At 71.8% G+C, this 56,168-nt stretch carries 52 protein-coding genes (1 of these 52 only partly in view); 22 read left to right on the forward strand and 30 right to left on the reverse strand.

The features are described 5' to 3' along the window. Positions 1-769, forward strand: partial view of a glycine betaine/L-proline transporter ProP gene (proP, locus tag ACFU97_RS21580; RefSeq protein ID WP_384258940.1) — the 3' portion only. It extends 689 nt beyond the left edge of the window; only the last 769 of its 1,458 coding nucleotides appear in the window; its start codon lies off the left edge, out of view; the stop codon is at positions 767-769. Between the two features lie 9 nt (positions 770-778). Here the strand turns inward: proP and ACFU97_RS21585 are convergent, their stop codons facing one another. The 6 genes from ACFU97_RS21585 to ACFU97_RS21610 all read right to left on the reverse strand — a co-directional run bounded on the left by ACFU97_RS21585 (position 779) and on the right by ACFU97_RS21610 (position 10,201). Then, a complete protein-coding gene (locus ACFU97_RS21585) occupies positions 779-991 on the reverse strand; it encodes a hypothetical protein (RefSeq protein ID WP_384258804.1) in 213 nt (70 codons plus the stop codon). A gap of 162 nt (positions 992-1,153) precedes the next feature. Next, positions 1,154-3,796: an alpha-L-rhamnosidase C-terminal domain-containing protein gene (locus ACFU97_RS21590; protein WP_384258806.1), complete on the reverse strand. Its 2,643-nt coding sequence runs from the start codon at positions 3,794-3,796 to the stop codon at positions 1,154-1,156. Between the two features lie 171 nt (positions 3,797-3,967). Continuing rightward, positions 3,968-5,533: a cellulose binding domain-containing protein gene (locus tag ACFU97_RS21595; RefSeq protein WP_384258809.1), complete on the reverse strand. Its 1,566-nt coding sequence runs from the start codon at positions 5,531-5,533 to the stop codon at positions 3,968-3,970. 147 nt (positions 5,534-5,680) lie between these two features. Further along, positions 5,681-7,189 (reverse strand): APC family permease, encoded by a 1,509-nt coding sequence (locus tag ACFU97_RS21600; RefSeq protein ID WP_384258811.1) that lies wholly within the window; start codon positions 7,187-7,189, stop codon positions 5,681-5,683. 124 nt (positions 7,190-7,313) lie between these two features. Beyond that, the gene (locus ACFU97_RS21605) at positions 7,314-8,666 is read right to left on the reverse strand and encodes an aspartate aminotransferase family protein (protein ID WP_384258813.1); all 1,353 of its coding nucleotides are present in this window, start codon (positions 8,664-8,666) and stop codon (positions 7,314-7,316) included. A gap of 62 nt (positions 8,667-8,728) precedes the next feature. Next, on the reverse strand, positions 8,729-10,201 hold the full coding sequence (locus ACFU97_RS21610) for an aldehyde dehydrogenase family protein (protein ID WP_384258816.1): 1,473 nt from the start codon (positions 10,199-10,201) through the stop codon (positions 8,729-8,731). Between the two features lie 246 nt (positions 10,202-10,447). On the opposite strand from ACFU97_RS21610, the gene ACFU97_RS21615 reads away from it, so the two are divergent. Then, positions 10,448-11,065 carry a TetR/AcrR family transcriptional regulator gene (locus ACFU97_RS21615; protein WP_384258818.1) on the forward strand — a complete coding sequence of 206 codons (618 nt, stop codon included), beginning with the start codon at positions 10,448-10,450 and terminating at the stop codon, positions 11,063-11,065. 35 nt (positions 11,066-11,100) lie between these two features. On the opposite strand, the gene ACFU97_RS21620 is transcribed toward ACFU97_RS21615, so the two are convergent. From ACFU97_RS21620 to ACFU97_RS21650, 7 genes are read right to left on the reverse strand one after another with little or no spacing between them, the layout of a single operon-like run. Beyond that, positions 11,101-12,030, reverse strand: coding sequence for a LysR family transcriptional regulator (locus tag ACFU97_RS21620; RefSeq protein ID WP_384258820.1), 930 nt, complete (start codon positions 12,028-12,030; stop codon positions 11,101-11,103). Positions 12,031-12,087: 57 nt separating this feature from the next. Then, complete coding sequence (locus ACFU97_RS21625) at positions 12,088-13,434, reverse strand: MFS transporter (protein WP_384258822.1); 1,347 nt, start codon at positions 13,432-13,434, stop codon at positions 12,088-12,090. Positions 13,435-13,479: 45 nt separating this feature from the next. Further along, positions 13,480-14,919, reverse strand: a complete 1,440-nt coding sequence (locus ACFU97_RS21630) for an aspartate ammonia-lyase (protein ID WP_384258824.1) — start codon at positions 14,917-14,919, stop codon at positions 13,480-13,482. Continuing rightward, positions 14,916-16,064, reverse strand: coding sequence for a M20 family metallopeptidase (locus ACFU97_RS21635; RefSeq protein ID WP_384258826.1), 1,149 nt, complete (start codon positions 16,062-16,064; stop codon positions 14,916-14,918). Before ACFU97_RS21635 ends, ACFU97_RS21630 begins: the two co-directional genes overlap by 4 nt. Continuing rightward, entirely contained in the window at positions 16,061-16,738 is a 678-nt protein-coding gene (locus ACFU97_RS21640) for a DUF1028 domain-containing protein (RefSeq protein WP_384258828.1), read from the reverse strand. Before ACFU97_RS21640 ends, ACFU97_RS21635 begins: the two co-directional genes overlap by 4 nt. Next, complete coding sequence (locus ACFU97_RS21645) at positions 16,735-17,205, reverse strand: RidA family protein (RefSeq protein WP_384258830.1); 471 nt, start codon at positions 17,203-17,205, stop codon at positions 16,735-16,737. The genes ACFU97_RS21640 and ACFU97_RS21645 overlap by 4 nt, the downstream gene beginning before the upstream one ends. 10 nt (positions 17,206-17,215) lie before the next feature. Continuing rightward, positions 17,216-18,502 (reverse strand): flavin-containing monooxygenase, encoded by a 1,287-nt coding sequence (locus tag ACFU97_RS21650; RefSeq protein ID WP_384258832.1) that lies wholly within the window; start codon positions 18,500-18,502, stop codon positions 17,216-17,218. Positions 18,503-18,742: 240 nt separating this feature from the next. On the opposite strand from ACFU97_RS21650, the gene ACFU97_RS21655 reads away from it, so the two are divergent. After that, a complete protein-coding gene (locus ACFU97_RS21655; RefSeq protein ID WP_384258834.1) occupies positions 18,743-19,291 on the forward strand; it encodes a MarR family winged helix-turn-helix transcriptional regulator in 549 nt (182 codons plus the stop codon). A 23-nt stretch (positions 19,292-19,314) separates the two neighbouring features. On the opposite strand, the gene ACFU97_RS21660 is transcribed toward ACFU97_RS21655, so the two are convergent. From ACFU97_RS21660 to ACFU97_RS21710, 11 genes are all read right to left on the reverse strand, one after another. Next, a complete protein-coding gene (locus tag ACFU97_RS21660; protein WP_384258837.1) occupies positions 19,315-20,337 on the reverse strand; it encodes a Rieske 2Fe-2S domain-containing protein in 1,023 nt (340 codons plus the stop codon). Between the two features lies 1 nt (position 20,338). Beyond that, a complete protein-coding gene (locus tag ACFU97_RS21665) occupies positions 20,339-20,563 on the reverse strand; it encodes a recombinase-like helix-turn-helix domain-containing protein (RefSeq protein ID WP_384258839.1) in 225 nt (74 codons plus the stop codon). Positions 20,564-20,666: 103 nt separating this feature from the next. Then, positions 20,667-21,614: a PDR/VanB family oxidoreductase gene (locus ACFU97_RS21670; protein ID WP_384258841.1), complete on the reverse strand. Its 948-nt coding sequence runs from the start codon at positions 21,612-21,614 to the stop codon at positions 20,667-20,669. Between the two features lie 14 nt (positions 21,615-21,628). After that, positions 21,629-23,269, reverse strand: a complete 1,641-nt coding sequence (locus ACFU97_RS21675; RefSeq protein ID WP_384258844.1) for a thiamine pyrophosphate-binding protein — start codon at positions 23,267-23,269, stop codon at positions 21,629-21,631. 10 nt (positions 23,270-23,279) lie between these two features. Continuing rightward, the gene (locus ACFU97_RS21680; RefSeq protein ID WP_384258846.1) at positions 23,280-24,071 is read right to left on the reverse strand and encodes an SDR family oxidoreductase; all 792 of its coding nucleotides are present in this window, start codon (positions 24,069-24,071) and stop codon (positions 23,280-23,282) included. A gap of 22 nt (positions 24,072-24,093) precedes the next feature. Further along, positions 24,094-24,837 (reverse strand): SDR family oxidoreductase, encoded by a 744-nt coding sequence (locus tag ACFU97_RS21685; RefSeq protein ID WP_384258849.1) that lies wholly within the window; start codon positions 24,835-24,837, stop codon positions 24,094-24,096. After that, complete coding sequence (locus ACFU97_RS21690; protein WP_384258851.1) at positions 24,830-25,351, reverse strand: cupin domain-containing protein; 522 nt, start codon at positions 25,349-25,351, stop codon at positions 24,830-24,832. The genes ACFU97_RS21685 and ACFU97_RS21690 overlap by 8 nt, the downstream gene beginning before the upstream one ends. Before the next feature lie 5 nt (positions 25,352-25,356). Then, on the reverse strand, positions 25,357-26,160 hold the full coding sequence (locus ACFU97_RS21695) for an alpha/beta fold hydrolase (protein WP_384258853.1): 804 nt from the start codon (positions 26,158-26,160) through the stop codon (positions 25,357-25,359). Beyond that, entirely contained in the window at positions 26,157-26,954 is a 798-nt protein-coding gene (locus tag ACFU97_RS21700; RefSeq protein WP_384258856.1) for an aspartate dehydrogenase domain-containing protein, read from the reverse strand. Before ACFU97_RS21700 ends, ACFU97_RS21695 begins: the two co-directional genes overlap by 4 nt. Continuing rightward, positions 26,951-27,889, reverse strand: coding sequence for a VOC family protein (locus tag ACFU97_RS21705; RefSeq protein WP_384258858.1), 939 nt, complete (start codon positions 27,887-27,889; stop codon positions 26,951-26,953). The genes ACFU97_RS21700 and ACFU97_RS21705 overlap by 4 nt, the downstream gene beginning before the upstream one ends. Before the next feature lie 24 nt (positions 27,890-27,913). Beyond that, positions 27,914-29,401 (reverse strand): aldehyde dehydrogenase family protein, encoded by a 1,488-nt coding sequence (locus ACFU97_RS21710; protein WP_384258860.1) that lies wholly within the window; start codon positions 29,399-29,401, stop codon positions 27,914-27,916. Between the two features lie 376 nt (positions 29,402-29,777). On the opposite strand from ACFU97_RS21710, the gene ACFU97_RS21715 reads away from it, so the two are divergent. The 4 genes from ACFU97_RS21715 (at position 29,778) to ACFU97_RS21730 (ending at position 35,638) form a co-directional block, all read left to right on the forward strand. Continuing rightward, a complete protein-coding gene (locus ACFU97_RS21715; protein ID WP_384258863.1) occupies positions 29,778-31,178 on the forward strand; it encodes an MFS transporter in 1,401 nt (466 codons plus the stop codon). Positions 31,179-31,253: 75 nt separating this feature from the next. Next, positions 31,254-32,168 (forward strand): LysR family transcriptional regulator, encoded by a 915-nt coding sequence (locus tag ACFU97_RS21720; protein WP_384258865.1) that lies wholly within the window; start codon positions 31,254-31,256, stop codon positions 32,166-32,168. A 228-nt stretch (positions 32,169-32,396) separates the two neighbouring features. Continuing rightward, positions 32,397-34,757: an arylsulfatase gene (locus ACFU97_RS21725; protein ID WP_384258868.1), complete on the forward strand. Its 2,361-nt coding sequence runs from the start codon at positions 32,397-32,399 to the stop codon at positions 34,755-34,757. 83 nt (positions 34,758-34,840) lie between these two features. After that, on the forward strand, positions 34,841-35,638 hold the full coding sequence (locus ACFU97_RS21730) for a formylglycine-generating enzyme family protein (protein WP_384258870.1): 798 nt from the start codon (positions 34,841-34,843) through the stop codon (positions 35,636-35,638). 47 nt (positions 35,639-35,685) lie between these two features. Here ACFU97_RS21730 and ACFU97_RS21735 read toward each other — a convergent pair whose 3' ends face one another. Both ACFU97_RS21735 and ACFU97_RS21740 read right to left on the reverse strand, forming a co-directional pair. Next, the gene (locus ACFU97_RS21735; RefSeq protein ID WP_384258872.1) at positions 35,686-36,660 is read right to left on the reverse strand and encodes an ABC transporter substrate-binding protein; all 975 of its coding nucleotides are present in this window, start codon (positions 36,658-36,660) and stop codon (positions 35,686-35,688) included. A 203-nt stretch (positions 36,661-36,863) separates the two neighbouring features. Further along, entirely contained in the window at positions 36,864-37,799 is a 936-nt protein-coding gene (locus ACFU97_RS21740) for a LysR substrate-binding domain-containing protein (protein ID WP_384258875.1), read from the reverse strand. A 93-nt stretch (positions 37,800-37,892) separates the two neighbouring features. Here ACFU97_RS21740 and mdlC point away from each other — a divergent pair, with 93 nt between their 5' ends. The 4 genes from mdlC (at position 37,893) to ACFU97_RS21760 (ending at position 43,262) form a co-directional block, all read left to right on the forward strand. Then, positions 37,893-39,473: a benzoylformate decarboxylase gene (gene mdlC, locus ACFU97_RS21745; protein WP_384258877.1), complete on the forward strand. Its 1,581-nt coding sequence runs from the start codon at positions 37,893-37,895 to the stop codon at positions 39,471-39,473. An 82-nt stretch (positions 39,474-39,555) separates the two neighbouring features. Continuing rightward, positions 39,556-41,010: a benzaldehyde dehydrogenase gene (locus ACFU97_RS21750; RefSeq protein ID WP_384258879.1), complete on the forward strand. Its 1,455-nt coding sequence runs from the start codon at positions 39,556-39,558 to the stop codon at positions 41,008-41,010. 66 nt (positions 41,011-41,076) lie between these two features. Continuing rightward, complete coding sequence (locus ACFU97_RS21755; protein ID WP_384258881.1) at positions 41,077-42,342, forward strand: MFS transporter; 1,266 nt, start codon at positions 41,077-41,079, stop codon at positions 42,340-42,342. A 74-nt stretch (positions 42,343-42,416) separates the two neighbouring features. Continuing rightward, positions 42,417-43,262, forward strand: a complete 846-nt coding sequence (locus ACFU97_RS21760; RefSeq protein ID WP_384258884.1) for a class I SAM-dependent methyltransferase — start codon at positions 42,417-42,419, stop codon at positions 43,260-43,262. Positions 43,263-43,270: 8 nt separating this feature from the next. On the opposite strand, the gene ACFU97_RS21765 is transcribed toward ACFU97_RS21760, so the two are convergent. Further along, positions 43,271-44,188 (reverse strand): LysR family transcriptional regulator, encoded by a 918-nt coding sequence (locus ACFU97_RS21765; protein WP_384258886.1) that lies wholly within the window; start codon positions 44,186-44,188, stop codon positions 43,271-43,273. 128 nt (positions 44,189-44,316) lie between these two features. On the opposite strand from ACFU97_RS21765, the gene ACFU97_RS21770 reads away from it, so the two are divergent. Further along, complete coding sequence (locus ACFU97_RS21770) at positions 44,317-46,020, forward strand: NAD-dependent malic enzyme (protein WP_384258889.1); 1,704 nt, start codon at positions 44,317-44,319, stop codon at positions 46,018-46,020. Positions 46,021-46,159: 139 nt separating this feature from the next. Then, positions 46,160-46,801 carry a YoaK family protein gene (locus ACFU97_RS21775; protein ID WP_384258891.1) on the forward strand — a complete coding sequence of 214 codons (642 nt, stop codon included), beginning with the start codon at positions 46,160-46,162 and terminating at the stop codon, positions 46,799-46,801. On the opposite strand, the gene ACFU97_RS21780 is transcribed toward ACFU97_RS21775, so the two are convergent. Further along, positions 46,749-47,708 carry a winged helix-turn-helix domain-containing protein gene (locus tag ACFU97_RS21780; protein WP_384258894.1) on the reverse strand — a complete coding sequence of 320 codons (960 nt, stop codon included), beginning with the start codon at positions 47,706-47,708 and terminating at the stop codon, positions 46,749-46,751. The two genes, ACFU97_RS21775 and ACFU97_RS21780, sit on opposite strands and share 53 nt — an antisense overlap. 316 nt (positions 47,709-48,024) lie before the next feature. Here ACFU97_RS21780 and ACFU97_RS21785 point away from each other — a divergent pair, with 316 nt between their 5' ends. The 7 genes from ACFU97_RS21785 (at position 48,025) to ACFU97_RS21815 (ending at position 52,688) form a co-directional block, all read left to right on the forward strand. Continuing rightward, positions 48,025-48,399 (forward strand): peptidase inhibitor family I36 protein, encoded by a 375-nt coding sequence (locus ACFU97_RS21785; RefSeq protein WP_384258896.1) that lies wholly within the window; start codon positions 48,025-48,027, stop codon positions 48,397-48,399. Continuing rightward, positions 48,393-48,803: a peptidase inhibitor family I36 protein gene (locus ACFU97_RS21790; RefSeq protein WP_384258898.1), complete on the forward strand. Its 411-nt coding sequence runs from the start codon at positions 48,393-48,395 to the stop codon at positions 48,801-48,803. The genes ACFU97_RS21785 and ACFU97_RS21790 overlap by 7 nt, the downstream gene beginning before the upstream one ends. Before the next feature lie 53 nt (positions 48,804-48,856). Continuing rightward, positions 48,857-49,348: a hypothetical protein gene (locus ACFU97_RS21795; RefSeq protein ID WP_384258901.1), complete on the forward strand. Its 492-nt coding sequence runs from the start codon at positions 48,857-48,859 to the stop codon at positions 49,346-49,348. Positions 49,349-49,532: 184 nt separating this feature from the next. After that, positions 49,533-50,384 (forward strand): DMT family transporter, encoded by an 852-nt coding sequence (locus tag ACFU97_RS21800; protein WP_384258942.1) that lies wholly within the window; start codon positions 49,533-49,535, stop codon positions 50,382-50,384. A 155-nt stretch (positions 50,385-50,539) separates the two neighbouring features. After that, on the forward strand, positions 50,540-50,710 hold the full coding sequence (locus tag ACFU97_RS21805; protein WP_384258903.1) for a hydrophobic protein: 171 nt from the start codon (positions 50,540-50,542) through the stop codon (positions 50,708-50,710). Between the two features lie 177 nt (positions 50,711-50,887). Continuing rightward, on the forward strand, positions 50,888-51,784 hold the full coding sequence (locus ACFU97_RS21810; RefSeq protein ID WP_384258905.1) for an oxygenase MpaB family protein: 897 nt from the start codon (positions 50,888-50,890) through the stop codon (positions 51,782-51,784). A gap of 34 nt (positions 51,785-51,818) precedes the next feature. Then, on the forward strand, positions 51,819-52,688 hold the full coding sequence (locus tag ACFU97_RS21815; RefSeq protein ID WP_384258908.1) for an alpha/beta fold hydrolase: 870 nt from the start codon (positions 51,819-51,821) through the stop codon (positions 52,686-52,688). A gap of 44 nt (positions 52,689-52,732) precedes the next feature. On the opposite strand, the gene ACFU97_RS21820 is transcribed toward ACFU97_RS21815, so the two are convergent. Both ACFU97_RS21820 and ACFU97_RS21825 read right to left on the reverse strand, forming a co-directional pair. Next, on the reverse strand, positions 52,733-53,791 hold the full coding sequence (locus ACFU97_RS21820; protein WP_384258910.1) for a P1 family peptidase: 1,059 nt from the start codon (positions 53,789-53,791) through the stop codon (positions 52,733-52,735). Between the two features lie 49 nt (positions 53,792-53,840). After that, positions 53,841-54,284: an ATP-binding protein gene (locus tag ACFU97_RS21825; RefSeq protein ID WP_384258914.1), complete on the reverse strand. Its 444-nt coding sequence runs from the start codon at positions 54,282-54,284 to the stop codon at positions 53,841-53,843. 227 nt (positions 54,285-54,511) lie between these two features. Between ACFU97_RS21825 and ACFU97_RS21830 the strand changes: the two genes are divergently transcribed. Then, complete coding sequence (locus ACFU97_RS21830) at positions 54,512-54,874, forward strand: STAS domain-containing protein (protein WP_384258916.1); 363 nt, start codon at positions 54,512-54,514, stop codon at positions 54,872-54,874. 292 nt (positions 54,875-55,166) lie between these two features. Next, positions 55,167-56,168, forward strand: a 1,002-nt coding sequence (locus tag ACFU97_RS21835; protein ID WP_384258919.1) for a HAMP domain-containing protein, incomplete at its 3' end; no start/stop codon positions are given.

Below are 56,168 nucleotides of genomic sequence, written 5' to 3' on the forward strand. Positions count from 1 at the left end.
GCTGGAGGAGTCGCCCGCCTTCCAGCAGCAGCTCGACGAGCACGAGAAGAGCCTCGCCCAGACGTCGGCCGGAAGCGAGTTCAAGGCCATCGTGCGCAACCACTGGCAGGGCCTGCTGATCTGCATGGGCCTGGTGCTCCTGTACAACGTCACCAACTACATGGTCACCGGCTATCTGCCCACGTACCAGACCGAGACGCTGAACCGGTCCAGCTCCTCCGCCGACCTGCTGGTGCTCATCGGCATGGTGTGGATCGTGCTGCTGATCACCTTCATCGGCCGCCTCAGCGACCACGTCGGCCGGCGTCCCGTCTACGCGGTCGCGGCGGCGGCGATGATCGTGCTGGCCATCCCGTCCTTCCAGCTCATCAAGATGCACGGGACCTGGCCGCCGATCTTCGGCGTCCTGATCCTGTCGACGCTGCTGGCCTGCTTCGCCGCGCCGAGCGCCGCCACACTCCCGGCGCTCTTTCCCACCGCCGTGCGCTACGCGGCCATGGGCATCGGCTTCAACATCGCGGTGGCCGCCTTCGGCGGCACCACCCCGCTGGTCACGGCGGCGCTGGTCAGCGTCACCGGCGACGACCTGATGCCCGCGTACTACCTGATGCTGGCCGGTGTCATCGGGCTCGTGACGGTGAAGTTCCTGCCGGAGAGCGCCCAGGTGCCGCTCCACGGTTCCCAGCCGATGGTGGGCTCCGAGGACGAGCAGCGGGAACTGCTCTCCACCTCCGAGGAGCTGTACCGCTCGACTCGGCAGAAGGTCTGATCCAGGGAGTCAGGCGGCCTGCTCGCGGCTCTCGGGCGACGGCGCCGTCGTCGCCCCCTCCGCGTGCGCGTCGGACGTCCCGCCGGGAATCAGGCTCAGATGCCGACGCTCGCCCGCGTGCCGGGGGACCGACGGGGCCGTGCTCATCCAGTCCTCGACCCGGTCCATCAGCAGCAGGACCGCGGCCACCATGGGCAGCACCAGAACCGCTATGACGATCATCCGCATCATCCCCTCAGCGACGCCGCTGACCACCGGGTGCCCCCTTCGTCCAGGACAACGCCCCGCCGTCTCGTAGGGGTGCGGGGAAGAGTGTGAGGATTGGTGCGGGAATGCGGGACATGCCCCGGAGATCAAGGTGTGCGGAGCATGTCCCGCGAGCGGTCAGCCCTCCTCACGAGCGGTGAAGGCGTACGTCCCCGGCGCCAGGTCCGGCAGCGTGACCCGGCCGTCGACGATGCCGGCCCCGCCGGCCGGGGCACGCCGCCCGTCCCACACCACGCGCCCGTGCGAGCGCACCGTCAGCCGGTGCCCGTCCCCCGGCAGCGCGACCGTCGCCCGCGTCCCCTTCGGTACGTCGACGCCGAGGCGGAAGGTGCTCCCGGAGTTCTGCCAGGACACACGCAACGCCCCGTGCGGGGTGGGCAGTTGGCCCTGCGCCCAGGCGATGTCACCGAGGTTCGGCCGCACCTCCCAGGTGGCGTAGCCGGGTGACGTGGGCCGGGCGCCCAGCAGTTCGTGGGTCAGCGCCGGCAGCACACCGGTGGACCAGCCGTGCGCCATGCTGGTGTAGGCGTCCTCGTAGAGGGATCCGCCGGGGCCGATGCCCTCCCAGTTGGTGATGCCGGGGTCGTGGCCGTCCATCCAGCCGTAGGTGCGCCGGATCTGGTCGAGCGCCGAGTCGGCGCGCCCGGCCGTGAAGCGGGCCACGATCTCCGGGTACGACGTGAAGGCGTACACGCGCTGGGAGGCGCCGTCGAAGAGGGTGTCGTTGTCCATGAAGGCGTTGCCGTACGGGCGCCGGGTCGTGGCGTCGAGATGGGCGAGGGCCGATCCCGAGCGGCCGGCGTCCGCGACGCCCGCGGTGACGGCCAGGGAGTTGCCGTCCTGCGCGTGCCGCACGGCACCGGTCCCCGAGTCGAGGTAGGCGCCGGCCGCGTCGTCCCACAGGTGCGTGTTGATGGCCTCCGTGACCGCGTCGGCCCGTTGCGACCAGCGTGCCGCGTCCCCGTCGTGCCCGAGCAGACGGGCGAGTTGGGCGGCATCCCTGAGCGCCTGGACGTAGAGGGCGTTGTAGTACGTGATCCTTCCGGTGCGGCCGAGGAAGGCGTAGTCGCCGTATCCGCCGGTGTTGTTGAGGCCCTTGCTGACCAGGCCGGCCTCGTCGGTGACGCTCGGGTACCAGGTGTCCAGCACCTTCAGCAGGTTCGGGTAGTAGCGCGCCGCGTAGGTCCGGTCGCCGGTGTAGAGCACGTAGTCCCAGCTGCACGTCACCCACCACAGCGGATAGTCGAACAGCGGGAGCGTGTAGGAGGAGATGGAGGCCGGGGGGATCCAGCCGTCGGCGCGCTGGTGGTCGGCGAGGTCGGCGAGCACGTTGCGGGCGGCGGCCGCCGTGTCGTCGTGGGTGAGGTACAGAGTCCGCGCGGATACGGCCAGATCACCGACGTACGGGTCGCGGTCGCGCTTGGCGCCGTCGTGCAGGACGAGCTTGCCCTCCAGGGAGGCGGTCCAGGCGTTGCGCGGGTCCACGTCGTCCTGGCGGAAGGTGTCGGTGACGAGTTCGTTGGTGTAAGCGGCGCCGTACCAGTAGCGGTTGAGATCGTCGTCGGAGCAGAGGAACCAGCCGCGGTAGGTGCCGGGCGTTCCCACGTACGCGGTGAAGTCCAGGCTGACGGAGTCGATCTCGACCGTGCCCCAGGGCTGGGCCGCCGGCGCGTCGGAGGCGAGGGCGTCGAGCGTGATGCGCAGATAGCGGAAGCCGTGCAGGCCGTCGGCGTAGACCTTGCCGTCCGCCTGGAAGCCCTTGTGGTCGGTCCAGTCCGCGCCCTGGGCCGGGACGGCGAAGTTGTCGGTCCCCTGGCCCGCGCCGCCGGACTGGTCGGAGCGCGTGAAGTCCGAGCGTTCGGTGAGGAATTGGCGCGTCTCGGAGAACGCCAGGCGCACGCCCGGCGAGTTGGCGGAGGCCGAGGTGAAGCGGATGCGCGGATACCCTACGACGACCTTGCCGAAGTCGACCGTGACGCTGGGCGGTTGGACCGCTTCGACCGGCTCGGGCCACACCTCGTTGATCCGGGTGAACGCCCCGTGCGGGGTGTCCTGGACCGCGGTCACGGTGATGCGCACCCTGGTCGTCGACACCGGCGCCGCAAAGGGCACCGCCCGCTGGATGACATCGTTGTCGGAGACAGTGGCGGCGGTCTTCCAGGCGTCACCTGTCCACACGTCGACGGTGAAGGCGGTCGGCACTCCGTCGCTGTTGGAGACCACGGTGATCCCGGACATCTGCCGGGCCTCGGCCATGGTGACGGTCAGCACGTCCGGGAAGGCGCCGACGGTGTCGTCGTTCCAGAAGGTGTCGGGGTCGCCGTCGATGGCGTTGGCGGCGTCGTAGGTGCGCGGCCGCCCGTCGTTGCCGTTGTTGCCCGCGTGCGTCGTGGAGGCCTCGGCCGTGGTGCCGTCCGGCCAGCGCGGCGCGGGAGCCGGCTGCGGGCGGCGCAGCACCGTTCTCGCACCGCCTGGCTTCAGCAGGGCCTGCGGATCGCGTACGTCGCCGGTCGAGCCCAGCACGCGCTCGGGGCGCACCGTGCGGGATGCGGGCCCCTGGACGTAGCGCTGCCAGCCGGTGCCCATGCGGGGCGGCTCGGGTGCGGCGGCCGCCGGAGCGCCGGAACTCGCAGCGGCGGCCGCCGGGTTGAGGCCCACGGGCCCGACGGTCAGGGCCGCCGCTCCGGCGCCGGCCGCGAGGACCGCACGGCGGCGGGGACCGGGCTGTGCGGCGCTCTGCGATGTGCTGGTCGTTGTCATGGCATCCCGTCCCTCAGAAGCTGTTTGAATCGTTTCAATGCGCTGGGGCAGGGCGACGGTATCCCACCAGCGGGGGCGCGTACAGATGTCGCGCACCGCCGGACGTCCGCCCGTACACCTCCCCTCGGGGGCGGCGTACGGGCGGAGCCTCGACGAGTGCGGACCGCGGTCTCAGCCCGTGTAGGCCGCGAAGATCTTCGCGAACTCGTAGGGAGACTGCGGGATGTTGGTGCACTGGTACAGCGCGCCGTTGCATGCGTTGCGGTCCCGGGTCGCCTCCCAGAAGGCGAGTTCGCCCAGATGCTTGCCCTGGGCGAAGGAGACCAGCTGGCGGGCGTCGGACTGGTCGTAGACGTGGCCGTCGTCGTTCTGGCCGAGCATCGGAGTCACGCCGACCATCGCCCAGACCTGGGTGTCGGGCCTGCCGGGATAGAGCGACTTCAGCTGGGTGAAGGTGCTCTGCGCCGCCTGGACGGCCGCGTCGCCGTAGTCGACGCTGCGGTAGTAGTCCATGGCCATCACGTTCACCACGTCGAGGTCGACACCGGCGTCGCGCGCCGACTGCACCACGTTCAGGCCGTCCGACGTCAGCCCCTCCGGGAGGACGGGCAGCGTCAGCGAGATCCGCAGCCCCGGGTGGGCCTGCTGGAGCCGTGCCAGCGCCTGCGAGCGGCGGGCGACGGAGGCCGGGTCGGCGGAGGCCGCGCCCTCGATGTCGAAGTCGACGTATTTCAGGCCGTAGGCGTTCACCACCGCGTTGTACTCGGTGTAGAGCGCGTCCACCGAGCTGCACGCCTGGGCCAGTTCGATGCCGCTGGCGCCGCCGAAGGAGACCTTGACGTCTCCCCCGGCCGCCCGGATGGCGTCGATCTGGTCCTTGGCCCAACCGTCGCGCGGGTCATAGGCGTTGAACCACATCGCCTTGCAGCCGGAGGCGGTGACGAAGGCCATCGTGTAGTTCTTCACGCCGCTCGACGACGCCATGTCGGGCATGCTCGGTGTGGGCCAGGCCCCCATGTCGATGTACGGAGCGGTGGCCAGGCCCGCGCCCGGCTGCTGGCTGCCGGTGGAGGTCGTGCCGCTGACGGCCGTGGAGTACGCGGACACGTTGCCCGCGGCGTCGCGGGCCCGCACGCGGAACGAGTAGCTCGTGCCGGCGGCCAGCCCGCCCGCCGTGTACGAGGTGCCGGTCACGGTGACGGGCGTGCCGCCGTCACGCGAGACCTCGTATCCGGCGACGGAACCCGAGTCGTCGGTGGCGGCGTTCCAGCGCACCGTCAGGGAGGAGCTGCTCGCGGAGCCGACGGACACTCCGGCCGGGGTACTGGGCGGCGTGGTGTCGGTGCCCGAACTGCCCGCGCAGGAGCCACCGTTGAGCTTGCAGCCGGTGGGCGTGCCGGTGCCGCCGGACACCCAGCCGAAGGAGGCGGACGCGCCGTGCGCCAGAGTGCCGTTGTACTCGCGGTTCTTGAAGGTGTAGTGGGTGCCGCTCTGGGTGAGCAGGGCGTCCCAGTACGAGCCGACCGTGGTGCCGGAGGGCAGGTCGAACTCGACGCTCCAGCTCGACAGCGAGGTGCTGCCGGAGTTCGTGATGGTGTAGGCGCCCTGGTAACCGCCGTCCCACGTCGACGTCTTGGCGAAGGTCGCGGTCGGTGCGCCCGCGGCGGAGGCGGGAGGGGCCAGGATCAGCAGAAGCAGCGCGGTGAACAGGGTGAGAAGTGCGGACGGTCTTCGCATGTACTGCCTCCACTGGGGGGTGGGGCGCCGGGCCGGCGCGTGAAGCGGCAGAGTTGGTCCATACCAATCCTCTGGCATGTACATACTGAGCGCAGGACCGGCCGTCAAGCCCTGCGCCCGTGTCGGCCCGCCTCGGCCGGCCTCGGCTCAGCTCACCTCGGCCCTGCTCGCTTCGGCTCGGCTCGGCTCGTCCTGGCGCCGGGCTGCCTTGATGCCGATGAGCCCGACGACCAGAAGCGCGGCGACGGTCCCGAGGGTGAACGCCTCGAACGAGACGCGGGAGACGCCCCAGACGTCGTGGAAGTCGTAGTCGATGCCGAAGAGTCCTTCGAGCACGCCGGGGAAGAGCGCGCACCAGGAACCGACCACGATCCAGGCGTAGGCCAGGCCCGCGCACGTCAGGAAGCCGCGGAGGCCGAAGGGGACGCGGTAGGGGCGAGACACGTCGGGCCTGCGCAGGCGGAGCGCGACCAGGGCGGGGATGACCACGAGGTACGACAGCAGCAGGGTGGTCACCGCGACGGTGAGCACCACCGCGAACACGGCACCGGCGTCGCCGTGGGCGAGTTGCATGGCGGCGAGCATGAACACCGTGGCCACCGCGCCCGAGAGAAGGTTGGTGCGCACGGGGGTGCCGAGCCGCGGGTGGAAGGCGCCGAGGGCGCGGGTGAAGAAGCCTCCGTCGGCGGCGGCCATCGCCTGCATGCGGTCGCTGACGATCATCCAGGCGCTGCCCTGGGTGAGCAGGGCGAAGACGAACAGGACGGCGGTGAGGGTCAGTACGTGGCCCGAGGCGCCGCCGTAGACGCTGAAGACGAGGCGAGCGCCTTCCATGAAGCCGCCGATACCGGTGACTTGATGCGCGGGTACGACGGCCAGGAGCGCGAGGACGGGCAGCAGGTAGCAGCAGGCGGCGACGGCGGCGGAGCGTCCGAGGGCGGCGGGGACGTCACGTTGGGGGTTGTGCATCTCCTCCCCCGCCGCGTTGGGGGCCTCGAAGCCGACGTAGGCGAACAGCAGGATCGGGACGAGTGCGAGGAAGCCGGTCGTCGTCGGGGTGAAGCGGGTGTCGGTCAGCCCCTGGAAGCCGTGTTCGACGCCGTAGACCACCGCGGTGAGTGTGAACAGGGCGAGGGCGAGGACCTTGGTCGCGGCGCCGGCCGTGGTGATCCACTTGCCGCGGCGCAGGGAGACGACGGCGGTGAGGATCGCAGCCCAGACGAACAGCAGCTTGAACGTGTAGTCGGCGACGGTGCCCGAGCCGAGGTGGAAGACGAAGCCGTCCCAGGTCTCGGCGGCGAGGAAGACCAGTGAACCGCCCAGCCAGATGGGGTTGGTGACCCAGTACAGCAGGGTCGTCAGCGCGGCCGCCGGGCGGCCGAAGGCGAGCTTGACCCAGACGTACGGACCGCCCTCCTGCGGGAACGCGGCGCCGGTCTCGGCGAACAGCAGGGCGTAGGGGACGAGGAAGAGCAGGGCGATGACCGCGGTCCACGTGGCGGCCTCGCCGCCGCCGGTGGCGATCTGGCCGACCGTGTCGAAGGAGATGACCGCGGCGATGGCCATGGCGGTGATGTCGAAGCGCTTGAGGCTGCGTTGCAGGGAGGTCGCGGCATGTGGTGCGAGCGACTCGGCGGAGGAGAGGTCGGAGGACACGGGCAGTTCCTAGGGCAGGGAGAGGGGACTGCGGACGGCGCGTGCGGGCGCGGTGACGGTGTGGGGCCGTGTCGGGTGGTGCTGGGCGGGGAGGCCCGGCGGGCCGGGCCTCCCTCCGGGGATGTCACGCGGCGCGGATCTGGCCGGTGGGTTCGGTGCGCTCCAGGACGCTGCGCAGGGCGCAGGCCGCCTCCTTCGCCTCGGTCTCGGTCATGATCAGCGGGGGCGACAGCACCAGGCTGTGCGCGGAGTCGCGTACGATCACGCCGGTCTCGCGGCGGATGACGTCGTGCGGCATCCGGTCGGGGTGCAGGGGCAGGGGCGTCCGCGTGGCGCGGTCCTGGACCAGTTCGACGGCGAGCATCATCCCGACGGAGCGGATCTCGCCCACGATCGCCAGGTCGCCCAGCTGGGTCTCCAGCTCCGCGTGGAGGAAGGCGCCCAGGCCGGTCGCGCGGGCGAGCAGGCCCTCGCGGTCGATGATGTCGAGGTTGGCGAGGGCGACCGCGGTGGCCACCGGGTGGCCGTTGTAGGTGTAGCCCATGGGGAAGCCGTGGTCGCGCAGCAGGACCTCCGCCACGTGGTCGCCCACCAGGAGCGCGCCGAGCGGGACGTAGCCGGAGGTGATGCCCTTGGCGGTGACGATGATGTCCGGGGTGACGCCGAAGTACTGGGCGGCGAACCACTCGCCGACGCGGCCGTAGGCGGTGACCACCTCGTCGAGGATGAGCAGGATGCCGTGCCGGTCGAGGACTTCGCGCACCCGCGGCCAGTAGTCGGCCGGCGGGACGAGCATGCCGCCGACGCCCATGATGGGCTCGCCGATCATCGCGGCGATGTTCCGCGGGCCGATCTCCGCGATGCGCTCCTCCAGTTCGCGGATGAGGAAGTCGGTGGGGTCCTGGCCGCCGTAGAGCTCGGTGCGGTACGGCCACGGCGGGGTGAGGTGGGAGACGTGCGGCATCATCGGGGCGAAACCCTCGTGGTACAGCGGGAATCCGGTGGCCGATCCGCCGCCGTAGCCGATGCCGTGGTAGGCCTTGCTGCGGGCCAGGATCCAGGTCCGGCTGCTCTCGCCGCGGCGGTGGTGGTAGTAGCGGGCCATCTTGATGGCCGCCTCGTTGCCCTCTGAGCCGCCCGACGTGAAGTACACGTGGTTGAGCGGGTCGGGGGCCAACTCGGCGAGGCGGGCGGCGAGTTCGATGGCGCGGTCGTTGGAGAACTCCCAGAAGCTGGTGAAGTACTCCAGCTTCCTCATCTGCTCGTGGGCGATGTCGGCCAGGTCGGTGCGGCCGTGGCCGACCTGGGCCAGCCAGAGGCCGCCGGTGGCGTCGAGGTAGCCGCGCCCCTCGGAGTCGGTGAGCCGGCAGCCGGAGCCCTCCGTCATCACGACGCGCTCGGTGGCGCTGCCCGGCAGGTAGGGGTGGATGATGTGGGCTCGGTCCAGGCGTGTCAGGTCTGCGGCGTTGCGGGTCATGGGCGGTGCGTCCTTTGCTCGTTGCCTGTGGCGGGTGGTCGTGTGCCGGGTGACCGGTGGGGTCAGCCGTAGGAGATCCAGGTCGTCTTCAGGCCCGTGTACTTGTCGAAGGAGTGCAGGGAGAGGTCGCGGCCGTGGCCGGACTGCTTGAAGCCGCCGAAGGGCGTGAACGGACCGAGCGCGTCGACCGTGTTGACCGAGACGGTGCCTGCGTGGAGGGCGTCGGCGACGCGATGGGCGCGGCTCAGGTCCCGGGTCCACACGGAGGCGGCCAGGCCGTAGGCGGAGTCGTTAGCCCTGCGCACGGCCTCGGCCTCGTCGCGGAAGGGCTGCACCGTCAGCACGGGTCCGAACAACTCCTCGCGTACGAGCGGGGCGTCCGGGGCCAGGCCGGTGACCACGGTGGGGTCGAGATAGGCACCGTCGCGGTCGGGGCGCGTGCCGCCGCACACGAGCGTGCCGCCCGATGAGCGCAGCGCCTCCAGGACGCGTTCGGCCTGGGCCTCGTCGACCAGCGGTCCGAGACGGGTGGCGGGGTCGAGAGGGTCGCCCGGCAGCCAGGTGCGGGCGTGTTCGACCACCCGGGCGGTGAACTCCTCTGCGGCGCAGGCCTCGACGAGCAGCCGGGTGTTGGCCGAGCACACCTGTCCTGCGTTGTAGGCGAAGCCCCAGGCGGCGCGCTCCGCCGCGGCCTCCAGGTCGGCGTCGGCGAAGACCACGTTCGGGCTCTTGCCGCCGGCCTCGGGCCAGACCTGCTTCATGTTCGACTCGGCCGAGTAGGCGAGGAACCGCTTGGCCACGGCCGTGGAGCCGGTGAAGACCAGGGTGTCCACGTCCGGGTGCAGGCCGAGCGCGCGCCCGGTCGTCTCCCCCGGGCCGGGGACGACGTTCAGCACGCCGTCCGGGAGACCGGCCTCGGCGGCCAGTTCGGCCAGCAGCAGCGCCGACAGCGGTGACTGCTCGGCCGGCTTCAGCACCACGCTGTTGCCCGCGGCAAGGGCGGGCGCCAGCTTCCAACTGGCGATGTCCAGCGGGAAGTTCCAGGGTACGACCGCGCCCACGACACCGAGCGCGGCGCGGCGCACGAGCGCGAGGTTGCCGGGCGGTGCCGGGGCGATCTCGTCGTAGAGCTTGTCGACGGCCTCCGCGTACCAGGCGAAGACGCCGGCCGCGCCGGGGACGTCCGTGCCGGAGGACTCCGCGATGGGCTTGCCCATGTCGAGGGTGTCGCACAGGGCGAGCTCCTCGGCGTGCTCCTCGACGAGGCGGGCGAGTGCCAGCAGGACCCGCTTGCGTTCGGCCGGTGCGGCGCGCGACCAGCGGCCGTCCTCGAAGGAGGCGCGGGCGGCGGCCACGGCACGGTCGACGTCGGCGGGCGAGCCGGCCGCGACGTGGGCGGTCGTCTTGCCCGTCGCGGGGTTCACGGTGGGGAACCACTGGTCGTCGGCGGGGTCGTGCCAGGCGCCGTCGACGAACAGGCGCGTGCGGGGCACGAGGTCGGCGGCGCGCTGCCGCCAGTGGGCGTAGGTCTTCATGCTGTGGCCTTCGATTGCGTCGTGGGACGTGGCGGGCCGGTGCCCGCTCGGATCTCGGGGGCCTGGGCCGTGGCGGGGGGCGGCGCCTCGATGCGGCGGGCGTCCCGCGGGCGGAGCGGCCCTGCGACGGGCGCGTCCACCCCGACTTCTTTGAATGGAGATTCAAACAATAGGCGAACGGCCCGTCAATGCTCCCGCAGGAAACTTCTTGCAGAATCTGGTGTCGGTAACAGAGAATTAACCGCCATGGGCAACGTCGGCAGACCACGCAACCAGACCGCACGCAGGGAGGCCCTGGTCTCCGCCGCGGGCCGGGCCATCGCGGAACGGGGCCTGGAGGGCCTGCGCATCAAGGACATCGCGGATGCGGCGGGCGTCTCCCAGGGCTCGGTGCTCTACTACTACCCGGACCTCGACGACCTGGTGCTGGAGGTGCACCGGGGCGCGGTCGAGGACTATCTCGCCCCGCGGCAGCGGGCCTACGACGCGGCGCCCGCGCACGACGCCGCCGCGCGGCTGCGGGCCCTGCTGGACAGCGGCCTGCCCGGCGGGCCGGACGACGCCGTGCACGGCCTGCTGTACGAGCTGCACCGCCGCGCGGGCCGCAGCCCGGGCCACGCCGAACTGATGACGTCACTGTTCGCCAGGGAGGTCGCCCTCTACGTCACGGCACTCGAAGTCGGCGCGGCCACGGGCGTGTTCACGCTGGCCGGCACCGCGCAGGACCTGGCACACGGACTCGTCGCGCTGGAGGACGGCTACGGCCTGCACATCATCAGCCACAACTCGGCCCTGCGGCCCGAGCGGATCCGCCGGCTGCTCAGGGCGCATGCGCGTGCGGTGACGGGATGCGCCGAACTGTAGGCGATGGAAAGGCAGTTGACTCGCGTCCTGCCCGTTCAGTCCGGCGCGCCGCGCCTGGCCGCGATCTCTCGCAGGACGTCCATGACGGCCCGGGCGCGGGCGGTCTGGGTGACGCCCTCCACGGTGGCGAGGGTCAGTTCCAGCGGCGGGCGCGCGTCCCGCAGTTCCAGCTCGACCACGTCACCGCCGCCGTAGGTCTGGCTGGTGGCCGGGCGCTGGTTGAGGACCGAGTAGCCGAGTCCTCTGGCCACCATCGACCGCACGGTCTCGTAGCTCTGCGTGCGGTAGCGCACGTCGGGTGCGGTGCCGGTGTCCGTCACGAGGGCGCGGAAGTAGTCGCGGCTGTAAGGGAGGTCGAGCAGCACCAGGGGTTCGGCGGCCAGTTCGGCCAGCTCCACGCCGTCCCGGTCCGCCAGCGGGTGTCCGGCCGGGACGATGACGTACGCCGGGAAGCGGGCGATGGTCTCGCCGTCCAGTTCCTGGTCGGCGTCCAGGCCGAAGTCGTAGGTGAGGGCGAAGTCGATGCGGCCCGCGCGCAGCGTCTGGAGCAGTTGCTCGGTCTCGGCCTCGACGACGTCGATCTCGATGCCCGGGTAGCGCTCGGTGCACTCGCTGAACAGGGCCGGGAGGTAGTACGGCGCGAGGGTGATGAAGCAGCCGACGGTCACCGGGCCGGACAGGGTCTCCCCGCTGCCGCGGGCCTCGCCCTCGACCTCGCGGGCACGGGCGAGCAGTTCGCGGGCCTGGTACTGCAGCCGCTCCCCCGCCGGGGTCAGGACCAGTCCGCGGCCCCGGCGGCGGATGAACAACTGCACCCGCAGGTCGCGCTCCAGGTTGTGCACCGCCGAGGACACCGCGGACTGCGCGATGTGCAGCCGGGCCGACGCCGCCGTCATCGACCCGCACTCGGCGGCCACGAGGAAGTAGCGCAGCTGTACGAGGGTGAAGCCCACCGGTGACGTCATGTCTGGCCCTTGCCGCTGATGATCCTGTCCGTGCCCGACCTTATGCGGCGGCCGCCGTCACTGCTCGGGCGTCGCCTCGGACACGTCCTCCGGGCGCAGCAGGGTGGAGCCGGCCGTCTCCCGCAGGGACAGGGCGGCGACGAGTCCGCCGGCGGCGACCAGCATCAGATACGGGCCGGGCACCAGGCTGCTGCCGGTCGCGGAGATGAGTACGGTCATCAGATACGGCACCGTGCCCGCGAACAGGGCCGCGGTGAGGTTGTAGGCGATGGACAGCCCGCTCTGCCGGGTGCGGGTGGGGAAGATCTCCGCCGACCAGACCGCGTACGTGCCGAGGATCGCCGCGAGGATGACGCCGAGCAGCAGTCCGGCGATCCAGGTGCCGGCGAGGCCGGTCCGCATGAGGAGGAAGGCGGGGGTGGACAGCACGAACAGGGCCCCCGTGGCGCCGACGAAGACCGGCTTGCGGCCCACCCGGTCGGAGAGCAGACCGAACACCGGGACCAGGACCAGCCCGAGCAGGGAGATCACCGTGGACAGCAGGGCGGCGGTGTCGGCGGAGTGCCCCAGGTCGTCGGTCTCGTAGGTGACCAGGTAGGTGAGGACCGTGTAGAAGGGCACGTGCATGGCGGTCATCAGGCCCGCGGCCTGGAACATCTGCTTCCTGTTCGATCGGAACAGCTCCCGTACGGGTCTGCGCGGGAGCGTGTCGCTCGCTTCCAGGGCCCGGTACTCGGGAGTGTCCTCGATCTTGTTGCGGATGACGAAGCCGATGACGCCCAGCGGCGCGGCGACCAGGAAGGGGATGCGCCAGCCCCAGGACGTCAACTGCCCGTCGTCCAGTCCGGTCGACAGCAGCAGGAAGACGAACGAGCCGGCGAGGAAGCCCAGCAGGGAGCCGACCTCCAGCCAGCTGACCCCGAACCCGCGGCGGCGGCGCGGCGCGCTCTCGGCGAGGAAGCTCGCCGCGCTGCCGAACTCGCCGCCGGCGGCGAACCCTTGGACCAGGCGCAGGACCACCAGGAGCACCGGGGCGGCCACGCCGATCGAGGCGTAGCCGGGCAGCAGCCCGATGGTCAGGGTCGCGCCGGACATCATGAAGATGACCAGCGTGAGGGTGCGCTTGCGGCCGATCCGGTCGCCGAGCGGGCCGAACACCATGGCTCCGACGGGCCTGATCCCGAACGACACGGCGAACACCCCGAAGACCGCGAGCAGTCCGGTGGTGCTGTCCTCGGAGGGGAAGAACACGGTCGCGACCGTACTGGCGAGATAGGCGTAGGCGGCCCAGTCGAACCAGTGCACGAAGACGCCGACGGCTCCTGCGGCAACGCTCCTGCGCAGGGCGACGACGTCGGTGGTCGCCCTGTCCTCGATGGTGACGTCGGTGGGTGAGGTGGGCATGCGTGCCTCCTTGGACGAGCGGGGGGAAGGTGCCGCCGGTTTCCTTCAGGGCGCGGCGCGGCCGGTCAGTGATGCGGGGCTGGTGAGGACGCGTAGTTCCGCCTCGGTCAGCAGCGCGCGCTCGCGGACGAGATCGAGCGCGGGTCTGCCGGTGTGGTGGGCCTCGAGCGCGAGGGCGCACGCGGTCTCGTAGCCGAGCGCGGGGCCTAGCGCGGTCACCAGGCCGGTGGAGGCGGCGACCGTCCGGGCGAGCCGCTGCCGGTTGGCGGTGATGCCGCGCACACAGTGCTCGGTGAGCACGGCGATGCCCGCCGCGAGGTGGTCGAGGCCGGCGCCCAGGCTCCGGTAGATGACCGGTTCGAAGGCGTTGAGCTGGAGCTGTCCGCCCTCGGCGGCGAGGGTGACGGTCATGTCGTGGCCGATGACCTCGAACGCGATCTGGTTGACCGCTTCGGGGATCACCGGATTGACCTTGCCGGGCATGATGGACGAACCCGCCTGGCGCGGCGGCAGGTTGATCTCGCCGAGGCCGGCCTGCGGTCCCGACGACAGCAGGCGCAGGTCGTTGCAGATCTTCGAGAGCTTCACCGCCACGCGCTTGAGGACACCGGACAGCTGCACGAACACCCCGACGTCCTGGGTGGCCTCGATGAGGTCGGGCGAGGACACCAGGGTCGGGATGCCCGTCAGCCGGCGCAGGTGCTCCATCGCGCGCTCCCGGTAGCCCGGGCGGGCGTTCAGGCCGGTGCCGATCGCCGTGCCACCGAGGTTGAGCTCGTGCAGCAACCGCCGTGCCTCCGCGAGGCGTTGCTCGTCCTCGGCGAGGGTGGCGGCGAACGCGCCGAACTCCTGGCCCAGCGTCATGGGCACCGCGTCCTGCAGCTGGGTGCGGCCCGTTTTCAGTACGTCGGCGAACTCGGCCGCCTTGTCAGCGAAGGCCGCGCGCAGGCCGGTCAGGGCGTGCAGGAGGTGGGCGATGTGGGCGTCCAGCGCCAGCTTCACCGCGGTCGGGTAGACGTCGTTGGTGCTCTGGCCGAGGTTGACGTGGTCCAGCGGATGCAGGACGGAGTACTCCCCTCGGCCGCGCCCGATCAGCTCCAGGGCGCGGTTGGCGATCACCTCGTTGGCGTTCATGTTGGTCGATGTGCCCGCGCCGCCCTGGATGAGGTCGACGACGAACTGCTCGTGCAGCGCCCCGTCGCGGATCTCCGTGCAGGCGTCGGCGATCGCGCTTGCCAGCGGCCCGTCCAGGGCGCCGAGTTCGGCGTTCGCCAGGGCCGCGGCGTGCTTCACCGCGGCCAGCGCGACGATCAGATGCGGCCGGGTCGCGACGGTCTCGCCGGTGAGGGGGAAGTTCACCACCGCCCGGGCGGCGTGCGCGCCGTAGTAGGCCGCCGCCGGTACGGCGACGCCGCCGAGCATGTCGTGCTCCGTGCGGTGCGCGCCGGAGGTACCGGCGCTGCCCGGGCCGGTGCTCGTGCTCACGCCGCACCTCCCCCGGCCGCCGCCGTGCCACGGTCCGCGCCGGTCCACGCCAGTGCGATCGCCCCGTCGAGCAGGGCCCGTTGGGCCTCGCCGCCCACGCAGAACGCCGCGAACTCGTGCTGGTGGTTCGTGGCGGGCAGCGAGCCGATGCCGATGTAGGGGTGGATGGCCGGCACGACCTGCGAGACGTTGCCCATGTCGGTGGACGCCCGGTTCATCCGGGCGGCCTGGCCGGGCGGCGCGAACTCGCGGCCCAGGGCGAGGGCGTTGGCCCGGTAGTGGCCCAAGGCGGTCTCGTCCGTGCGGAATTCGGCGTACGGCCTGCTCTCCGCCTCGATCTCCAGCGCGCAGCCGGTGGCCAGGGCGCCCGCCTCGAAGGCCCGCATGACACGGGGTTGCAGGTCGGCCAGTTCGGCGAGCGTCTCCGCCCGCACGTACCAGCGTCCGGTCGAGCGCTCGGGGATCGCGTTGGGTGCGTCGCCGGCGTGGGTCACGACGCCGTGCACCCGTGCGGAGTCCGGCAGTTGCTGACGCAGCAGCCCGATGGCGACCTGCGCCACCGTGAAGGCGTCGGCCGCGTTGATCCCCGCCTCGGGGTAGGCGGCGGCGTGCGCGGACTTCCCGGTGTAGGAGATCTTCGAGTGGCTGACCGCGAAGGGACGGGCCTCGGCGACGTCGACCGGTGCCGGGTGGACCATCATGGCCAGGTCCACCCCGGCGAAGGCGCCACGGTCCAGCAGCTCGATCTTGCCGCCGCCGCCCTCCTCGGCGGGGGTGCCGTAGACCTCGACGGTGAGGCCCGCGTCGTCGGCGACGGCGGCCAGCCCGAGCGCGGCGCCGACCGAGCTCGCCGCGATGAGGTTGTGCCCGCAGGCGTGGCCGAGCCCCGGCAGCGCGTCGTACTCGGCGCACAGCGCGATGCGCGTGGGCCCGCTGCCGAACCGGGCGTGGAACGCCGTCTCCAGGGCCAGGTAGGAGGAGGTCACGTCGAATCCGGCGCGGTCGAGCAACTCCGGTACGGCAGCGGCGGCCCGGTGTTCCTCCCAGGCCGTCTCGGGGTCGGCGTGCAGCCGCTCGGACAGGGCGATCAGGTCCTCGGCGTGCCGGCCTATCTCGCGCCGGGCGGCCTCCTTCAGCGCCGTCATCGAGGATCGCCCGGAACGCCGTAGGAGGGTGCGGACGCCGGATCGAGACCGCGCCGCACGTAGTCGTCCCGCTGCGGCAGCCATACGGCGAGGAGGTCGGCGAGGCGGTCGACGGGATCGCCGGCCCAGTCCACGCGCAGATCGGTCACGCGCCAGCCGACGTCGGCGACGACCGCCAGGCCGGCGGAGTGCACCGGGCCCTCCTCGCCGCCGGCCGCGACCGCGGCGCGCAGGGCGGCGACCAGCCGCTCCTCCAGTTCTCCGGTGGCCGAGGCGTAGGCGTCCAGGAGCACGCCGGGGATGTGCTCGCCGGCCAGCATGTTGCCGGCCGCGACCGCGCCGTCCGCGGTGGCGGAGGCGTGCGTGCCGAGTGTCTGCGCGCCGCTGAAGGCGAAGCCCGGACCGGTACGGCCGAGGACCGTCAACTGCCGGTGCTCGACGGTCTCCTTGGTGCCGGCCGCGCCGACGACGTCCGCCAACGCCCGCTCTGCGTCGCCGTGTTCGGCGAGCCGGTCGAGCAACCGGGCGCCGAGGGTGGGGTCGGTGATGTTCTGCGAGGCGGCGGCGCCGACTCCGGGGCGCAGGTGGGCGCAGCGTGCGGCGACCGCGGGGCTCGACGAGCTGACCACGAGGCCGAACCGCCCGCCGTCGCGGACCACGAGGGAGAACGTCACGACCGCGCCTCCTGGGGGATCACCGCGATCGCGTCGATCTCGCACAGCCACTCCGGGCGGGCGAGGGCGGAGACGACCAGGCCGGTGGAGATGGGGTGCACGCCCTTGGTCCAGCGGCCCACCGTGCGGTAGACCGCCTCGCGGTAGCGCGGGTCGACCAGATAGATCGTCAGCTTGACCAGGTGCTCCATGCGGCTGCCCGCCTCCTCGAGCAGCATCTTGATGTTGGCCATCGCCTGCTCGGCCTGCGCTTCGGCGTCTGCGATGCCCACCGACTCGCTGGTGTCGAGGTCCTGGCCGATCTGGCCGCGGACGTAGACGGTGTCGCCCGCGACGACGGCCTGGCAGAGGTCGTTGTCGAGGTTCTGCTCGGGATAGGTGTCGCGGGTGTTGAAGGGCCGGATCCGGGTGTGCCCGCCGGCGACGATCGGGGCCTTCGCCTGGCGGCCCTGGCTCGGGGAGGTCATCGTCCGCTCCTCAGTTGTTCCCGGACGCCGGCGTCAGGCCGGGCCGGTCGGTGGTGCCGTGCGCGAGGTAGCCCCGCTGGATGGTGATGTGGTCGGCGACGTAGCGGGCGTCGTGCCAGACGCCCCAGATGAAGCTCGAACCGCGCCGGGACAGCCACGGCAGGCCGAGGAAGTAGACGCCGGGCTCGCGGGACACGCCGCGCCGCTGGTCCGGCCGGCCGTTCTCGCCGAACGCGTCGACCTCCAGCCAGGAGTAGTCGGTCGCGAAGCCGGTCGCCCAGACGATCGAGGTGACGCCGGCCGCGGCCAGGTCGAGCTCCAGGCGGGGGTCGGTCACGCAGTCCGGGTCCGGCCCGAGCACGTGGGCCTCGGGCTCCTCGGGGAAGGCCAGCCCGTTGCGCTCGACGTACGCGTCGGCCGCGCGCAGCAGCGCGAGGTACTTGCCGTCGCCGAGCGCGATGTTGGCGGCGAGGTCCGGCGCGAAACGCAGCACGCCGTCCTCGTACGACCGCGTCATGCCGACGAGTTCGATGCCGTCGGCGGCCAGGGCGCGGAAGTCCACGGTGTGGCCGCCGCGGGCGCCGCTGACCGCGATGGTGACGTGCTCGGCGCCCTGCGGAGGCGTCTCCAGGTCCCAGAGCCCGAGTACGCCGAGCCACCAGCAGAAGTCGCGTCCGCGGTACTCGCGCGGCGGACGGTCGTGCGGCCCTACGGACAAGAAGACCCGGCGGCCGGAGCGGCACAGCTCGTCGGCGATCTGCACCCCGGAGGAGCCGGCGCCGACCACCAGGACCGCGCCCTCGGGCAGCTGTTCCGGGTTGCGGTAGCCGCTGGAGTGGATCTGCACGGGGACGGCGCCGTCCGGGACGACGGGCGGGATCACGGGCCGCTGGAAGGGTCCGGTCGCGGCCACGACGAAGCGGGCGTCGATGGTGCCGTCCGACGTCTCGACCCGGAAGCCGGGCCGGTGGGTGTGCCTGCGCACCGAGGTGACCTCGACGCCGCACCGGATCGGGGCATCGATCTTCTCCGCGTACGCGACGAAGTAGTCGGCGACCTCCTCCTTCGAGGCGAAGGCGTCGGGTGCCGTGTCGGGGAACTCCAGCCCGGGGAAGCGGTCGTGCCACGCGGGGCCGTTCGCGACCAGGGAGTCCCACCGCTCCGAGCGCCATCGCTCGGCGATGCGGTGCCGTTCGAGGACGACGTGCGGTATGCCGTGGGCACCCAGGTGCTCGCTCATCGCCACGCCGGCCTGGCCCGCCCCGACGACGACTACTTCGGACTCTTCACTCGGCATTTCGCCCTCCACTCAGGCGGCAGTCGATCCCGGTGTCGCATCGACCGGGCTGCCGCGTGAGAAATCCTCGGGCGGGCCGTTGGTTCTGTCCAACAGATGTTTTCGCTGCAGGTGATCTGTTTTTCAGATGCCAGATGCCGTAGTCCGCCGCAGGCCACGGACGGACACGGCGGTGAGCGAGGGCGTGCTTTCCCTTAGGGCTAAGATTTCAACACCACATACATGCCGCGAGGGGATGACATGGCGCAGCGCAGGGCGGCGAAGCGGCCGGACGCCGTTTCGGGGATCGTCGACGACTGGGCGCGCGAGAGGCCCGAGCTCGACACCTCACCGCTCGAGGTGCTGGCCCGGATGCACCGCTCGTATCTGCAGTACCAGTCGCGGATGACGTCGCAGCTCGACGCGCAGGGGCTGTCGGTCGCCGGCTTCGACGTACTCACGGCGCTGCGCCGGGCCGGCGCGCCGTACCGGCTGACCGCCGGGCAGCTCGCCGCGTCGGGGCTGATCTCCTCGGCGGGGGTGACCCTGCGCCTGGACCGGCTGGAGAAGGACGGCCTGCTGGTGCGGGAGCGGGACGCCGAGGACCGGCGGGTGGTGTACTCACGGCTGACCGACGCCGGTCTGCGGAAGGTGGACGAGGTGTTCGCCGCGCACCTGGAGAACGAACGCCGGATGCTCGGCGGGCTCTCGCCCGCCGAGCGCCGTCAACTGGCCGGTCTGCTCTCCAAGTTGGAGCGTTCGATCGTGGAGTCCGACGACTCCGTGGAGGTCGGCCCGGGTCCCGCCTGACCCGGGCGCGACCGTGCGCTCGCTTATACCTTGGCCTGCTCCATGGCCTGTTCCTTGGCCTGCGCCTGGTAGAGACGGCGCAGCCGGACGATGCCGAGGTCGTGCTGGTAGAGGTTCTCGCGCTGGTCGGCGTCCTGCGGCATGCCTTCGAGCATGATCCGGTCCTGCTCCAGGACCTCCCAGTGGCGGGCCTCGATCAGGGTCTTGTAGAGGAAGCGCCAGGTGTCGCGCTGCCAGTCCCGCACCTTGCGGTAGCGCCAGAAGAACACGCCCGTGCGGCCGGCGTCCACCGGGCAGGCCATGCCGACGATGCCGAAGGCGCCGCCGGGTCCTGCGGACGGCGGGTACGGAATGGACAGGTCGACCCAGTCGACGCCCGTCCGGCACATCTCGACCCAGTCGAAGTTGACGCCGCGCTGGTCGGTCTTCTCGAAGAAGTAGCCGCGGTCGGTCTCCCGGATGCGGAACTTCGCCGTCGTGTCGCCGGCGAACATCGTGTGGGACTCGTTGTGCAGAAACGCGCCGTGCATCGGGTCGAGCAGGTTCTCCATGGCGAACCGCCACGGCACGTTCCACTCGGCGTAGCAGAGGAAGGCGTCGATGTCGTGGTCGGCCAGCGGGCCGGGGACGGTGAGGTCGACCGGCTCGGGGTGCTCCTCGTCACCGAAGTAGGCGAGGATCGCGCCGCCGACCTCGCGCACGGGCAGCGAGGTGACGAGGGTCTTGCCCTCCAGGTTGCAGCCGGGCAGGCCGGGCACGGAGGTGACCGTGCCGGTGCCGTCGACCTCGACGCCGTGGTACCAGCAGGCGATCCGGTCGCCGAGGTGTTTGCCGAGGGAGAGCGGGGCGCCGCGGTGCGGGCAGCGGTCGGCGAGCATCGAGAGGCTGCCGTCGGACCTGCGGAAGAGCAGCCAGTTCTCGCCGAGGGCGGTCACCTTGCGCAGGCCGCCCGGTGCGACGAAGCGGGAGGGCACGACGGGGTGCCACTGGTTGCGCAGGCCGTGGGCGTAGATGTGCTCGGCGGTGGCGTGGGCGGAAAGCGTCATGTCAGGCTCCCAGGCGGTGCATCTCGGCGCGGAAGGACTCCTCGGTCCAGGGCTCGCCCGTGGGCGTGTGCAGCCGGCGGGAGTTGAGGCCGTCGATCACGTCGGTCAGCTCGTGCCCGTCCTTGGTGAAGATGTCCTCGAGGGTGCGCGCGAGCCTCAGCTCGTACGGTGAGGGCTCGTGGTCGCGGGTCTGGTGGGGGTGCAGGTGGGGCCAGGTCTCTGGCATCGGGTCTCCGTGCGGGTCTCAAGAGGTCCAGGGCTGGGCGAGTTCGGGGTGCGGGGGCAGAGGTCCAGGGCAGGACCGGTTTCGGATGCAGGGCTTGGGGCGGTCAGAGGTCCAGGACGAGGCGGTCCGAGGCGCAGCGCGAGACGCAGATCATCATCGTCTCGCCGGCCGCGTGCTCGGCCTCGGAGAGCAGGAAGTCGCGGTGGTCGGGGGCGCCGGCCAGGACGCGGGTCTCGCAGGAGCCGCAGATGCCGTCGCGGCAGGAGGAGTTGACGTTCAGCCCGGCGTTCTCGGCGGCCTCCAGGATGGAGGTGCCGGCGCCGACGTTCAGCGTCACGCCGGAGGTGCGGCACTCGACCTCGAAGGCGCTGTCGTCGTCACCGCGCTCGACGACCGGGGCGGCGAACCGCTCGATCCTCAACTGCCCCCCGGGTACGGCCGCTTCGACCGCCGTCAGCAGCGGCTCCGGACCGCAGCAGTACACCAGGGCGTCGGCGGGCAGGTTCGCGAGGGCTCCCGCCAGGTCGATGTGGCCCTGTTCGTCCTGCGGGACGAGCGTCACGTCGCCGCCGGTCAGCGCGGCGAGTTCGGCGCCGAACGCCATCGACGCGCGCGAGCGCCCGCCGTGCACCAACCGGTAGGGAATGCCGTCGCGTTGGGCCTGCCGGGTCATCGCCAGGATGGGGGTGATGCCGATGCCACCGGCGATGAAGACGTATGACGCGGCGGGTTCCAGCGCGAAGTGGTTGCGCGGCCCGGCCACCCGCACAGTGTGGCCGGGCCGCAGCTTGTGGTGGACGTGGCGCGAACCGCCGCGCGAGGTCGGCTCGTCGAGGATGCCGAGCCGGTACACGCCGGTGTCGGCCGGTTCGCCGCACAGGCTGTACTGGCGCACCTGGCCGCCGACGTGCAGGTCCAGGTGCGCGCCGGGCGTCCACGCGGGCAGCGGCTTGCCGTCGGGGTGGGTCAGCTCGACGGAGAGGACGCCCTCCGCCTCCCAGGTCATGCGGTGGACCAGGAGGTCGAGCTCCTGCTCTTCGGTGGTGCTCATGGTCGTGGCCTCCTCTACGCGGTGGGGATCTTCACGGGCGGGGTGAACGGGTTCTTCATCGGGCCGAGCGCGGCGAGGTCCACCTCGACGAGCGTGGGCCCCTCGGCCGCGACGGCGGCCGTGATGACGGCCCCGGCGTCGGCCGCGTCGGCGATGCGCGCGTACGACAGCCCGCAGGCGGCGGCCAGCCGGGCGAAGTCCGGGGTGAACAGGTCGACGCCGGAGCGGCGTTCGCTGTACTTGTCCTGCATGTTGCGCAGCACGCCGTAGCCGCCGTCGTTGAAGACGACGAGCGTCAGGCGCGGCCGTTCCTGCGCCAGCGTCAGCAGTTCGCCGAGGTGGACCGCGAGGCCGCCGTCGCCGGCGATGACCACGGTCGGACGGTCGGGGTGGGCGACGGCCGCGCCGATGCCCATGCCCAGGCCCTGGCCGATGCCGCCGCCGCGCGGGAAGACGTTGGCACGCGGATCGTGCATCGGCAGAAGGCGGTTGCCCCAGGAGGAGGAGGGGATGGTGACGTCGCGGGCGACGACCGTGCCGGGCGGCAGCGCCTCGGCGAGGGCGTCGCAGATGGCGGCCTGGGGGCCGATGTTGTCGTGCAGCGTGGCGCGCACCTCGTCGCGGACGCCGCGGACCCGGGCCGTCCAGCCGGCGTCCGCGCGCCTGGCCGCCTCCGTGAGCCACGGCAGTACGGCGGCCGCGGCACCGTGCAGGGCGTGCCGGGCCGGGTACACGCGGCCGAGGGCGGCGGATTCGATGTCGATCTGGAGGTGCGCGGCGGGCAGTTCGAGTCCGTAGTCGGCGGTCTCGTTGGAACGGAAATGGGTGCCGACGGTGACGAGGACGTCGGCGTCCTTCAGCAGCGCGCGGCCGGCGGGGGTGGTGGCGAAGTTGCCGATGACCTGCGGATGATCCTCGGGCACGGAACCGCGCCCGGAGTTGGACGTCAGCAGGCCGGCGCCGGTCGCCTCCACGAGTGCCAGGAGTTCGGCGCGTGCGGTGTTCGCGCCGCCGCCCGCCCAGACCAGCGGTCGCCGGGCGGAGCCCAACAGTTCGCACGCTGCGGCGAGTTCGGCGGCGTCGGGCACGGGGGCCTCGGCGGCCGTGACCGCCGAGCCGTCGTCCTCCTGGGCCGCGTACTGCAGGTCGATGGGCCACTCGACGCTCGCGGGCCCGCCGGGTGCGGTGAGGGCGGCGACGGACGCCTCGCGCAGGATGCGCCCGGCGTCCCGGGTGGAGGTGACCGTCGCGGCGTACTTCGACACCGCGGTGAGCATCCCGAGCTGGTCCTTCGTCTCGTGGATGAAGCCCCGACCGCTGCCGAGACGGGCGGACTCGACCTGTCCGGTGACGTGCAGCACGGCCGTGCCCGAGGACAGCGCCTCGACGAGGGAGCCGGCCGCGTTGCCGGCGCCCGTACCGGTGGAGGTGAGCGCGCAGCCGATGCTGCCGCGCGCACGGCCGTAGGCGTCGGCGGCGTTCACGGCGGTGGCCTCGTGGCGCACCGGGACGAAGCGCAGACCGGGGTCGGCCTCGATCGCCTCCACCAGCGGGAGGTTGTGCACGGAGACGATGCCGAAGACGGCGTCGATGCCCAGGGAGGTGAGGTGGGCGGCGAGGAGTTCGCCTCCGTTGCGGTGGGTCACAGGGGTCATGGAGGGCTCCTCAGAGGATGCCGCGGCCGACTCCGCCGCAGACGTCGATGCTGGTTCCGGTGATGTACGAGGCGCGCGGCGACAGCAGGGTGACGATCGCGTAGGCGACCTCCTCGGCGCGGCCGAGCCGCCCGAGCGCGACGCCCCGGTCGGCGGCGAGTTCCGCCTGCCACTCCTCGTAGGGGAGGCCGCTGCCGGCGGCCGCGTGGCGGCGGGTCCACTGGCCGGTGTCGATGAGGCCGAGGCAGACGGAGTTGACGCGGATGCCGTCGCCCGCGAGCTCGGTGGCGAGGGACTTGGAGAGGTTGAGGATGCCGGCGCGTGCCGCGCTCGTCGTGATCAGCCGGGTCTCGGGCTGCTTGGCGAGGACGGCGTTGACGTTGACGATCGCGGCGGCGTCCGAGGCACGCAGGTAAGGGCGGGCGGCGGCAAGGGGGTTGAGGACGCCCGCGAACTTCAGCTCGAGTTCGTCCCGCCAGTCCTCGGCGGTCGTCTCGTCGAGCGGCTTCATACGGGACTGGCCCGCGTTGTTGACGAGTGCGTCGAGACGCCCGCCGAAGTGCGCGGCGGCGCGCCCGACGAAGTCGCGCACGGCGTCCGCGTCGCGTACGTCGCACACGCCGCGGAAGAGCCGGTCGGAGCCGGCACCGAGGTGCGCGGCCGCCCTGGCGAGCCGGTCGGCGTCGCGGCCGCAGGTGGCGACGTTGGCGCCCTCGTCGAGCAGGGCCCGGACCGTGGCCAGGCCGACACCCGAACTGCCGCCGGTGACCAGTACGGTGCGGTCGGCGAGGCCGAGGTCCATGGGAACTCCTTGCAGAAGGGGATCAGTGCATCGTGAAGCCGCCGTTGACGGCGATCACTTGGCCGGTCAGGTAGCCCGAGTCGGGGCCGAGGAGGAACGACACCGTCCCGACCAGGTCCTCGGCCTGCTGGGGCCTTGGGACGGCCCGGTTGTGCGCGTACAGCGCGTGTCGTTCGGCGGGGAGCGTCTCGGTCGCCTCGACCTCCGTCAGGCCCGGCGCCACTGCGTTGACCGTGATGTCCCGGGCGCCCAGTTCACGGGCCATCGCGCGGGTCAGCGCGATGACGGCGCCCTTCGAGGCGATGTAGTGGGCGAGCCGGGGAGAGCCGTAAAGGGCCGCGTCCGAGGCGATGTTGACGATGCGGCCGGGGCGCGCCATCAGCGGGAGCAGGTGCTTGGCGACGAGCCAGGGTCCACGTGCGTTGACCGCCATCAGCCGGTCCCACACGTCGACGTCGATGTCCTGGAAGTACCGGCCGCCCACGCCGTTGGCGAGCGCCGCGTTGTTGACCAGTCCGTGAACGGGCCCCCGGGGTGCCAGCCGGGCGGCGAGGGCCTCGACCGAGGCCGGGTCGGCGACGTCCAGGGGTACGAACTCCGCCTCGCCGCCCGCTTCTTGCACGGTCTGAGCCGTCCGCCGGCCCCACTCCTCGTTCAGCTCGGCGACGACGACCCGGTAGCCGTCCGCGCCGGCCCGGCGGGCCATGGCCTCCCCCAGGCCACGGCCCGCACCGGTGACGACGACGGTCCGCCGCGTTTCAGTCACGAGTGATGCCGTACAGCGGCGAGTACTCGGGGTAGGTCGGCACCTGCGGCTTCTGCGTGCCGATGATCACGCAGAACAGCGCGTCCGTGTCTCCCTCGTTCTTCAGCGAACGGGTCACCCCGGCCGGCACCACGATCATGTCGCGGTAGCCGAGAGTGCGGTACTCCACCTCGTCGGGGCCGCGGTGGACGCCGACGCGGACCTGTCCCTCCAGGACGAAGAATGCCTCTTCCACGTCGTGGTGGGTGTGGGCCGGGCCCTCGGCGCCGGGCGGCAGCAGCATGTTGGAGAAGGTGAAGCCGCCGGAGGGGAGGATGCGGTTGTCGTTCTCGTGGTTGCCGGTGGCGCCGGAGCCGACGTAGCGGATCTGCGCGCGCTTGTACTGCGGGCCGGCCTTCTCCTGGAAGGAGAGGGTGCCCCAGTCGGGCTCGCGGGAGTCCTTGGTGGCGATGAGGGCGTCGGTGTACTTGGCGAGGTCGCCGCCGTTGTCGTACTCGGTGGTGGTGATCGGCATGGTGGTCATCCCTTGCTGGTCCGGGAGTTGGTGACGATGTGCAGGTGGGACAGCAGCCAGGCGTTGAAGCGCCGGGGCTGTTCCTGGTTGGCCAGGTGACCGGCGTCCTTGACGATCACGTAGGCGGTCTTGCGCAGACCGCCGGCCAGGACCTGTGAGGCTTCGGGACCGGTGACACGGTCCTGGTCGCCGCACAGGACGAGGGTGGGCGCGGTGACCCGGCCGAGTTCGCCACGCAGGTCGGTGGTGGCCATGGACTCGGCCGCGTGCCCGTAGCCGGGCAGGCGGACCGCGCCGGCCATGGTCTCGACGACGCGCTGCACGAGGTCGTACGGCGCCTGCCGGGAGACCAGGCGGGGGCCCCGCTGTTCGGCGAAGGCGCGCGCCCCGAGCCGGGCGAGTTCGGGGACGCGGGCGCGCATCCCCGCGGCTTTCTCGGGACTGGTCCCGGAGCCGGGTGTGGAGTCGGCGACGGTGAGCGAGGCGACGAGGTCCGGGTGGCGGGTGGCGAGCCGCAGCGCGATCACGCCGCCCCAGGAGACGCCTAGGACGTGGGCCCGGCCGCCGTGCGCCCGGATGACCGCGGCGGCGGTGTCGGCGAAGTCGTCCAGGCTCAACTCCCGCTCGGGATCAGCCGACTTGGCGTAGCCCGGGGCGTCCCAGGCGAGCACGCGGAAGTCCCGCTCGAGCGCCTGGAGTTGGGGCGCGAAGGCGGCGGAGGACGAGCCGATGCCGTGCAGGCACAGCACGAGCGGGCCGTGGGTGCCCGCCTGCTCCAGGTGGAGTCCGGCGATGTCGTACGCGGTCACAGGATCTGTCCCGAGCGTCCGGCGAGGGCCGCGAGGGAGCGCAGCACCGCGTACGGAACGACCTGGCTGGTGGCCGGGTTGGCGGCGTCCGGCCGGTGGCGCACCTCGAAGCGGTACGAGCCCTGCGGGCCGTTCGCCTCGATGACGTGCGAGGTGTGCACGGCCGCCGGATCGGCGACGACGCTGACCCGCACCGCGTCGAGGTCCCCGACCGCGAGCGCCACGGAAGCGGCGACGTTGGTCGACCTGGGGAACTTGACCGGTACCTCGCGCGCGGTTCCCCGCATCACCTCGACGGGGCCGGTCGCCGAGCGCATCGCGGTCAGCAACTCCTCTTCCATCCAGGGCTGTTCGAGGGTGGAGGGCAGCTTGGTGGTGGTCAGCCTGATCTCGGTCAGCGGCCCCATGGCGCGCACCGCCTGGAGCAGGTCGAGTCCGCCGACCGCTCCCCCGGTGAAGTACACCCGTCCGGGGCCGGTGGCCAGCAGCTTCTTCGACAGCTCCTCGTCGGTGAGGGCTCCCGTGGACGCGACGAGGAGATCGGTGCCGGAGGCGAGGACCGTCTCGCCCCAGCCCCGCACGACCGCCTGACCGGCGGCCTCGACCATCAAGTCACAGTGTTCCAGTGCCTGTTCGACGGTCATCTGCGGTGCGGGGGCCGTGTCCCCGAGAGGCCGGTTGTCGATCACGGCGGCCAGCTCGGCGCCGGGTACGTCTCCGGCGGCGATCGCGGTGCCGACGACCCTGCCGATGGCTCCCCAGCCGATGAGGCCGACCTTGCGAACCCTGCTCATGCTGCGACTCCTTCGGCGTCGACGGGCGGGACGACGGGGCTGCCGTCGGGCGTGCCCGCCATGTGGGCGCGGATCAGCTTCGAGGGCGGACCCGCGGTGCCCCAGGTGTCGGAGAGTTCGGGCGTCCGCCGCCAGGTGCGGCAGATCCACGCGTCCTCGACGACCTGCGCGACCTCGGAGGTGTACTCGCACACCAGGCCCGTCGGGTCGGTGAAGTAGGAGAAGGTGTTGTCGCCGGGACCGTGCCGGCCCGGGCCCCACTCGGGGGTGATCCCGTGGTGCCTGAGCCGGCCGAGGCCGCGCATGAAGTGGTCGAGCGAACTCATCTCGTACGCCACGTGGTTCAGCGAGACCCACGGCGCCTGGTTGAAGGCGATGCAGTGGTGGTCGGCGTTGCAGCGCAGGAAGGCCATCTGGTGCTCGGACCAGTCCGAGACGCGCATGCCGAGCACCTCGCGGTAGAAGGCGACGGCGGCGTCGATGTCCGTGGTGTTGAGGACCGCGTGCGTGACGCCGACGGGCAGCGCCTCGTCCCGGCCGCGCGCCGCGACCGCCCAGGTGTCGGCGGAGAGCTCGATCAGTCGTCCGTCGAGGTCGTGGAAGCGCAGCCCGTAGCCGCCGCCGACCTGGTCGAGGGGGCCGGGCCCGGCGGCGAGGGCGATCCCACGCGCCTCCAGCCGGCGTGCGGCCTCGTCGACCTCGGCGGGGGTGCCGACGGCGAAGGCGAGCCGGCCCAGGCCGATGGTCTCGGAGCGGGTCAGCTGGAGCGCGTGGTGCTCCGCGCCGGTGCCGCGCAGCCAGCTCGCGCTGTGCCCGGCCTCGACGACCTCCAGGCCCCACACCTCCTCGTAGAAGCCGGCGGCCTCGGCGAAGTCCGGGGTGAGCAGCTCGACGGAGCGCAGCGCGCGCAGCCGGGCGATCGGGGGGTGGTTCATGTGGCAATCTCCCTGACAGGTGGGTCAGTTGGCCCAGGGCAGCGGTGCGGTGTCGGTGCCCCAGTACAGGGACTTCTGCCGCTGGTAGGCGCGGATGAGGTCGCGGCCCTTCTCGGTGCCGAGTCCGGAGTCCTTCATCCCGGCGAAGGGGGTGGAGATGGAGAACTGCTTGTACGTGTTGATCCAGACGGTCCCGGCCTCGATCCGCCGCCCGAGCCGCCAGGCGGCGCGCGCGTCCCGGGTCCAGATGCCGCAGGCCAGCCCGAAGTCGGAGTCGTTGGCCTGGGCGACGAGTTCGTCCTCGTCGTCGTAGCGGAGCGCGACGAGCACGGGGCCGAAGATCTCCTCCTGGCAGGTGCGTGCCGAGTTCGGAAGTCCGTCGATGACGGTCGGCAGGTAGTACGCCCCCTTCGCGTACCGCTCGCCCTCGGGCGCGGCGCCGCCGCACAACACCCGGCCGCCCTCCTCACGGGCGAGGTCGACGTGGGCGGCGACCGCGTCGCGGTGCTCGTGGTGCACGAGCGGCGCCACCTGCGTGTCGGGAGAAGTACCGGCTCCGACCCTCAACTTCCTCACGCGCTCGACGAGTTCGCCGACGAAGGAGTCGTAGAGGGAGGAATGCACGAACAGGCGCGATCCGGCGATGCAGGACTGGCCGCTGGAGGAGAAGATCCCGAACATCACGCCCGCGAGGGCCTGTTCGACATCCGCGTCCTCGCGGACGATCGTCGGTGACTTGCCGCCGAGTTCGAGCGAGGCGGGGATGAGTTTCTCGGCCGCCGCGTGCGCGATGCCGCGTCCGGTGCCGGTACCGCCGGTGAAGCCGATCCGGCCGACGAGCGGGTGTCTGACGATTGCGTCGCCCACGATGCCGCCCTTGCCCGGCAGCACGGCCAGCAGCGCGGTCGGCAGTCCTGCCTCGGCGAGCACCCGATGGACGATGCGGCCGAAGGCGAGGGAGACCAGCGGTGTCCACTCCGCGGGCTTGAGCAGGACGGCGTTCCCGGCGGCCAGGGCGGGTGCGGCCTTCTGCGCGTCGGAGGCGATCGGCGAGTTCCACGGATTGATCGCGCCGACGACGCCGATCGGCTCGTACACGCTCATCGTCACGTACGGGCCGCGGGACGGTGTCAGCGCGTCCTCCGCGGTCTCCAGCGCCGCCGCCGTGTACCGGAAGGTCCCGGCGGCGCTCAGCGCGAGGGCGCGGGTCTCACCGAGCGTCTTGCCGGTGTCGGCGGTCTGGAGCGCGGACAGTTCCTCTGCGTGCTCCTCGATGGCGTCGCCGATCCTGTACAGGACGCGGGCCCGCCGATGGGGCGCGAGGTCGCGCCACTCCGGAGCGGCGGCGGCCTCGGCCGCGGCCTGCGCGGCCTCCGTCACGTCCTCGACCGAGGCGGCGTGGACGGTGGTCAGGACCGTGCCGTCGGCCGGGTTCACGGTGTGGATGGGCAGGCCGCGACCGCGACGCCAGTGGCCCGCGATGAGGATCTCGTCGGCGGGGATGCGCGGCATGAAGACCTCCGGATGGGGGCGGTACGGGAACCTCCGCACGCACCGGGCACACAGCCCGATCGCGGTGTCGAAGCACTAGAAATCTAAGTGCTTAACTATTTCGGCCGCAAGGGGGTACCGCCTGGGAAATTTTCACGAGGTCAGGGCTAAGGCTTGCCTAACCTCGGAGGAGTACAGGTAGAACTTTAAGCGCTGAGATGTTCAGCGCCTACAAACATGGGGGCGACGGCGCAGCCCGCACGGCCCTCCCTCCCGGCCCGCCGCCCCCGTCCCCGCCCTCACAGCCGCCCGGTACCCGGCTACCGTCGTACCGTCGCGGCCCGAACCCTCCCGTGCGGTCCCGTCCCCAACCGCCGTACGGATCCGGAGGCCATCCATGACGATCGACGCACATCGCGCCGCCGCGGAGCGACCGGGCGACGCACCGGCGCTCGCGGCCGACATCGGCGCCCGCTTCGAGCGCCTGCCCCTGTGCCGCTGGCAGGTGATGGTCCGGCTCATCGTCGGCACCGCCACCTTCTTCGAGGCCTTCGACCAGCTCCTGATCGCGTACGCACTCCCCCAGCTGCGCACCGAGTGGAACCTGGACACCGGCCGCACCACCGCGCTGATGACCGTCGGCTCGGTCGGCATGCTCGTCGGCGCGCTGGTGTCGGGCCGGCTCGCCGACCGGGTCGGCCGCGTCAAGGTGATCGCGGGCTGCATCGCGCTGGCCAGCATGTGCAATCTGCTGCTGACGCTGTGCACCTCGCCCGAACCGTTCATGGCGATCCGCTTCGTGCAGGGCATGGCCATCGGCGGCGAGGTGCCCATCGCCGCCACCTTCATCGCCGAGATCACCCGGGCCCACCAGCGCGGCCGCTTCGTGCTCCTGTTCGAACTGGTCTTCCCGGCGGGCCTCACCGCGGGCGCGCTCGTCGCCTACTGGCTGGTGCCGCTGCTCGGCTGGCGCTGGATGTTCGGCCTCGCGGCCCTCCCCGCCGTCCTGTGCCTCGCCGTCGTGCGCTACGTCCCCGAGTCACCGCGCTGGCTCGCGGACCACGGCCGGCACGAGCAGGCGCTCGCCACGATGGCGTCGATCGAGGCCAAGGTCGAGAAGATCACGGGTGCCCCGCTGCCCGCCCCGGAGCCGGCACCGTCCGTCCTGCCTCCGCAGGGCAGGGGCGGTCTGCGCGAACTGCTCGGCGGCCGCTACCGCAAGCGCATGATCGTCGTCGGCCTGCTCTGGTTCACCGGCTACTTCGTCAACTACGGCATCACGTCCTGGCTGCCGACGATCTACGGGTCGCACTTCCACCTCGACCTGTCGACGGCGCTCCTCTACTCGACCGTGACGAGCTGCGCGGGTCTGCTGGGCTGTCTGGCCGTCGCCCTCACCGTCGACCGGGTCGGCCGCCGCCCGACCGTCATCTGGTGCTTCGGCGCCGCGGCCCTGTGCCTGCTCGTCCTCGGGCTGTCGGCCACGGGCACCGCCGTCGGCGTCCTGGTCTGGACGTCCCTGTCCGCGGTCTTCCTCTTCGGCTGCAACATCTGCCTCTACCTCTACACTCCGGAACTCTTCCCGACCCGGATCCGGGCGCTCGGCGCCAGCATGGGCGGGGCCATGAACCGCCTCGGCATCATCCTCGGACCGATCGTGGTGGGCGCGGTCTACGCGGGCGGCGCGATCGGCACGGTCTTCGTGACGCTGGCGGCGGTGGCCCTGGCCGGCTCGCTGACGGCCGCGGCCGGGGCGGAGGAGACCAGCGGGCGGAGCCTGGAGGACATGGCGCCCTGACGGACGCCCCGCGCTGCGACTGCGGTGCGCGGCCGGGGATGGCGGGACACCTGCGCATAGCGATAGAACCTTTCTATGGAACGCCGCCAGGTCGAATACTTCCTCGCCGTAGCCGCGCACCGCAGCTTCACCAGCGCCGCCCACAGCCTGCACGTGGCGCAGCCGTCCCTGTCGCACGCGATCCGGCTGCTGGAACGGGAGCTCGGCACCGCACTCTTCCACCGGCTCGGCCGGGGTGTGGCGCTGACGTCGGCGGGCGAGGCGTTCGTGGAGCCGGCCCGGCAGATCATGCGGGACCTGGAGACGGCCCGGTCGGTGGTGCGCACCATCGCCGGGCTGGAGGGCGGCAGGCTCGACATCGTCGCGCCGACGACGCTGGCGGCGGACCCGCTGGCCGGGCTGACCGGGGACTTCCGGAGCCGGAATCCCGCGATCGACATCGTGATCGTGGAACCCTCCGACGCGGCCGCCGTCGCGGACGTGGTGCGCACCGGCGAGTGCGAGCTGGGGCTGACCGACGTGAGATCGCGCGGCAAGGCCGTCGAGTCCCTGGAGCTGTGCCGCCAGGAGGTCCTCGTGGTGGTGCCGCGCTCCGAGCGCTTCCCGCAGGTGGGACCGGTGGCGCTCAGTGAGGTCGCCCAGCTGGACCTGGTGGCGACCGCTCCCGGGACCGCGACCCGGGCGCTGATGGACGAGGCGCTCGGCGGGCAGGGCAGGAGCCCGCGCATCGCGGTGGACACCGTGCACCAGGCGGCCGTCGTTCCGCTGGTGCTGGCCGGCGCGGGCGCGACGCTCCTGCCGCGCTCGCTCGCCGAGGACGCGGCCCGGCGTGGAGCGGTGGCGCTCCCCACCCGGCCTAGGCTGATCCGGCCGGTCTGGCTGCTGTGGCGGGGCGGGCCCCTCTCACCCGCCGCCCAGGCGTTCATCGACGTGGCCCGCGAGATGTCGGAGCAGCAGACGGGAGCGGTGCCGGCGCAGGGCAAGCGATAGACGCCTTCTATCGCTCACCATCAAAAGTTCTTCGCCTTCATCTCCGTATCTCTATTGCGCTCATGACGGCAGGGAATCCCTCCTCCCCGCTTTATGAGTCGCTTCTCCCCGGAGACATAGACGTCTTCTACCGGCCGTATTCATAATGCGTCCAGCCCGCCCCTGACCTCCTCGTTGACCGTGCACGGCACGAAATGCCACGTTTCTTGCACCCCAGAGGAGGAGCACATGAGTGAATTCGACGCCGGCCGGCATGTCCTTCCGCGACCCGATGCGCACCGGCAGCCGGCCACCGCGATGGACGTCCACGACCAGGCGGTCCCCTTCACGCCGATCGGCCCGGTGCCACCGCCCGAGAACGCTCCGAACGTGGTGATCGTGCTCGTCGACGACCTCGGCTTCGGTACCTCCAGCGCGTTCGGCGGCCCGTGCGAGATGCCGGCGGCGGAGCGGCTGGCCGGCGAGGGACTGCGCTACACCCGCTTCCATGTGACGGCCCTGTGCTCGCCCACCCGGCAGGCCCTGCTGACCGGACGCAACCACCACTCCGTCGGCATGGGCGGCACCACGGAGATGACCACGGCGGCCCCCGGGTACAACGGCTTCCGGCCGCGCAGCGCGGCCACCATGGCCCAGATCCTCCAGGGCAACGGCTACAGCACGGCCGCCTTCGGCAAGTGGCACCAGACCCCGCCGCGGGAGATCAGCGCGGTGGGCCCGTTCGACCGCTGGCCCACCGGGGAGGGGTTCGACACCTTCTACGGGTTCATGGGCGCCGAGATGAACCACTGGTACCCGTTGCTGTACCAGGGCACCACGCCCGTCGAGCCGGACCGCCGGCCCGAGGACGGCTACCACCTGTCCGAGGACCTCGTGGACCACGCCATCGACTGGGTGCGCACCCAGCGGACGCTGACGCCGGACCGGCCCTTCTTCACCTACCTCGCACTCGGTGCCGCGCACGCCCCGCTGCACGTGGACCGCGCCTGGCAGGAGAAGTACCGCGGCCGCTTCGACCACGGCTGGGACCGCCAGCGGGAGCTGACCCTGGAGCGGCAGAAGGAACTCGGCGTCGTACCGCCGGAGACGGAACTCGCCCCCTGGGCGGAGGGCGTCCCGCACTGGGACGAACTCACCGACAACCAGCGCCGGTTGTCGGCCCGGTTCATGGAGACGTTCGCCGGATTCACCGAGCACGCCGACGTCCAGGTGGACCGGTTCCTCGACGCGCTGCAGGAACTCGGCGAGCTGGACAACACCCTCATCCTCTACATCCTGGGCGACAACGGCGCCTCGGGCGAGGGCGGCATCGAGGGCACGATCGTCGAACACCGGCTGGGCCACGGCATCGTGGACGACCCGGACGAGATGATCGACCACATCGACGAGATCGGCGGCCCGCTCAGCTATCCGATCGCCCCCGCGGGCTGGGCACTTGCGCTCAACACCCCCTACCAGTGGACCAAGCAGGTCGCCTCGCACTTCGGCGGCACCCGCGACGGCATGATCCTGCACTGGCCGCGCGGCGTCGCCGAACGCGGCGGTCTGCGCCACCAGTTCTCGCACGTGATCGACGTCCTGCCGACGATCCTGGACTGCGCGGGAATCCCGGCGCCGTTCAGCGTGGACGGGGTGCCGCAGCAGCCCATCGAGGGCGCGAGCATGCGGCACACGCTCGCCGACGCCGGGGCTCCCGAGCACCGCCGTACCCAGTACTTCGAGATGTGCGGCAACCGCGGTATCTACCACGACGGCTGGATGGCCGTCACCCGGCACGGCATCCCCTGGGAGATGGTGCCGGACAGGGACCGGAGATTCGCCGACGACGTCTGGGAACTGTACGACCTGAGCCGGGACTGGAGCCAGGCCCGCGACCTCGCCGCCGAACTGCCGGACAGACTGAGGGCGTTGCAGGACCTGTTCCTGATCGAGGCGGCGAAGTACCAGGTCTTCCCGCTGGACGACCGGGTCACCGAGCGGGAGAACCCGGCGATGGCGGGCCGCATCGACCTGCTGGGCGACCGCACGTCGGTCACCTACCGCGGCGGGATGCGGCGCTTCACCGAGGAGACCACGCCCAACGTCAAGAACCGCTCCCACGGCATCACCGCCCATGTCGACCTTCCGGGGACGCCGGCCGAGGGCGTGATCATCGCGCAGGGCGGACGGTTCGGCGGCTGGACCCTGTACTTCCGCGACGGCAGGCCGGCGTACGCCTACAACTACTTCGGCATGAACCTGTACACCGTGCGCGGCGACCGGCCCCTGGCGGCGGGACGGCACGAGATCCGGCTCGAGTTCGACTACGACGGCGGAGGGCTCGGCAAGGGCGGGACCGCCACGCTCCTGGTCGACGGCGAGAAGCACGGGACCGGACGCGTCGAGCGGACCATCCCGTACTACTTCTCCTTCGACGAGACGCTCGACGTCGGAGTGGACCTGAGCACCCCGGTGACCGAGGACTATCCCGTCCTCGACAACGAGTTCAACGGGACCATCCACACGGTGCGCGTCGACCTGGCCGCGGGTGCCGCGCACTCCGAGGAGTTCGACGGCGGACTGCACCGTCGCGTCATGGGGGCGCAGTGAACTGCTGTGCGCCGTCCGGCGGTACGGGCGCGGAGCGAGGCGCGCCCGTACCGTCCGCCCGCCACCGGGCGACGACGGAGGGCATGGTGGCCGTCCCCGCCGGCGATTTCCTGATGGGCAGTCAGGACGCGCTGTCCTATCCGGCCGACGGGGAGGGCCCGGTGCGCACGGCGTTCGTCGACTCCTTCTGGATCGACGCCCGTACGGTGACCACCGCGCAGTTCGGGCGCTTCGCCGCCGACACCGGGTACCGGACCTCCGCCGAGCGGATCGGCTGGTCGTTCGTCTTCGCCGGGCGGCTCCCGGACGACTTCCCGCCGACCCGGGGTGTGGCGGCCGCGCCCTGGTGGCGGCAGGTGGAGGGCGCCGACTGGCGCCGTCCCGACGGCCCGCACTCCACCTGGGAGGACCGGCCCGACCACCCGGTCGTCCACGTCGACTGGGAGGACGCCCGCGCCTACTGCGCGTGGACCGGCAAGCGGCTGCCCACCGAGGCGGAATGGGAGCGCGCCGCCCGAGGGGGCCTGCACGCCAAGGTGTACCCCTGGGGCGACGAGTTCGAGCCGGGCGGGCGCCCCCGGATGAACGTGTGGCACGGGGACTTCCCCCACCGGCATCCGACGGCGGATGGCTGGTACGGCACCTGCCCGGTCGACGCCTACGAGCCGAACGGCTTCGGCCTCTACAACACGACCGGCAACGTCTGGGAGTGGTGTGCCGACCGGTTCTCGCCGGGCGCCGACGAGCGGGTCACCAAGGGCGGTTCCTATCTGTGCCACGCCTCCTACTGCCGCCGCTACCGGGTCGCCGCACGCCAGGGCCTCTTCCCTGACTCGGCGACCGGCAACGTCGGATTCCGCTGCGCCCTGGACCCGGCCTGACGCCGTGGCCGGGGCGCAGCCGGCCCCGGCACCTCGGCGGCCGGGCGTCACGAGCCCAGCCAGGCCCTCACCTTGCCGGGGTTCGCCTCGACCCACTTCTTCGCCGCCGCCTCCGGTGACATCTTGTCCACGGCGATGTACTTGGCGACGGTGTTCTGGTCGGTGTTGGTCCACCTGAACTTCCTGACCAGGTCGTAGGCCGGGCTGCCCGACTTGGCGAAGCGGGTGCTGACGATCTTGTCGAGGTCGAACACCGGGTAGTCGCAGGCGACCTTCGCCGGATCGACGTCGCAACCCGCCGTGTGGCGGGGCAGGTTGACGTGGACCAGCGGCACCTCCGAGAAGAACCACTGCGGCTCGTAGAAGTAGCCGATCATCCACTTCTTGTTCTTCTCGGCGTCCCGGAAGCCCTGGATCAGGGCGGTCTCGCTGCCCGCGTACACCACCTTGAAGTTGAGCTTCAGGTTCTTCGCCAGCGCGGCGTCGTTGGTCTGGTACGACGGGTCGCCGTCGAGCAGCTGGCCCTGGCTGCCCGACTCGGAGGTCTTGAAGTGCGACGCGTACTTGTTGAGATTCTTCCAGTTCACGATGTCCGGGTACTTCTTCGCGATCCACGGCGGGATGTACCAGCCGATGATGCCCTTGTTGCCGGTGGCACCGAGGTCGACGGCGGATTTCTGCTGGTCGATGTACTTCTTCTTCAGGTCGTCGTGACCCCAGTTCTCGAGAATGGCGTCGACCTCGCCCGTCTCGAACCCCTGCCACCCGATCTCGGCCTTCAGGTCCTTCTTCACGACCTTGCAGCCGATCTCGTGCTCGGCGACGTACCCGACGACCGCCGCGTCGGCCGCGTAGCCCACCCACGGGTTGACCGCGAGGCTGAACGTGCGGCACCTGCCCGAACTCCCGCCCGCGGCGGCGGAGTCGTCGCCGACCTTCGCCCCGCCGCAGGCGGTCAGGGCGAGACCGAGTACGGCCGTCCCCGCCACGCCGGAACGCCAATGCCTAGCTCGCAGTGCCATGTTCCTGCTCCTTGTACGGGGGGGAATTTCTCCGAAGCGGTGCCCGGCAGGAAAATGTCACACGTTATTCTGGGAGCACCTCTGTACGCGGTGCAGTAAAAATGTCAGCCGTGCAGACAGCGGTCAACAAGACCACTTGGCTCCACCCGAACCGTTTTTGAATGAACGCAATAGAAGCTTTCTATGCGTGCGATCCGCGCGAATTACGGGCGGCTGCTCGGCGGTAGCTGTGCCGGGCTGACGAGTTCGCCCAGTACCTCGGCCATGAAATGGACCAGCCAGCGCTGCGAAGGGCTGCGGGACGCCTCGTGCCGGGCGTAGAGCGCGACTTCGATCGGCTCGGTCTCGAAGGGGAGCTGCACCAGGCGCAGCCGGTGGGAAGCGGTGAACACCTCGCCCACGTACTCGGGGACGATCGCGACGAGGTCGGTCCGCTCCAGCACGTAGGGGAGCATCGAGAAGCGCGTCGCCTCCACGGCCACCCGGTCCAGCAGGCCGTACGTGGCGAGCAGGGACCGGGGCACGACATGGCCGCTGGGCCCGTACACCGTCACGTGGTGCTCGGCCGCGAGGTCCGGCAGGGCGACGGACGCGCCGCGGATGCGGGGGTGGTCGGCGGCGACCATGCCGACGTAGCGCTCGTGGAAGAGCGGGATGCGGACGGTGCGGTGCGAGGTCAGGACCGGGGTCGCGACGAAGGCGTCGAGCTCGCCCCGGCGCAGCTGGCTCTCGGCGGCGTCCACGTCCAGCGGGCGGACCGTGAAGGAGACCCGCGGCGCGTCCGCGCGGGCCGCGGCCACCAGGCGGGGCAGCAGGGTCGCCTCGCCCAGGTCGGAAAGGGCCACGGTGAAGCGGCCGGACATGGTCTCCGGGTCGAAGCGGTCGCCCTGCCGGGTCGCCGCGTCGATGTCGGCGAGGGCCCGCTGCAGCGGCTCGTAGAGGCGCTGGGCGCCGGCGGTCGGGGTCAGACCGCGCCCCGTGCGGCGGAAGAGCTCGTCGTCGAAGTGGCGGCGCAGCTTGCCCAGGCTGTAGCTCACCGTGGGCTGGGTGACGTGCAGGGTCTCGGCGGTGGCCGTGACACTGCCGGTCTCGTAGAGCAGCACGAAGACACGGGCGAGGTTGAGATCGAAGCTGCTCACATCGACGGAGTCTATATCGCAGCGCGCCAACATCTATTGGTCGGCATGTCGCGCGGTGCCTAGCGTGTCCCGCACCACTTGAGAGGACCACCTGTGACTTCCGTGCGTCGTATCTGCCATGAGTTCCTCGACCGGCAGGGGCTGACCACCGTCTTCGGCAACCCCGGCTCCAACGAGCTGCCCTTCCTCGCCGACCTGCCGGACGGGTTCCGCTACGTCCTGGGCCTGCACGAGGGCGCCGTGGTGGGCATGGCCGACGGATACGCCCAGGCCACGGGCCGTCCGGTGCTCGTCAACCTGCACGCCGCCTCCGGATCCGGCAACGCGATGGGAGCGCTCACCAACGCCGTGGCCGCGCGCACGCCCCTGGTGATCGTGGCCGGGCAGCAGGTGCGGCCGGCCATCGGACCGGAGGCCAACCTCTCCAACGTCGACGCCCCCTCCCTGATGAAGCCGCTCGTCGGCTGGGCCGCCGAGCCGGCCTGCGCCCAGGACGTGCCCCGCGCGCTCGCGCAGGCCGTCTTCGAGGCCAAGCTCCACAGCCGCCCCACCTACCTCTCCGTCCCCTACGACGACTGGGCGGTGGACGCGGGCGAGAACGCGCCGGCCGTGCTGGACCGGCAGGTGGCGCGCGCCGCCGTGCCCGGCGGGGAGCAGGCCCGCCTGCTGGCCGAGGCGGTCGCGGGGGCGCGGAAGCCCGCGCTCGTGCTCGGCGGTGACATCGACACGGCCGGTCTGTTCGACGACGCGGTGCGGCTGGCCGAGCGGCTGGGCGGCCCGGTGTGGGCGGCGCCGTCGCAGTTCCGGCTGCCCTTCCCCAACCGCCATCCGCAGTTCCGGGGCATCCTGCCCGCCGGGATCGAACCCGTCTCCCGCGCCTTCGAGGGCCACGACCTCGTACTGGTGCTCGGAGCGCCGGTCTTCCGCTACCACGAGTACCTGCCCGGGCGGTATCTGCCCGAGGGCACCCGCCTGATCCAGGTGACCGAGGACGCCTCCGCCGCCGCCCGTGCACCGATGGGCGAGGCGCTGGTCGCCGACCCCGCCGCGGTGATCGAACTGCTCCTGAAGGTGCTCGACGAGCCCGGGCAGCCGGCCGGCGACTACCTGCCCGTGCCCGCGCCGCGCACGGCCGAGGGCCCGCGCCTGCACCCGGAGGAGGTCTTCGCGGCGCTGCGGGACGAGCAGCCCGGCGACACCGCGTACGTGGTCGAGTCGACCTCCACGAACTCCTCCTGGTGGCGCCAGATGGACCTGCGCCGGCCCGGCTCCTACTACTTCCCGGCCGCCGGCGGCCTCGGCTTCGGCCTGCCCGGCGCGGTCGGCGTCGCCATGGCGCAGCCCGGCCGGCCGGTCGTCGGCGTGATCGGGGACGGCTCGGCCAACTACGGCATCACCGCGCTGTGGACGGCAGCGCAGCACCGCCTGCCCCTGACCGTGGTGCTGCTGCGCAACGGCACGTACGGGGCGCTGCGCTGGTTCGGGGACCTCCTCGGTGTGCCGGACGCGCCCGGCATGGACATCCCGGGCCTGGACTTCACCCGTATCGCCGAGGGCTACGGGGTTTCCGCCCAACACGTGGGCGGAGCGGAGGAGTTGAGGGCCGTTCTCGCCGAACGCCCGGACGGGCCCCGGCTGGTCCAGGTCGACACGGCGCTCACCACGCCGTCCTGACGCCGCCCCGCAACCGTACGACCGCACCGCACCACCCCTCCTCGGAGGACTCACCACCCCCTGGGTGACGGAAGGGAATTCGATGACACTCCTGGACAGCGCCGTCTGGAGCAAGAAGTTGTTCAGCGACGGCTGGAAGGACGCCACCCGCGAGCACCCGGTCACCGAGCCGGCGACGGGCTCGCACCTCGGCACCATGGGCCTGGCCACGGCCGAGGACGTGAACCGCGCCGCGGCCCGCGCCGCCGAGGCCCAGCGGCACTGGGCCGCCACCCCGCCGCAGCAGCGCGCCGCCGTGCTGCGCCGTGCGGGCGAGCTCTTCACCGAGCACGCGGCCGAGATCGAGGACTGGCTGGTCCGCGAGGGCGGTTCGGTGCGCTCGAAGGCGGCATTCGAGGTCCGGCTCGCGATCGGCGAGTGCTTCGAGTGCGCCGGGCTGCCGACGCACCCGCAGGGCGAGGTGCTGACGTCCGAGGAGGCGCGCTGGTCGTTCGCGCGGCGCCGCCCGGCCGGAGTGGTCAGCGTGATCGCGCCGTTCAACTTCCCGCTCATCCTCGGCCTGCGCTCGGTGGCGCCCGCGCTGGCCCTGGGCAACGCGGTCCTCCTCAAGCCGGACCCGCGCACCGCGGTCGGCGGCGGAGTGGTCATCGCCCGCATCTTCGAGGAGGCCGGACTGCCCTCCGGTCTGCTGCATCTGCTCCCCGGCGACGGCTCGGTGGGCCAGGCCGTCGTCGAGGCCCCTGAGGTGCGGGTCATCTCGTTCACCGGCTCGACGCCGGTCGGGCGGGCGATCGGCGAGCAGGCCGGCCGTCTGCTGAAGCGGGCCCACCTCGAACTCGGCGGCAACAACGCGCTGGTGGTCCTGCCGGGGGCCGACGTGCAGAAGGCCGCCTCGGCCGGTGCGTTCGGCTCGTACCTGCACCAGGGCCAGATCTGCATGACGACCGGCCGCCACATCGTGCACGAGTCGCTGCTGGAGGAGTACGGCGCCGCGCTCGCCGCGAAGGCCCGGGCGCTGCCCGTCGGCGACCCCGCGCGGGAGGACGTGGCGCTCGGCCCGATCATCGACCGGCGGCAGCTGGAGCGGGTGCACGGCATCGTGACCGCGAGTGTCGCGGCGGGCGCGACGGTGGCCGCGGGCGGCGAGATCGCGGGCGCCTGCTACCAGGCCACCGTGCTGACCGGCGTCACCACCGACATGCCGGCGTGGCGCGAGGAGATCTTCGGTCCCGTGGCCCCCGTCATCGGTTTCACGACGCTCGAGGACGCCGCGCGGATCGTCGACGACTGCGAGTACGGCCTGTCCGTCGGAATCCTCGGTGACGTCGGCACGGCCATGAGGCTCGCCGACCGGATCGACTCCGGCAAGGTCCACATCAACGAGCAGACCGTCGCCGACGAGCCCAACGCCCCCTTCGGCGGGGTCAAGGCGTCCGGCACCGGGTCCCGGTTCGGCGGGGCCGCCGCCAACGTCGAGGCCTTCACCGAGACGCAGTGGGTGACCGTCCGCCCGGACATCGCCGACTACCCGTTCTAGCCGGGCCCCGGAAAGCTCCCCCGTCCCCACCCCATCCCCCGTAGCCGCTCCAGAGGGAACCTCACCATGGCACCTGTCGCCTCCACCCGCACCACCAGAACCGCCACGAGAACCGGCCCGGCCGAACGCAACGTCTGGACGGTGGTCCTGTGCTGGATCACCGTCATGCTGGAGGGCTACGACCTCGTCGTCCTCGGCGCCATCATCCCGACGCTGCTGAAGACCCACCACCTGGGCATGACCGCCGCGGACGCCACCACCGTCGCCACGCTGTCGCTCGTCGGCGTCGCCATCGGCGCCGTCCTGGTCGGCCCGCTCGCCGACCGGTTTGGGCGGCGGCTGCTGCTCATCGGCTCGGTGGTGCAGTTCTCCGTCTTCACCCTGCTGGTGCCACTCGCCACGTCGGTCGGGATGTTCGCCGCGCTGCGGCTGGTCGCCGGCATCGGCCTGGGCGCTTGCATGCCGGCGTCGCTGACGATGATGGCCGAGCACATGCCCGCCGCCCGGCGGGCGCGCGCCAGCACGCTGACCATGACCGGCTACCACACCGGCGCGGTCATCACCTCGCTCCTGGCCCTGCAGGTCACCGACAACTGGAAGGTCCTCTTCTACGTCCTCGGCGCCGCCGGTCTCGTCGTCGCGGTCGTCCAGTGGTTCCGGCTGCCGGAGTCGGAGGCGTTCGTGCGCACCAAGGAGGCGCCCGCGTCCCAGCGCGTGCCGTTCTCCGAGCTGCTCAAGCCGGCCTACCTCCGTGCCGGCATCGGCATCTGGGTCGCCTCGTTCATGGGTCTGCTGCTGGTCTACGGCCTCAACACGTGGCTGCCCAAGCTGATGAACGAGGCCGGCTACCCCGTCCCCACGGCCGTCACCCAGCTGCTCATCCTCAACGTCGGCGGTGTGGTCGGCCTGATCCTCGGCGGCTTCGTCGCCGACCGGCGCGGCATCAAGCTCACCGCGCTCGGCTGGTTCGCGGTCTCGGTGGCGATGCTGGCCTGCCTGAGCATCAAGATGCACAGCGACCTGCTGCTGGACGTCGTCGTCTTCCTGACCGGCGTGTTCGTCTTCTCGGCCCAGGTGCTCGTGTACGCCTACGTCACGAACTACTACCCGGCCGCCGTCCGCGGCACGGCCCTCGGCTCCGCCTCCGGCATCGGCCGGATCGGCTCCATCGTCGGCCCGACCATCACCGGCGCCCTGGTCGCCTCCGGCATCGGCCACCCGTGGGGCTTCTACTTCTTCGCCGCCGTGGCGGTCGCCGGCTTCCTGGCCGTGCTCACGCTGCCGGCCCGGCCCGCCGCCCTGTCCGCGGAGGCCGCCGAACCCGCCGTCTGACCGGAGAACAGGGGCGGCACGGACGCGGGAGGCGTCCGTGCCGCCCTTTGCCGTGCCGGGTGAGAATGGGGACCATGCCTGGTACCAGCGACACGAACGACGGGAAGCATCCGGTGGAACTCGGCTCCGTTCAGGAGACGCTGTTCATTCCGCTCGCCGCGCGGGCCCGGGAGTCCGTGAAGAAGCGGCCTCTGCTGCGGGACCCGAAGGCCGTCGAGATGATCCGTGCGATCGACTATCCGGCCGAGAAGTACGGTCCCGGGCCCGGTTCGGCGGTCACGGTGCTGCGCACCACGATCATGGACTCCTGGGTGCGGGCGTTCCTCGCCGAGCACCCGGCGGGGACGGTCGTCGAGATCGGCACGGGGCTCAACACCCGCTTCGAGCGGGTCGACAACGGCACGGTGCACTGGATCGACCTCGACCTGCCGGACACCGTCGCACTGCGCCGGAAGTTCTTCGCGGACACCGAACGCCGCCGCACGGTCGCCGCGTCCGCGCTGGACGAGGGGTGGCTGCGCACGGTCGAGGAGTCCCCGGGGCCGTACTTCTTCGTGGCCGAGGGCGTGCTCGTCTACCTCCCGGAGGCCGAGGTGGCGGCGGCGCTCACGCGCATCGCACGACGGTTCCCCGACGCCCTCGTGGCCTTCGACACCTACCCCCGGCGGCTGCTGGAGAAGCAGCATCAGCAGGCGGTCCAGAAGCAGATGGAGGCCCGCTGGGCCTGGTCATGCGAGGATCCGCGCTCCCTGGAGAGGCTCGGGCTGCGGGTCATCGAGGCGGCCTCCGTCACCCGGCCGCCTCGCGCCGTACGGGCTCAACTGCCCCGCAGCTTCCGGCTCTTCCTGCCCCTGGCCGACCGGCTGCTGCGCGGGCTGTTCAACCTCACGCTCTTCCGGACCGCTCCACGCCCGGACTGAGACCCGCGTCAGGCCTCCTCCCCCGCCCCGTGCTCCAGGTCGGCCACGGTCGTGGCCCGCTCCCGCACATGCTCCAGGAACCGGGCCGAGTTCGCCGGCAGCGTGCGAGAGGTCAGCCGGGCGATGCCTATGTCCCGGGCCGCCTCCACGTCGGTGACCTGCAGATACGACGGCCCGCCGACCGGCGCGGAGACGTGCGGCCGCGGCACCAGGGCCACGCCCAGCCCCGCGCTCACCAGACCGCGCAAGGTGGCCACCTCGTCACCCTCGAAACCGGCCCGGGGCGTGAAGCCGACGGTGCGGCACAGCGTCTCGGTGACGGAGCGCAGGCCCTGTTCGTGCCGCAGCAGGATGAACGGCTCCTGGGCGACCTCGGCCAGCCTGGCCCGCCGCCGCTGGGCCAGCCGGTGCCCGGGCGGCACCGCCAGCCACAGCGGCTCCACCAGCAGGCGCCGCCAGGTGATCAGGGGGTGCCCGGGGTTCCCCGCGGTGAGCAGCAGATCGGCCGTGCCGTCCAGCAGGGACTCGACGAGTACGGCCTCGCCGCCCTGGCGCAGTTCGAACCGGGAGAGCGGGAAGCGCTCACGGAATCCGGTGATCAGAGGCGGCAGCAGCCAGGTGCCCAGCGAGTGCAGGAAGGCGAGGGGGATCAGGCCAGACTCCGGGGCCACGGTCTCGTGGACCGCCCGCAGGCCGCGGTCCAGCTGCTCCAGCGCGGCGTCCGCGTGCTGCTTGAAGGCCCGGCCCGCCGGGGTCAGCCGCAGCACCCGGCCCACCTGCTGGAAGAGCTCGGCGCCCGCCTCGTGCTCCAGGCGCCGCAGCGCACGCGACAGGGCCGGCTGCGTCATGTGCGCGTCCGCCGCGGCCTGCGTGACCGTCGCACCGTCCGCCACGGCGACGAAACACCGCAGTACCTGCACCTCCATGCGAACGATGCTACTGAGGCATGGAACGACACGCATCAAGGCATTGGACGCATGGAACTCCCCCGTCGACCCTGGAAGAGGCGACAGGGCGACCGACGGGCCCGGCCCGGACACCTCACGGAGCGACGATGAACACGTACTGGAACGCGGACCAGAGCAGGTTCGAGACCTCGGCGCGCGGCAGGGCCGTCCTGGCCGACCCCCGGCTGAACCGGGGCACCGCCTTCACCGAACGAGAACGCCGCGACCTGGGACTGGAGGGCCTGATCCCACCCCACGTCCTGACCCTCGACCAGCAGGCCCGGCGCGCCTACGGCCAGTACACGGAGCAGCCGACCGACCTGGCCAAGCACGTCAACCTGTCCGCCCTGCACGACCGCAACGAGGTGCTGTTCTACCGCCTGCTGCGCGATCACCTCTCCGAGATGCTGCCGATCGTCTACACACCGACGGTCGGCACGGCCATCGAGCGGTACAGCAACGAGTACCGCCGCCCCCGCGGCATCTACCTCTCGGTCGACGCGCCCGAGGACATGGAACGCGCCCTGCGCTCCTCCGGGCTGGCCGCCGGTGACGTCGACCTGATCGTGGCCACCGACGGCGAGGCGATCCTGGGCATCGGCGACTGGGGCGTGGGCGGCATCGACATCTCGGTGGGCAAGCTCGCCGTCTACACCGCGGCGGCGGGCATCGACCCGGCCCGCACCCTCGCCGTCGTCCTCGACGTCGGCACCAACCGCAAGCAACTCCTCGACGACCCGCTCTACTTGGGCAACCGCCACCCCCGCGTGGACCCGGCGACGTACGACGCCTTCATCGACCGGTACGTCACCACCGCGGAGCGCCTGTTCCCCGACGCGCTGCTGCACTTCGAGGACTTCGGGCCGGCCAACGCGCGCCGCGTCCTGGACCGTTACCGCGGCGAGCACTTCGTCTTCAACGACGACATCCAGGGCACCGGAGCGGTCAACCTCGCCGCGGTCCTGTCCGGCGTACGCGCCAGCGGATTGCCGCTGACCGAGCACCGCGTCGTGGTCTTCGGCGCGGGCACGGCGGGCATGGGCATCGCCGACCAACTGCGGGACGGCATGGTCGCGGAGGGCCTGACCCGCGAGGAGGCCACCGCGCGGATCTGGGCCGTGGACCGGTACGGGCTGATCATCCGCGGCCAGGAGGGCCTGCGGGACTTCCAACTCCCCTACGCCCGCGCCGCCGAGGAGGTCGCCGGGTGGCAGCGGGACGAGAAGGTGCAGGGCATCTCCCTGGAGCAGGTGATCCGCCGGGTCCGGCCCACCGTTCTGATCGGGACCTCCGGGCAGGGCGGCGCGTTCACCGAGACGCTCGTACGGGAGATGGCCGCGCACACCGAACGCCCGATCATCCTGCCGATGTCGAACCCGACGCGGCTGGCCGAGGCCGTCCCCTCGGAGCTGCTGGACTGGTCCGACGGCCGTGCGCTGGTCGCGACCGGCAGCCCGTTCGCGCCGGTCAGCAGCGGCGGGGTCACCTACGAGATCGGCCAGGCCAACAACGCGCTGATCTTCCCCGGACTCGGCCTGGGCGCCGTCGTCTCCCGCGCCACGCGGGTCACCGACGCCATGCTGTCCGCCGCGGCCCACGCGGTCGCCGACCAGGTCGACTCCACGCAGCCCGGCGCCCCTCTCCTGCCGCTCACCACGGAACTGCGCCGCACGTCCGCCGCGGTGGCCGTCGCGGTCGCCCGCGCCGCGGCCGAGGACGGCGTGGCCCGGGAGAGCGTGGACGACACGATCGAGGAGCGCGTCCACCGGGCCATGTGGGAGCCGGTGTACCGGCCTGTCGTCGGGGTCTGACGCGGTGGAGTCCCCGGACACCATGACCGGCGGATCGATAGACTGCGCCGAACCTCGGGCGGCCGGGGCAGGCGCGGCAACAGCCCCTGCGCGCAAGGCAGTTGCCACGGACGGCCAACACCGTCTCGTCGTCCGGGCGTTGCTGCTGCTGACGCTGCTCAGCGGTGTCGTCGACGCGGTCAGCCTGCTCGGTCTGGGCCAGGTGTTCGTGGCGAACATGACCGGCAACCTCGTCCTGGTCGGCCTGACCTTCGCCGGCGCTCCGGGGGCCTCACCCGCCGGGCCGCTCACGGCACTCGGCGGCTTCGTCGCGGGAGCGCTCCTGGTACGGGCGGTGGCTCCGCGCCACGTGAACCACCGTGCGCTGGTGGGGATGTGCGCTCTGCTGGAGTCCGCGCTGTTCGTCGTGGCCGTGCTGACGTGGTCGTACGACGGCGGTCACGAGCCCGCGCTGCTGCCGATCGCCCTGTGCGCCGTGGCGCTGGGGGCGCAGAACGCCGCGGTGCGGCGGCTCGGCGTCGCGGGCCTCACCACCACCGTCATGACCAGCACGCTGACCGGGCTGGTCGCGGGCCGTGCGGAGGAACGCACCGCCTCGTCGACCAGGCGGCAGGCACTGAGCGTTCTGACCCTGGTCGCCGGTGCCGCACTGGGTGCCGCCCTCGTCCACCTGGCCGGTCCCCGGTGGGCGCTCACCATGGTCGCCGCCCTGGCCGTCGCCGTCGCGTTCACTCTGCTCGTGCCCGATTGGCCCTCAGCAGGCCGAGGCCCAGCGGAGTGACCACGTGCAGCACGCTGTTCCGGTCGCGGACCGAGGCCGCCAGCTCGGCCTCCCGCAGAATCCTGACGTGTTCGCTGGCCGTCGCGGCGGTCACGCCCGCCCGGCGGGCCGCCTCGCCGGTCGTGCACCCGTCCTCCAGGGCGCGGAGGACGGCCGCCCGCCCGTTGCCGAGGAGCCGGTCCAGCGTCGTACGGGCCGTGCCGGTGGGCCGCTGGGGCGACCACCAGTGGTGGGTCCGCGCGACGGGGTAGACCAGCACGGGCGGCAGTTCCGGGTCCGTCAGGGTGATGGGCGCCTGCCAGCAGAACACGGAGGGCACCAACAGCAGCCCCCTGCCGCGCAGTTGAAGGTCGCGGTCGAGGGGATAGGCCGTTTCGAGCACGGGCGGGCGCCAGCGCAGGGACGGGCCCAGGGTCGAAAGCAGCGCCTCCACTCCGCCGCGCAGCAACTCCCGCGCGCGGACGGCGCGATCCGCCTCGATCTGTGCGCGCACCGCGTTCCAGTACGGGTTCAGGGCCGCGTCGAAATAGCGGTGCAGTGCCTCCCCGAGGGTCTCCAATGCGGAGGGTTCTCCGTCCGCCAGTGGGCGCAGCCAGGAAGGCGCCGCGGCGAGTACGGTCATTTCCTCGCGCAGCCGTCTGCGCGAGGTGGAGAGAATCGCCTCGATCCCTTCCGGCAATCCACGGGACGCCTCGGCCGGGTTGAGGAAGTCGGGGAAACTGCCGCGCGGCGGGGCCAGCGCCCTGACGAGGTGCAACTGCCGTACGGGTAAACGGCGTAGCCGGGAACGGGCCTGGGCACGCCAGGTGTCGAAGACGGCCCGTCCCTGGCGCGTCCCGAGGAGATTCAGACTGAGGACGGTCTCCCACAAAGGATCGGGGGCGGCGGCGACGCGCGTCCTGAGCAAGTCTTCGCGTGTGAAATGCACTCGGAGCACGGAACTCTCGCAGTCGGTCACGTGATGAGCTGACGTGGGGGCAGGCGATGGCACGCGATTGTCCTCATGGTCCCGTGAAAGCGAATACGCCGATATCCGGTTTCGCGCCAACCGCACCCGCCGATCCGGCCTGCGCGCACGCCCGTTCGGCCATGTCATCAGGCGTATTCGACGAGGATCGAATGACCTGGCACGGCGCGCCGCCGGCAGGCAGCCTGAAGACGCACGCGACCAAGATCTTCGCAGGACCGACCGACCAGGACCGACCAACAGGGGGAACTTCGTCATGCGCAAACGTGCTGCTGTCGGGGCCATGGCCGCCGCCGCCTTCGCCGCCGTGCTGGCGACCGCACCGGGCGCCTCGGCCGAGGCCGATCCGCCCGGCTGCCCGAAGGAATACTTCTGCGCCTACAGCGGGGAGAACCAGACCGGCCAACTCGTCGTGAAGACGAAGGGGAACTGGTCCGGGGACGTCCCCTTCCGCTCCGCCTTCAACAACGGCGTCCGGTTCCCGGGCGCGGACCACGTCAACATGACGTACGCCGTCGAGGGCGGGACCGAGACCGTCTGCCTGCACTACAACCCGGGCCCCGGCACCTACAAGGGGAACGCCGCCCCGGGCACCCGTATCGTCAAGGTCGTCTGGCGCGGCGAATGCTGACGGCCCGGCTGCGCACGGTGCTGACCGGCAGGCGACTCGGCGCGCTCGGCGCGGGCGCCGTGGCGGTGGCCTTCACCGGCGTCCTCGCCACCGCCCCGACGGCGGCCGCGGAGGCCAACCCGCCCGGCTGCGGGAAGGGATACTTCTGCGCCTACAGCGGGCCCGACCAGACGGGACGGCTGCTGCTGAAGGTGGCGGGCAACTGGTCCGGCAGCCTCGGCGTCGGCTCGATCTTCAACAACGGGGTCCGCTATCCGGGGGCCGACCACGTCGACGTCACCTCGTACGTGGGCGGACAGCCGTCGACCGACTGCTTCCACTACAACCCCGGTCCCGGCCGCTACAAGGCCAACGCCGAGGCGGGCCTGACCATCACCCGTGTCGTCTGGCGGGGCGAGTGCTGAGCCGCCGGCGAACCCCCCACGGCCCGCGCCGTCCTGACGGAGAGGTCTCATCCATGCGCGCGAAGCGCTCCTTGTTCGGCATCATCGCCGTGGTGGCCTGGGCACTGCTGGCCGCCTTCGCCACCGGACCGGCCCACGCGGCGACCGGCCCCGACTCCCGCGCGGGCGGCACCGTCCAGGTCGCGCCGCCGGCACCGCACGACGCCGCCGCCCTGGCGGCCCGGGCCGCCGCGGTCTCCCCCACGATCTCCCCCGCCACCAACTGGATCCACCGGGCGGAGAACGAGCAGTTCGACTGCAAGGCAGGGAACCTCTGCCTCGAGGTGTGGGACCCCACCGTCTCGAAGTGGAAGGTCTTCTTCCTCTACAGCTGCAACCGCTACTCCCTGTCCAACTGGCTCAACTCGGGCTACTACCTCAACAAGCAGACCGGCTCCGTCACTTCGTACTTCTACGGCGCCCAGGGCCAGGTTCTGCGGGCCTTCTCCCCGCCGCAGGTGGGGACGCAGGACTGGAACCCGGTCTGGTCCGTCCGCAACTGCTGACGCGCCCCTCCTGAGCACGTCACGGTGCCCGCCCGGGAACGTCACCGGGCGGGCACCGTCCTGCGGTACCGGCCTCCGACACATCCCCCGCATGCCGGAACACCGGCCGCTGCGTAGGCTGGGGGCTGCCGAGGGCCTGGCCGGAGAACGGCTGCCGCACCGCCCCTTCCTTGCGAGGCACCGCATGATCGAGCTGGCCGCGGTCTTCGCCGTCGCGGGCGCCGCGAGCAACGCCGTCGGGACCGCCTTCCAGCGCAAGGCGGCCTCCACCGCCAGCAAGGGCGGTCTGCGCCTGCTCGCGGAACTGGTCCGCAGGCCCGCCTGGGTGATCGGCATGGCCGGGGTGATCGGTGCCGCGCTCTTCCAGAGCCTGGCGCTGGTCAACGGCCCCCTCGCCCTCGTCCAGCCGCTGTTCATCCTCGAACTGCCCTTCGCCCTGCTCGTCGTCTCACCGCTGATGCACCGGCGGCTGCCGGGCCTGGGCTGGTGGGGGGTTGCCGGGGTGGTCGCCGGCCTGGCGCTGTGCCTCGCCTCCGCCGCCCCGCACGGAGCCGACGACCAGGCGCCGATCACGCGCTGGACGCCGGTGCTCGCCCTCTGCCTGGGCTCGATGGCCGCTGCCGTGGTCCTCGCCCGCCCCGGGCGCCCGGCCGTCCTGCGCGCCGCACTCCTCGGCGCCGCGGCGGCGATCGGCAACGCCCTGACGGCCGCCCTGCTCAAGTCCGCGACGGGCACGTTCGCCGATCACGGCCTCACCGCGTTCCTCACGTCCTGGCAGACGTACGGCTTCGCACTGGCCGGGGTGGCCGCGCTGCTCCTGCTGGAGAACGCCCTCCAGGCGGGCCCGCTGGTCGCGTCGCAGCCCGCGCTGACCATCGGCGACGCGACGGTCAGCCTGGCCCTGGGCATCGTCCTGTTCGACGAGCAGATCCGCACGGGCTGGTGGCTGGTGCCCGTGCTCCTGGGCGTCCTGCTGATTCTCGCAGGCGTCGTGGTGCTGAGCCGGGCGGTGCAGGTTCTCGGCCTCGGCCGCTGAGCGGCGCCGGGCTTGAGCCGCCCCGAGCTTGAACTGCGCCGAGCTTGAACCGCGCAGCGAATCCGAATTCCCGGTCCCGCCCGGAACAAACAGCGAAATTTCCGCGAGTGAGCTGCATTTCCCGGGGCACCTGAAGCGTCGGAGGTGCTTAACACATGATTCCCTTGCTTCTTGTTCTACTGCTTGCCCTGGTTCTTTTCGGTGCCGGTTTCGCGCTCAAGGCACTGTGGTGGATCGCGATCATCGTGCTGGTGTTGTGGCTGCTCGGCTTCGTGGTCCGGCCGGCGGGGAACGGCGGCCGTAAGGGCCGCTGGTACCGATGGTGAACGGGCTGACATGACGGCGGCCGAGCGGGGTCCGTGGGCACAGCGCCCGCGGGCCCCGCTCGGGCGTTTCCGCCCCACCCGCCCCGTACCCGCGATGCGTCCGCCGCGCGACACTGGACACCGCAGGCCCGTGGCACACAGCGACGTGGCCGACCGAGCAGGAAGGGCCCCGCGCCGATGAGAATCGCCCAGTTGGGAACGTCCGGTCTGTCCGGTCTGCGAGGGCAGCTCGGCAGGGGGCTCTTCACCCGCGTCGCCGGCCCGGACGGCCCGCGCAACCGCGCCCGCATCCACGAAACCCCCGGTCCGCGCTGGTTCGAACCCGAGCGCCCGGTGCGCCGCGTGCACGGGGACGCCTCGATGTTCATCGGAGGGCTGTCCGCCCTTCTGCTGCAGTCCCTCCACCCCCTGGCCATGGCGGCGGTCGCGGCCCACTCCGGCTACCGCGGCGATCCCTGGGGGCGGCTCCAGCGCACGAGCACGTTCCTCGCGACGACGACCTACGGAACGGCCGAGCACGCGGAGCAGATCTGCGAGCAGGTCCGGTCGGTCCACGAGCGCATTCACGGATTCACCGCCGAAGGCGAGGAATACCACGCCGCCGACCCGCATCTGCTCGGCTGGGTGCACGTGGCCGAGGTCGACAGTTTTCTGCGCGCGCATCAGCGCTACGGAATGAATCCCCTCTCCGCCGAAGGCTGTGACGGCTACATCGCCGACACCGCCCGAATTGCGACCGAATTGGGTGTGCTCGACCCGCCCCGCAATCGCGCGGAACTCGCCGAACTGCTCGCCTTCTATCGACCGGAACTCCGCTCCACGGCCCAGGCACGCGAGGCGGCGCGCTTCCTCCTCCTCAACCCGCCCGTCCCCCTCGCCGCCCGCCTCCCCTACGGCGTCCTGGCCGCCAACGCCGTCTCCCTCCTCCCCACCTGGGCCGCCCGCCAGCTGCGCCTCCCCAGGCTCCCGGTCGTCGACGAGTGGTGCGTCCGCCCCCTGGGCAGCGCCGTCACGTCCGCGGTCCGCTGGGTGATGGCACCGGGGCGCCCGACGACGATTTCGACCACCGGCTGAGGACCCGAGAACACGAACGCGGGAGGCCCACGCCTTGTTCGAGGACTTCGAGACCGAGCGAATCGACGTCGGTGAGGCATCCGTCTTCGTCCGCCTCGGCGGCGAGGGTCCGCCGGTGGTCCTGCTCCACGGTCATCCCCGGACCTCCGCGACCTGGCATCGCGTCGCCCCGCTCCTGGTCGAACGCGGCTTCACCGTGGTCTGCCCCGACCTGCGCGGATACGGCCGGTCCAGGGGTCCCGCGCCCAGCGCCGACCACTCGGCGCACTCCAAGCGCGCCGTCGCGGGCGACGTGGCCGCGGTCATGCGCTCACTCGGCCACACCCGGTTCGCACTGGCCGGGCACGACCGCGGCGGACCCGTCGCCCTGCGCCTGGCGCTGGACCACCCGGAGGCCGTCTCGCGGGTGGCGCTGCTCGACTGTCTGCCCGTCTCCGAGCATCTGTCCCGCATCACGGCCCGGTTCGCCACCCAGTGGTGGCACTGGTTCTTCTTCGCCCAGCCGGACATTCCCGAACGGGTCATCAACGCCGATCCGGACAGCTGGTACAGCGGCGACCCGGAGTCCATGGGCCGGGAGAACTACGAGGAATGGCGCGCGGCGACCAGGAACCCCGATGTGGTGCGGGCGATGCTGGAGGACTACCGGGCGGGCCTCACGGTCGACCGGCGGCACGAGGAGGAGGACCGTGCCGCGGGCGCAAGGATCCGGTGCCCGGCGCTGATCCTGTGGTCCCTCAAGGACGACCTGGAGGACCTCTACGGCGACCCGGTGGACATCTGGCGCCGATGGGCCCCGGACGTACGCGGCCACGGCATCGACGCCGGACACCATGTGGCCGAAGAGGCCCCGGACGCTCTGGCGTCGTCCCTCGCGGACTTCTTCGCAGGGCGGCCCGGCTGAGAACGGCCTGAGCCGCTCGCCCAGCTCACCCGGTCGTCCCGTGATCACCCCAGCAGTGCGAGAAGCGGTGCCGCCGGCAGTTCGTGGCGGGTGTCCCCGCGGGGGCCCGTGGTCGTCGTGGCCGTCAGAAGGGCGTTGAGGACGGCCTCCTCGACGGCGTCGAGTGCGGCGGTGAAGAGGAGGTCGAGGTCCTCGTCACGGACGGCGGCCGGACCCGCGGGCGTGCCCAGGGGGCGGGTGCCGAAGGCGAGGCCGTAGTCGCCGCTGCCGTGGCCGTAGCCGGCACCGACCCGGGCCAGGGCGTAGACACCGCGGCGGGCCAGGCGCGTCAGCTGGCGCGCGTCCAGCGGTGCGTCGGTGGCGGCCACGACCATGCAGGAACCGGCCTCCGGGGCGGGGGCGGCGAGCGGCAGTCCTACGTCGGCGGGCGTGACCGTGCGGCCCCGGACCCGCAGCGTGCCGCCGAAGTTGGCCTGCACGAGCACGCCGAGGGTGATCTCCTGGCCGGCCAGCGGCAGCCGCCGCGAGGAGGTGCCGATGCCGGCCTTGAAACCGAGCGCGGTCAGCCCGGTGCCGCCGCCGACGCAGCCCTCGGCGACCGGGCCGCGGGACGCCTCGTCGAGCGCGGCGCGCACGTGCTCCTCCCGTACCGGACGCGAGCGGATGTCGGACAGGAGACCGTCGTTGCACTCCCCCACCACCGGGTTCACGCTGTGGACGTCCGCGTTGCCGGGCCGTTCCAGGATCCAGCCGACGAGGGCGTCCGCCACCCGGAACGCGGACAGCGTCGAGGTGAGCAGGACCGGGGTCTCCAGCGCGCCGAGTTCGGCGATCTGGGTGGCGCCGATCAGCTTGCCGTAGCCGTTGCCCGCGAACACCCCGGCGGGCAGGGGGCTGCCGGGCCCCACCCCGTCCGGCACGATCGCGGTGACCCCGCTGTGCACCTCGGGAGGGCGGATCAGCGTCGTGTGCCCGACCCGGACCCCGGGCACGTCCGTGAGGGCGTTGTGCGGACCCGTCGGCAGCTCGCCGACGGCGAGTCCGAAGGCGCGGGCTCGGCCGCGGGACGCCGGCGACGGTGAACTCGGATCGTGCGCGCGCATGCCCCGCACGGTAGCGGCACGCCGCCCTTCGTCCGGCGAGGGGGCGTGTTCAGTCCGTGAAGCGCCGTAGCGGATCGTGCGGGTCGTCGACCAGGGAGAGCCGGACCGTGAGGCGCTTGCCCACGGGTTCGCGGCGCGCCTCGAAGCTCTGCACGACGGCCATCACGATCTCCAGACCGTGCTGCCCCACCCGTCCGCTGTCGGCGGCGCGGGCGAACGGCAGCGTCGGATCGGAGTCCCACACCTCGATGTCCACCGCCCCGTCGGCGATGTGCAGGTGCAGGAGCACCGGTCCCGGCGCGTACTTGAGCGCGTTGGTGACCAGCTCGCTGACGACCAGTTGCGCCAGGTCGACGGCGCGGTCCGAGACCGTGAGCCCACACTCGGTCCGGGCCCGGGTCAGGAAGTCCAGCGTCCGGTTCCGCGCGCCGGCGATGCAGCCGTCGGCCCCGTCCAGGGCGATGGACACGTCGGCTGGTGCGGTGTCCGGCATGCGGCAACTCTCCTCGGGCGAGACTGGCGCTCCGCCGGTGATCTGCAGTACCCCGTTCATGGGCGCGCGGTTACCCCGCAATATGCCCGTTACTCCTGTGCCGCGGTACACGGGATCGCCAATGTTGTGCATCGCACACGGTTTCTCGGGGCAATCGTTGCCAGCAGAGGGGCGATCGTCGGCACCAGCGACGTGACGCAGCCGGACCGAGTGCGCAGAGGACGCGAGTGGCAGACAACCAGGAAACAGTGGGGCGCGGCCAGTTGTCGGTGGTCAGCACCGAGACCGACGGCATCACCGTGCTCGGCCTCCGCGGCGAGGTCGACTACCAGAGCGTGGGCGCCCTGACCCGGGCCATGCCGGCGGCGGAGCCCGACGGCCGCCGGGTCGTGGTGGACATGAGCCGGGTGACGTTCATGGACAGCAGCGGGGTCAACGCCTTGATCGCCGCGCATCAGGCCATGCAGGGCGCGCACGGGTGGCTGCGCCTGGCGGGGGTGCGGGGCGCCGTGCTGCGTACCGTGCAACTGGTGGGCCTCGACACCCTCGTCGGCTGTCACGCGACGGTCGAGGACGCCATCGCGGGGTGACGGCCGCGGCGGCGGGGACCCTCGTACCGCATGGCGACCCCGCCGCCAAATCTGCCTGAGTACCCCTGTCCCGCCCCCTCATGCCACCTTCGTGGCGCCTTTTTTCCGCCGGACGGCAACCCTCGATCCGGGCTTTGGCAGCCGTACGCACCTGGGTTAATCTGCGATCGATTTCTCATCCGGCAGCTCCGTCGAACACGGGATAGCCGCTGGTGAGCGGGGCTTTCCAGCTCCGTCTCGGTTCCGAGTCCCTGGGGTGGGGACTCTTGGGGAGCGGAACGAGGGTGCGCGCATGACGGGCAGACCGACCGACGTCCGGGTGCAGGCTCCCGGCGAGCAGGAGCTGCGGCAACTGCTGGCCGGGCTCACGGCGGTACGGGACGGTGACTTCGGGACCCGGCTGCCGTCCGACGGGCCGGGCCTGCTCGGCGACATCGCCACGGTCTTCAACGGCATGGTCGACCAGCTGTCCGTGTTCACCTCCGAGGTGACGCGGGTCGCGCGCGAGGTGGGCACCGAGGGCACGCTGGGCGGTCAGGCGGAGGTGCCCGGGGTCTCCGGCACCTGGGCGGACCTGACCGACTCGGTCAACGCCATGGCGGGCAACCTGACCACACAGGTCCGCGACATCGCGCAGGTGGCGACGGCGGTGGCCAAGGGCGACCTGTCGCAGAAGATCGACGTGCCCGCGCGCGGCGAGATCCTGCAGCTGAAGGAGACCGTCAACACGATGGTCGACCAGCTCTCCGCCTTCGCCGACGAGGTCACCCGCGTCGCCCGCGAGGTCGGCAGCGAGGGACGGCTCGGCGGACAGGCGCAGGTCCCCGGTGTGGGCGGCGTCTGGCGCGACCTCACCGACTCGGTCAACTTCATGGCCGGTAATTTGACCGCCCAGGTCCGCAACGTCGCCCAGGTGACCACGGCGGTCGCACAGGGCGACCTCTCCCAGAAGATCACCGTCGACGCCCGCGGCGAGATCCTCGAACTCAAGAACACCATCAACACGATGGTCGACCAGCTCTCCGCCTTCGCCGACGAGGTCACCCGCGTCGCCCGCGAGGTCGGCACCGAGGGACGGCTCGGCGGACAGGCCGACGTCAAGGGCGTGAAGGGCACCTGGCGCGACCTCACGGACTCCGTGAACTTCATGGGCGGCAACCTGACCGCGCAGGTCCGCAATGTCGCCCAGGTGGCCACCGCGGTCGCACAGGGCGACCTCTCCCAGAAGATCACCGTCGACGCCCGCGGCGAGATCCTCGAACTCAAGAACACCATCAACACGATGGTCGACCAG

The sequence above is a fragment of the Streptomyces sp. NPDC057616 genome, from assembly GCF_042800575.1.
Classification (GTDB): Bacteria; Actinomycetota; Actinomycetes; order Streptomycetales; family Streptomycetaceae; genus Streptomyces.

Excerpts from the sequence above, each read along its gene's own strand:
- ACFU97_RS21585 (WP_384258804.1), bottom strand. The coding sequence starts at position 991 with ATGATCGTCATAGCGGTTCTGGTGCTGCCCATGGTGGCCGCGGTCCTG.
- ACFU97_RS21590 (WP_384258806.1), bottom strand. The coding sequence starts at position 3,796 with ATGACAACGACCAGCACATCGCAGAGCGCCGCACAGCCCGGTCCCCGC.
- ACFU97_RS21595 (WP_384258809.1), bottom strand. The coding sequence starts at position 5,533 with ATGCGAAGACCGTCCGCACTTCTCACCCTGTTCACCGCGCTGCTTCTG.
- ACFU97_RS21605 (WP_384258813.1), bottom strand. The coding sequence starts at position 8,666 with ATGACCCGCAACGCCGCAGACCTGACACGCCTGGACCGAGCCCACATC.
- ACFU97_RS21610 (WP_384258816.1), bottom strand. The coding sequence starts at position 10,201 with ATGAAGACCTACGCCCACTGGCGGCAGCGCGCCGCCGACCTCGTGCCC.
- ACFU97_RS21615 (WP_384258818.1), top strand. The coding sequence starts at position 10,448 with ATGGGCAACGTCGGCAGACCACGCAACCAGACCGCACGCAGGGAGGCC.
- ACFU97_RS21620 (WP_384258820.1), bottom strand. The coding sequence starts at position 12,030 with ATGACGTCACCGGTGGGCTTCACCCTCGTACAGCTGCGCTACTTCCTC.
- ACFU97_RS21625 (WP_384258822.1), bottom strand. The coding sequence starts at position 13,434 with ATGCCCACCTCACCCACCGACGTCACCATCGAGGACAGGGCGACCACC.
- ACFU97_RS21635 (WP_384258826.1), bottom strand. The coding sequence starts at position 16,064 with ATGACGGCGCTGAAGGAGGCCGCCCGGCGCGAGATAGGCCGGCACGCC.
- ACFU97_RS21645 (WP_384258830.1), bottom strand. The coding sequence starts at position 17,205 with ATGACCTCCCCGAGCCAGGGCCGCCAGGCGAAGGCCCCGATCGTCGCC.
- ACFU97_RS21650 (WP_384258832.1), bottom strand. The coding sequence starts at position 18,502 with ATGCCGAGTGAAGAGTCCGAAGTAGTCGTCGTCGGGGCGGGCCAGGCC.
- ACFU97_RS21655 (WP_384258834.1), top strand. The coding sequence starts at position 18,743 with ATGGCGCAGCGCAGGGCGGCGAAGCGGCCGGACGCCGTTTCGGGGATC.
- ACFU97_RS21660 (WP_384258837.1), bottom strand. The coding sequence starts at position 20,337 with ATGACGCTTTCCGCCCACGCCACCGCCGAGCACATCTACGCCCACGGC.
- ACFU97_RS21665 (WP_384258839.1), bottom strand. The coding sequence starts at position 20,563 with ATGCCAGAGACCTGGCCCCACCTGCACCCCCACCAGACCCGCGACCAC.
- ACFU97_RS21670 (WP_384258841.1), bottom strand. The coding sequence starts at position 21,614 with ATGAGCACCACCGAAGAGCAGGAGCTCGACCTCCTGGTCCACCGCATG.
- ACFU97_RS21675 (WP_384258844.1), bottom strand. The coding sequence starts at position 23,269 with ATGACCCCTGTGACCCACCGCAACGGAGGCGAACTCCTCGCCGCCCAC.
- ACFU97_RS21680 (WP_384258846.1), bottom strand. The coding sequence starts at position 24,071 with ATGGACCTCGGCCTCGCCGACCGCACCGTACTGGTCACCGGCGGCAGT.
- ACFU97_RS21690 (WP_384258851.1), bottom strand. The coding sequence starts at position 25,351 with ATGCCGATCACCACCACCGAGTACGACAACGGCGGCGACCTCGCCAAG.
- ACFU97_RS21700 (WP_384258856.1), bottom strand. The coding sequence starts at position 26,954 with ATGAGCAGGGTTCGCAAGGTCGGCCTCATCGGCTGGGGAGCCATCGGC.
- ACFU97_RS21705 (WP_384258858.1), bottom strand. The coding sequence starts at position 27,889 with ATGAACCACCCCCCGATCGCCCGGCTGCGCGCGCTGCGCTCCGTCGAG.
- ACFU97_RS21710 (WP_384258860.1), bottom strand. The coding sequence starts at position 29,401 with ATGCCGCGCATCCCCGCCGACGAGATCCTCATCGCGGGCCACTGGCGT.
- ACFU97_RS21715 (WP_384258863.1), top strand. The coding sequence starts at position 29,778 with ATGACGATCGACGCACATCGCGCCGCCGCGGAGCGACCGGGCGACGCA.
- ACFU97_RS21720 (WP_384258865.1), top strand. The coding sequence starts at position 31,254 with ATGGAACGCCGCCAGGTCGAATACTTCCTCGCCGTAGCCGCGCACCGC.
- ACFU97_RS21725 (WP_384258868.1), top strand. The coding sequence starts at position 32,397 with ATGAGTGAATTCGACGCCGGCCGGCATGTCCTTCCGCGACCCGATGCG.
- ACFU97_RS21730 (WP_384258870.1), top strand. The coding sequence starts at position 34,841 with ATGGTGGCCGTCCCCGCCGGCGATTTCCTGATGGGCAGTCAGGACGCG.
- ACFU97_RS21735 (WP_384258872.1), bottom strand. The coding sequence starts at position 36,660 with ATGGCACTGCGAGCTAGGCATTGGCGTTCCGGCGTGGCGGGGACGGCC.
- ACFU97_RS21750 (WP_384258879.1), top strand. The coding sequence starts at position 39,556 with ATGACACTCCTGGACAGCGCCGTCTGGAGCAAGAAGTTGTTCAGCGAC.
- ACFU97_RS21755 (WP_384258881.1), top strand. The coding sequence starts at position 41,077 with ATGGCACCTGTCGCCTCCACCCGCACCACCAGAACCGCCACGAGAACC.
- ACFU97_RS21760 (WP_384258884.1), top strand. The coding sequence starts at position 42,417 with ATGCCTGGTACCAGCGACACGAACGACGGGAAGCATCCGGTGGAACTC.
- ACFU97_RS21765 (WP_384258886.1), bottom strand. The coding sequence starts at position 44,188 with ATGGAGGTGCAGGTACTGCGGTGTTTCGTCGCCGTGGCGGACGGTGCG.
- ACFU97_RS21770 (WP_384258889.1), top strand. The coding sequence starts at position 44,317 with ATGAACACGTACTGGAACGCGGACCAGAGCAGGTTCGAGACCTCGGCG.
- ACFU97_RS21785 (WP_384258896.1), top strand. The coding sequence starts at position 48,025 with ATGCGCAAACGTGCTGCTGTCGGGGCCATGGCCGCCGCCGCCTTCGCC.
- ACFU97_RS21790 (WP_384258898.1), top strand. The coding sequence starts at position 48,393 with ATGCTGACGGCCCGGCTGCGCACGGTGCTGACCGGCAGGCGACTCGGC.
- ACFU97_RS21795 (WP_384258901.1), top strand. The coding sequence starts at position 48,857 with ATGCGCGCGAAGCGCTCCTTGTTCGGCATCATCGCCGTGGTGGCCTGG.
- ACFU97_RS21800 (WP_384258942.1), top strand. The coding sequence starts at position 49,533 with ATGATCGAGCTGGCCGCGGTCTTCGCCGTCGCGGGCGCCGCGAGCAAC.
- ACFU97_RS21805 (WP_384258903.1), top strand. The coding sequence starts at position 50,540 with ATGATTCCCTTGCTTCTTGTTCTACTGCTTGCCCTGGTTCTTTTCGGT.
- ACFU97_RS21810 (WP_384258905.1), top strand. The coding sequence starts at position 50,888 with ATGAGAATCGCCCAGTTGGGAACGTCCGGTCTGTCCGGTCTGCGAGGG.
- ACFU97_RS21820 (WP_384258910.1), bottom strand. The coding sequence starts at position 53,791 with ATGCGCGCGCACGATCCGAGTTCACCGTCGCCGGCGTCCCGCGGCCGA.
- ACFU97_RS21825 (WP_384258914.1), bottom strand. The coding sequence starts at position 54,284 with ATGCCGGACACCGCACCAGCCGACGTGTCCATCGCCCTGGACGGGGCC.